Here is a 41,809-nt window from a genome sequence, read left to right on the forward strand (position 1 = left end):
ATGCTTGATTTGCGATTAGAAAATCATAAAAATAGCTTACATCGCAAAAAGCTCGTTTAAAACAAACCTTGACACGTCTGGCGCCGTGTATTAAAATACTTTTATGAGTCTTTCTGCGGGTATACGTGGCTTCACAGCCCCGGGGCCATGATATATGCGGCAAAAAGGAACCGTCACATGTTGGGAGGGGACATGAAATTGCGTACCTTCATGGCGAAGGCACAGGAAATCAAAAGGAAATGGTACATCATCGACGCCGCGGACAAGACGTTGGGCCGCCTGGCGTCTGAAGCCGCCAGCATCCTGCGCGGCAAGCACAAACCGACATTTACGCCGCACGTGGACAGCGGCGACCATGTTATAATCATTAATGCTGAAAAAGTGCGTCTGACCGGTAAAAAACTGTACAAGAAAGAGTACGTCAGGCATACCGGCCATCCCGGCGGCCTGAAAAGGACAAGTTACAGCGTCCTTTTAAAAACAAGGCCGGAACTGGTCCTGGAAAAGGCCATCAGGGGGATGCTGCCCCATAACCGCTTGGGCGACGCACTTTATAAAAAGCTGAAGGTATACAGGGGGCCGCAGCACCCGCACCAGGCCCAAAAACCGGAAACATGGGAATTAAAGGGTTAAGGAGAAGGGAGGTTTAACAGTGGCGCAAGTGCAGTATGCAGGAACCGGACGTCGTAAAACTTCCGTAGCCAGGGTGCGTCTTGTACCCGGCGAAGGCAAGGTTATCATAAACGGCAGGCCCCTGTCCGAGTACTTTGGCAAAAAGACGCTGGAGATGATTGTCAAGCAGCCCCTGGTTCTCACCAGTACGGAGTCCAGGTTTGACATCCTGGCCAAGGTCGAGGGTGGGGGAATCACCGGCCAGGCGGGAGCAATCCGCTTGGGGATCGCCCGTGCCCTTCTCAAGGCTGATGCGGGAATGAGGCCCGCTTTGAAGAGGGCGGGCTTCCTGACGCGCGACCCGCGCATGAAAGAACGCAAGAAATACGGTTTGAAAGGAGCCCGCCGCGCTCCCCAGTTCTCCAAACGTTAAAAAAATCCCTCAGGCGAGGGATTTTTTTAATGCCCAATAATCCGTAAGTAATAAATAAGGGGAATAATACTTAAACTAACCGGGAAAGAACACGAATAAACGCACTTGCGTTTGGAGGGGGAAATGTTCGGTCTCCGTTGGCTGGGTAGAAAAAGAACGCGTGGGAAAATGGGGAAAAAGACCCGGGAATTTATAAATGGCGGCGAGTTGCCGAAGCCAGGTGGGGGTAATGACGCTCTAAGCACCGACCTTGAAGAAAACCTCCGGCAGATAAAAAAACTCCTTGATAAGTGCAGCGACGTGGTTTACCGGGAATTTGTCTTTGCCCAGCTTGAGAAGATCAGGCTGGTCCTGATCTACGTGGACGGCCTGGCTGATAAGGGCCAGATCAGCGAGCAGATAATGCGGGCGCTGGCCCTGGAAGTGCCTATGGCCGTTCCCGGCCGGAAGATAAGCAGGGCGGAAGCCCTTGAATTCATTAAGCGGCGCGGTTTGTGCATGCACCAGGTCAAGGAGACCGGCAGGCTGCAGGACGTCATCCAGGCAATACTCAGCGGCGATACCGCCCTGCTTGTTGACGGGCATGCCACCGCTTTGATCAACGGGTCCAAAAAATGGGAAAAGCGGGCTATCACCGACCCGGAAGCGGAGCCGACGGTGCGAGGTTCCAGAGAGTCCTTCATTGAGAGCCTGCGGACCAACACGGCGCTGGTTCGCCGGAGGATAAAAAGCCCCGCCCTGAAAATCGAGACACTGCAGCTGGGCGAGCTCAGCAACACCGATGTGGCTTTGCTGTATATCGAAGGTCTGGCGAACGAGAAGCTGGTGGAAGAAGTGAAAAACAGGCTGGCCAGCATCAGGATTGACGCCGTGCTGGAAAGCGGATACATCGAGGAACTGATCGAGGAAAACCCCTGGAGCCCTTTTCCCACCGTGAACCACACCGAAAAGCCCGATCACGTTGCAGCAATGCTGCTGGAAGGGAGGGTGGCCATCCTGACGGACGGGACTCCGTTCGCCCTGACCGTACCCAACCTGTTTATCGAGTACCTCCAGGCTTCCGAGGACTATTACGAGCGCTTCCTGTTCAGTTCGGCCGTGCGGGTGGTAAGGTTCATATCCATGCTCGTTTCTCTTATGCTGCCTTCGATTTACATCGCCGTGGTCAGCTACCACCACGAACTGTTTCCCAGCACGCTCCTCCTGAGCATTGCCGCGCAGCGGGAGGCTGTGCCCTTTCCTGTCTTTATCGAAGTGGTCGCTATGGAACTCACCTTTGAAGTCTTGAGAGAGGCGGGGATCCGCCTGCCCCGTCCCATCGGCCAGGCGGTGAGCATCGTCGGGGCCCTGGTCATCGGAGAGGCCGCCGTTCGTGCCGGCTTCGTGGGCGCAGCCACCGTAATTGTGGTGGCTTTCACGGGTATTGCCTCTTTTGTTTTTGCCTACAGCGCCAGCATCGCCTTCCGCCTGCTCAGGTTTACCATGATGGTCTGCACGGCCGGCCTAGGACTGTTCGGGCTGGTCAGCGGTGTCGCGGTCATCGGGATACACTTGTGCTCGCTTCGCTCATTCGGGGTGCCTTACCTCTCGCCGCTGGCTCCGACCACCGGCGCCGACATGAAGGATACGGCCGTACGCGCTCCCTGGTGGGCCATGCTCACCCGCCCCCGGCTGATTGCAAGACGTGAACAGATCAGGCAGGAGCGGAGGTTGAAACCGGCTCCCCCGCAGGTCCGGCCGAGAGGGGGAAAGAAGTAAGGTGTGGGAACAGGCTAAAATCGACGGCAAACAAGCGGTTATGCTCATGTTAAGCATGGTCCTGCCCACCGCCATCCTCACCGTTCCTTCGCTGACGGTCCGCCTGGCCAAGCAGGACGCGTGGCTTTCGATTGCGGTCGCGGTCCTGGCCGGGTTGTTGATTGCCCGGCTGGCGGTGAGCCTGAGCCTGCTTTTCCCCGGCAAGACGCTCCTTGAATATTCGGAGGAAATTCTTGGCAAGGCGGCGGGGAAAGTGGTCGGCCTCCTTTACATCTGGTGGTTTCTGCACATGGGTGCCGTGGTGATCAGGGAGTTCGGGGTCTTCCTGGTTACGGCGATCATGCCCGAGACCCCGATTATCGTTTTTCACATCGTGGTGGCGGCCGTGGCGGCCTACGCGGTTCGCAGCGGGCTGGAGGTTTTGAGCCGCTTCAACCAGCTGTTTATCCCCTTGACAGGCTTTCTGGCCGTTGCCTTCGTTTTGTCCGTCAAAGACATGCAGATGGTCAGGCTGCTGCCGGTCTTCGACACGGGGCTGCTTCCCGTTCTCAAGGGGGCTGCCGTGCCTGCAAGCTGGATGGGTGAAATCGTCGTCTTCACCATGTTTATCCCCAGCCTGAAAAACCCCGGGGAGGCCCACCGGCTTGCCGCCCTTTCCGTGCTGCTGATCGGTTTTTTCCTAACCTTGAGCATCCTTGAGGCGCTGCTCATCTTTGGGCCCGAAATAACGGCCGCCTGGCTCTTTCCCACTTTCAACGCGGTCAGGGTGGTTTCCATCGCCGGTTTCCTGGAAAGGCTGGAGTCGGTCATTACAGTGGTCTGGGTAGCGGGTGGTTTTATCAAAGTCGGGGTGTTTTACTACGCCGCCGTCCTGGGGAGTGCCCAGTGGGCCGGACTGAAGGATTACCGGCCGCTGGTGATCCCGGTCGGGGTTGTGCTGGTATCGCTGTCTATCCTTCTCCATGAAAACGTCGCGGACATGTTTGCCTTTTTAGCCCTGACCTGGCCGCCTTACGCCTTGCTCGTCTTTGAAGGGGGTATCCCGCTGCTGCTTTTGGCTGCGGCCCTGGCCGGAGGGAAGGGGAGGAAGGGCGGTCGATGAAAAGAACTGCAGTCTTCCTTTTGCTGGCGCTTTTGGCTGTTCCTCAAGCCGGCTGCTGGAGCCGCCGGGAGATCAACGAGCTGGCCATCGTGCTCGGAGCGGGGATCGACCTGGCGGCGGAAGGACAGATGCGCCTTACCGTACAGTTTGCCAAGCCCGCCTCTTTTGCGGGCAGCGGCGAAGGCAGAGGCGAAGGCGTAAAAGGCGCAAGTTGGGTTGTTTCGGCGGAAGGCAAGACCGTTGACGAGGCTGCAAAGCATTTAGCCTGGAAGGTGCCGCGCGATATTTACTGGAGCCACTGCATTGTCCTGGTGCTGGGAGAAGGGATGGCCAAAAAAGGCATACGCGAAGTGGTGGATTTTTTCCAGCGCGACAGGGAACCGCGCGAGACGATGTGGGTGATGGCGGCCAAAGGCGAAGCCAAGGACTTTTTGGAAACCTTTTCGACCCTTGAGAACACTTCGGCCCAGGCCGCCGGTTTAATAAACAAGATGAAAACCGGCTGTCCCGTCCAGCTGAGGGAGCTTGCCGAGATGCTGTCCAGCGAGGGCATCCAGCCGGTAATCCCCTGCGCTGAAGCGAAGTATGAAGGCATAAGCCCGGGGCAAGGGCAGGAAAACGCTCCCGCGTTCAAGCAGGTGGAAATTGCGGGCGCCGGAGTGTTTAAAGAAGATAAATTGATCGGGTGGCTGGACGACGAGGAAACTGCCGGCTTATGCTGGCTGAAGGCAAAGCCGGTCAGGGAAGAGGTCTCCGTGAAAAGCCCGGACGAGCCGGATAAAAAGGCGTCAGTCGAAATAAGGCGGAGCAAAACAAGGATAAAAGCGCAGTACGACGGAAACAAGCTCCGGTATAACATAAAAATAACGGTGGAAGGAGACATGGTGGAACTGCAAAGCCGCGAGGACGTTGCCGAGCCCGCCAGGCTCAAGGTCCTGGAAATGGAACTGGGGAAGACGGTCGAGACAATAATCGCCGCCCTGGTGGCAAAAGCCCAGCATGAGTTCGAGGCGGACATTTTTGGTTTTGGCGAGGCCTTTCACCGGCAGTACAAAAAAGAATGGCGGGTCTTGAAAAAGCGGTGGGACAAAGAATTCGCGCAGGCTGAAGTGAATATCGATGTGGAAGCGCATATACGAGAAATAGGTCTTATGACCAGATTAACCTGTCTTTCGGGAAAATAGAATGAAAAAATGCGCATTGACATTGAGAGGTGATAAACACGGTTTTCCTGCTAAGCGGTTTTTTTCTCTTTGTTATCCTCATTGAAGTGCCGGTCCTTGCCAGGAAAAAGATGTGGCGGGAACTGGCGGCTTTTTCGGTTTATCTGCTCCTTGGGATGACCCTGAGCTTCCCGCAGGTGCTGGGAGCGAAAATACCCAACCCCACAAGAATAATCGAGGCCGTTTTCAAGCCCGTTGCAGAGCTGTTGAAATGAGCGGGGTGAAAAAACGCCGTTTAAACAGGCCGGATCAGCTGATCCGGCCTGTTTTCTGTCATACCCTTCTTTCTTGACTAATATCTTGTTAAAGGAAAACAGATGCGAAGGGGAGTATACAAGCGATGGCGAACATAAAAAACAGGGCGGCGGTTTGGCTGGCCCTGGCGGGGACGGTTGCTTTCGCTGCCGGCGCTTTTTTTTACTGGGCGGAAAAACATGATTTACAAGCAATTAAGTCCATGTCCTGGGTAGTGGCGGGACGCGTTTTGGTCATCGATCCGGGTCACGGCGGCGAGGACCCTGGGAAGGTCAGTCCTTCCGGGGTATACGAAAAGGACATAAACCTGGCCGTTGCCAAAAAGCTATACACTCTTCTTGCCGGCGGCGGGGGCAGGGTAGTCCTCACCCGCGACAGCGATGAAGCATTGAGCGGTGGTGAAAGCACGGTCCGGGAAAGAAAACGGGCCGACCTGGAAAACAGGCTGAAACTGGCCGAAAGCTCGGGGGCGGACCTTTATTTGGCCCTGCACTGCAATTCTTTCCCGCAGGGGAAGTGGTACGGCGCCCAGACCTTTTACGCACCGTCGATACCCGGGAGCAAGGAACTGGCCTCGTGCGTGCAGGAAGAACTCGTGGCGTACCTGGGAAACACCACGCGCCAGCCTAAAGAGGATACGACCTCGATTATTTTTAAAAACGCCAGTATTCCCACAGTCAACGTCGAAATGGGTTTTCTGTCCAACCCGCGCGAGGAGAAGCTTTTACAGGACCCCGCCTACCAGGACAAGGTGGCCTGGGCGATATACAGCGGGATAGTCAAGTACCTTGTCAACTATGGCGACAAATACGTACCCACCCTGCAGCTGGAAAGAAAGTAAAGAATAAACGCGTCTTAAACCCTTGAATTGGTGTCTTGAGTGTTTCCTGCTGTCAAAAATGAGGGCTTCAAGCCCCCATTTTTTTGCCTATGAGTAATTATGTTAAGACATCTTCTTTATTCCGTCCACCCTGGCTTTTTCGGAATCCTTTATAATGTAAGTTTTGCAGCAGGTGGACATACGGCTTCCGGCTTTCTGCGGGGAAAGTTCGGCAGCCATTTCGGAGTTCACTGTATCCGGCTGCTCTTCGTCAAAAGAATCCGTGGCCACCAGTATTTCGCTGGCGCTGCACCTGTTCCCCTGGCTCCAGTAGTGGCAGTCGTTGACGATGCAGTGAATGTGCTGCTCGTTCATAAACAATCATCCCTTTCCTTTGTTTTAATGGTTTTCACCAGTAGTCTGCCCTGTTTTTGCCAGTATTATTAATCTGTTTTCACTTTTATCCAATTCTTGCGGTCCTCAATCCCCTTCGAACCAGGCCTTGTTAAGAAGCCTGACGGCCGGGACGATGTCTTCTTTGGGGATGCCCCCGTATGACAGGAGCACCTGGGGGAATTTGCTTGCCGTTTTTTCGATGGAGTAACTGGAGATGGGAATAACCCTCACACCCGCCTTTTCGGCCAGCTCGACGATCTTTTCAACGGTGAGGGCCGACTTGATTTCCAGGAGGAGATGGAGCCCCGTCCCCTGTCCCCTGATGACTACCTTGTCTTTCATGATCTTGCCGAACGATTCGGTGAGAAGCTGGTTTTTTTTGGCGTAGATTTTTCTCAACCTGCGCAGGTGTTTCTCCATCAGGCCGTCTTTCATGAACAAAGAAAGGGCGATCTGTTCGATTGTCGAGGAGGTCTGGTTATAGCGGGCTGCTTTTTCCAGGTAGTTTGAAAGCAGTCTTTCAGGGAGCACCATATAGCTTATTCTCAGTGAAGGTAAAAATATCTTGGAAAAAGTGCCCATGTAAATAACGTTGGCCCCGTTATTCAAGCCCTGGAGCGAAGGAATAGGCCTTCCGAAATACCTCAATTCGCTGTCGTAATCGTCCTCGATGATCATCCCTTCGCTGGCCTGGGCCCATTTCAGGAGCTGGACGCGCTTGTTGACGGGCATAATTGAACCTGTCGGGAACTGGTGGGAAGGGCTCACATGCACGAGCTTCGCTCCGCATGCGGCCAGTGCGTTCACATCGATACCGTCGTTTTCCAGCCTGATGGGGATAATCCGGAAATTGTGGTCCTTAAAAATGTACTGGGCCTTTTTAAACCCGGGGTCCTCGAAAGCAATCGTTTCATAACGCGGTTTCAAAACCTCGCAAAGCACATGGAGCAGGCTTTGGACCCCCGCTCCGATGGCGACCTGTTCGGCTGAGCAGATGACGCCGCGGGAATGCCGCAGGTATTTGGCGATTTCCCTGCGGAGTTCCGGTTCTCCCAGGTGGCTGCCGTAAGAAAGGTACCGCTGCGGGTCTTTCATGGCCTTGCCGATGAAGCGTTTCCATAAGGAAAAGTTGAAGCTTTCCTCATCCAGGTAATCACTGCTGAAGTCGTAACGGGCAAGGTTATTGCCTGCACACGCGACGGCGGCCTGTTCGTTGGATGCGGTCGATGCGTGGAGGTCGGCAATGTTTTCTATTCTATTGACAAAATAACCGGCCTTCGGCTCGCTGACGAGGTACCCCTCGGCACAAAGCTGCTGGTACGCGGTTTCCACCGTATTTTTGCTTATGTTCAGGTAGGCCGAGAGTTCCCTGATGGAGGCCATTTTCAGGCCTGTCTCCATCCGGCCGGCGGTTATCTCTTTTTTTATATGATTGTACAGCTGCAGGTAAACCGGGGTTTTCGCTTTTTTGTCAAGCCTGACGGCCATTTCCAGCATCGGTACCCTCACTCCTGTCACCAAGGAATATTATAAAACTGTCCCTTTTATTGAGGACAGGCATTTGATTAAATTATAATCAAAACAAAAAAACAATACAATACAACGGGGTGATGAATATGAAAAGATTTGACTCCAAACAGCTGGCAGGGGCCGGGCTGATGGCGGCCCTGGTAATGGTCGGGACAATGCTTGTCCAGGTCCCGACCCCGACGAAAGGGTATATCCACGTTGGCGACAGCATGGTCTACCTTTCCGGGATCCTGCTGGGACCGGCCGCCGGGGCACTGGCGTCGGCCGTCGGCTCTCTGCTGGCCGATGTTTTTTCCGGCTACGGGATTTACGCGCCGGCAACGTTTTTTATCAAGGGGCTCGATGCCCTGGCCGCAGGCTTGTGTTATCGCCTGCTCGTTTCAAGCGAAAGCCTCTGCTCCCGCAAGCTCCTGGCCTTCGGGGCTGCCGTGCTGGCGGGCGGCGCCGTCATGGTTTCCGGGTACCTGGCCTACGAGACCTTTCTCTACGGCTTCGGCACAGCTGTTTTGGGCGTGCCGGCAAATATCACGCAGGCCGCGGGAGGCGGCATCCTGGCGGCACCCCTTTTGCTGGCCCTGGACAGGATGAAATTTCTGAAAGATAGCTGACAAATATATCTCAACTAAATAAAATTGTGTTTATTTTGACATATTTCCCTAAATATCGACAAAATCTCTCAAGGACAAAAGGAAAATCTTGTAGTATAATGCAGTTTAGATAGGGATTTGCAGGAAAAGCAAACAATTTGACAGCATGGAAAAAAAGGAGTGGAAATCCGGAAGAGAGGCTGAATGGATGCCCCTGAAAATTCCTTTGGCGGTATGGATTTTTAATACTATTCCCGAAGGCATGAGTTTGGCGGCGGTTATTTTAAGCCTTGCCTCAAAAAGGGTGAAGCGGGAACATGTGCTGATACTCGGGCTGGTGCACGCTGTTTTCGTATACGTGTTCCGGCTGTTGCCGTTGCCGTTTTTTTCTCATTTCTTCATGCTGATGGTGACCATGGCTGTTTCGACGTCATGGGTGGCTGGCATCGACATCAGGGTTTCCCACCTGTGCACCGTGGCGACCTTTGCCGGCTTGTACTTTTGCGAGTTGGGCTATTTTAGAATATTAAACGGCTTGGGGCTCATCACCCTCGAAGATATTGCCCGAAGCCCTGTTTGCTGGATCATAATGGGGACGCCGCAGGTGCTCACCCTCTTCCTGGCGGCCTGGGTTATAGGCCGGGTCAAGCGGGGGGCGGTTTTGGAAAAACTGGCGGCGGCAATTCGCCAGGCCCTGCAGGGCAGGTTTCCAAGGCTAGTGTTCAAGGAAGGCGAGGAGTGAACGCGTTGGAGATCCCTCTCCCGGCCTTTTTCCTGCAATCCATACCGGAATGCCTGGGCACAGCGGTTTTGGTTATTTCCCTCGGCTACGGGCGGCTGTACTGGAAACCTGCTTTATCCATCGGGCTTATCCAGGCCGCGCTGGTTTACATGATCAGGCTTCTGCCGCTCACCTTCGGCATCCACACCATTGTCCTGATTCTGACGCTGGCGGTTTTATCCACCGTCATCGGCAGGATCGAACCCCGCAGATCCATGATTTTCGCCAATGCGGCCATATTGCTGCTGGCAATAAGCGAATTGATATTTTTCTTCCTTTTTACTCATTTTGGAATTTTTAACTTTTATGAAATGCAAAATAATGTTTTGATAAGGATTATTGCAGGGACCCCGCAAGTCCTGTTCCTCTTTTTGGCGGCATATGTTTACAGGAAGAGAGAAGATATTTGCCGTCTAATCTCGAATGCAAAAAAAAATATGGGAAAAGAAGGGTAACGTCGGGTGTTTAGCGAAATAAGCTTCATGATAAATTAAAAATAAGGAGCGTGAGGCTTTTGGCACAGATACCGTTTCTACCGTGGGTTTTTCAAGTGATACCAGAAGGCATTGCCTTAGCAACCTTGACCATGGCCTTGGGGACCGGGCAGCTTCCTTGGAAGAAAAACGTTTTAATCGGCTTCATTTTTGCTATCTTTGTATATATTGTCAGGATAATGCCTTTTACCCCCGGGGTGCATGTGATCGTGCTGGCCGCAGTGCTTGGCGTCCTCTGCATTTACCTGGGTGGTCTTGAAATGAGAAGGAGCCTTTCTTTCAGCGCAATGGCAATGGCCTGTCTGGTGCTGCTGGAATTCGCTTTTGTATCTTTCTATTTAAAATCGGGCTTGTTTTCCTTTGACGAACTGATGGGGAACCCCCTAAACAGAATTATTACCGGCAGCGCGCATACCATAATGCTGTTTTTATTAGCGTATATTGTGAAAAAGAAACAAATAAACCTGAACTTCCTATTCAGGCCCAAGGAATGGATGTAGCATCATGCCGTATTCAAAACTCAGCACAAGCATCAGCGAGTACATGGCCCGCGAGCTCAAGTTTGACGAAGAAAAGAAAGCGATTATTGCTTACTCTCTCGACAGTCTGTTTCTTTATTTAATCGGTTATGCAGTCGTTATTGCTATAGGGTGGTTAATAGGGATAACCACAGCAACCTTTTTTGCCCTCATAACCGGCGATGTTTTGCGAAAACTGAGCGGTGGCGCTCATTTTTCCACACCGTATCGCTGTTTGCTGTTCAGTGCGGCTGCTTACCCGGCGGTTAGCTGGGCCAGCGTGCGGGCCTTCTCTTTATGGGGCCGCGAACCGCTTTCCTGGGCATACATGCTTTTCATATGTTTCGCTTGCCTGGTTATAGTATTCGTTTTCGCGCCGGTCGATTCTGCAGCCAAGCCTATCGTCTCGGATAAATTCAGAAAAAAACTCAAGCGTTTATCGATAATTGCCCTCATGGGCTTCAGCGTGGGAGTTTTTCTGCTCAAAAACACCTACATAGCATACTCCATAACGGCAGGGATGACCCTGCAGTCCCTTACTTTGCTTCCATTTTTTCAGCATAAAGCGTAAACATAAAGATAGAGGATAAATCAATATTTTGTTAAGTATCAAATTTTAGTAATTACAGCGGCGATTATGTCGCTGATTAATTACAACTATATTTTACTAGGAGGTGTGCTTAAATGAGTAAGGTGAAATATGCGGCATTGACACTTGCTTCCACCGTTCTGCTGTTGTTTGCCTCCGCGACTTCCGTCTTTGCGTGCCTTTATGGTGCTTACCAGCCCGAAACACCCAAAAGCCTGATCAGGTAAACGTCGAGGTGGCTCACCCCCACCTCACACCACTTTTAAAGAGGGTAGGTACATTTGAGAAGCATCGAGACCATCAGGGATAAAAAGATAGACGAATATGTGCATACCACGCGCCTTCTTTTTTTCCTCCTGGGGGGCATCCTGCTTGTCCGTGCCTTCCAACCCGGCGAGGGTTTCTTTACCAATGTCTATAAGAACGTGTTGCTGCTTTTTTTGCCGGCGGCGATCGTCTTGTTGGTTACGCTGGTCTTGCGGGGCAAAAAGGCGAATGAACTGCGGCGGTTGGAAAACATTATCAATGCTTGTTATTTGATCATTATCGTTCATTTGTTAACCCAGGAAAAGGAGAGCTTTTTTAAGTTTCTCCTTTTAATGCCGGTGATGGTTTCCGCTCTCCGGTACGGGACCAGGGCGGGATACTCCTGGGCTCTTCTGGCGACGGTGGGAATAGCCGTTATTGCTGTTGCCCATGGGATGGGCCGTATGGATGTGGACATCCTGGTGGCGGGGGTCATCTGGCTGATGGCTTGGCTTATGGGCAAAATGTCGGAGACGGAACAGGAGACGAGGGAAGAACTACGGCGCCAGGCCTCGCTTGACGAGCTGACGGGCGTGTACAACCACCGCAGTTTTCATACTTTTTTGGAGGAGTGTTTTGCCCGGGCCAGGCTTGAGGGCAGCTGCCTTGCCCTGGTTATGACCGACATCGACTTCTTCAAGTATTACAACGATGCGTACGGGCACCAAATGGGCGACGAGGTTTTGAAAAAACTGGCGGAAATTATTAAAGGAATAGTTGGAGAAAGAGGTATTTGCGCTCGCTACGGCGGGGATGAATTCGCGATCATTTTACCCGGCTGCGACGGCAAAGACGGGGTGGAGCTTGGGGAGACCATCAAGCGCGAGGTTGAAGGAACGGAATTTGAAGGGATGAGTATCCTGCCGAAAGGGCACCTGACGCTTTCCATAGGTGTTGCCTGCTATCCCGAGCACGCGCAGGAAAGGGAACTGCTGATCCAGAGGAGTGACGAGGCTCTCTTCAAGGCCAAGTGCACCAACATGAACAGGGTGGAACTGTATTACAACGTTTTCGACGAAATTGCCCACCTATTGCAGGATCAGGAAAAGGAACTGCTCAACTCCATGCGCACGCTGCTGATGGTCGTAAACGCCAAGGACAGGTATACTTACGGCCATTCGGAACGGGTCATGCACTATACCGTGCAGATCGGCAGGAAGTTGGCCCTGTGGGAATGGGAGATCCAGAACCTGATGATCGGGGCCCTGCTGCACGACATCGGGAAAATAGAGATCAGCCGGGACATACTGAATAAGCCGGGAAAACTTACCAAGAGCGAATGGGAACCTATTCGCCAGCATGCGGTGTGGGGGGCCGATATGATGCGTCCCATTTCTTCACTGAGCGGGGCTGTCAACATCGTGCTTTACCACCACGAGAATTACGACGGGACAGGTTACCCCCACGGGCTCAAAGGCGAGGAGATACCTCTGGGCGCAAGGATCTTGCGCCTGGCCGACAGCTTTGACGCCATGGTTACCAACCGGCCGTACAAGAAACCGAAAACGATCAGCGAGGCCGTGGGAGAACTGAAAAAATTGAAGAACGTTCACTATGACCCTGATGTCGTGGATGCTTTCATCGAGTATTTGGAAGAAACGGGCATTTTGGTCCTTGAAGTGTCCTGAAAATAAAATAAATGTTTACATGATCCGCCCCTGCCAGGATATAATTTAGGTGGGGGTTTTTTCACGCCTGCCGCAATTTTTAACGGGTGGTGATTTCAAGTGTTAAAACTGGTCGCGCTTTTCCCCCACCCGCCTGTTGCCGTTCCTGAGGTGGGGGGCGCCGATTCGCGGAAGGTGGCCGCAACGGGAAAGGCAATGGCCAGCCTGGCCCGCGAGATTAAGGAATTGAACCCTTCCCTGCTGGTGGCCGTAACGCCCCACGGTCATGTGTTCAGCGATGCGGTCACCATAACCGCGCTGGATAGGCTGGAAGGCGACCTGGCGCAGTTTGGGGCGCACATGGTCAGGGTGGAATACGAATTTGACAAGGAGGCCGCGGAGGCAGTCAATGAACACGCGCGAAAGAATAAAGTTCCTTGCGCCCTGCTGGACGAGCCGTTGATTAAACAACGCCGGCTCGGTGGGAAGCTGGACCACGGCCTGGTTGTTCCCCTGTCCTTTGTGGCCAAAGCTGGCTGGCGGGGTAAGCTTGTTCCCGTAAACATGGGGTTCCTTCCTTATGAGGAGCTTTACCACTTCGGTGCGGTATTGAGAGAGGCCCTGGATTCCATTGACCGGGACTGGGTTCTGTTGGTAAGCGGCGATATGTCCCACTGCCTGCTGCCGGGAGCCCCGGCGGGTTACTCTCCACAGGGGGCCGTTTTTGACGGGATAGTCAGGCGGGCCATTAGGGAGGGTGATGCCAGGAGTCTCTTTAACCTGGAGCACGATTTTGTGGAAGAAGCGGCCGAGTGCGGCTTACGCCCCCTGATCATTGGATTTGGCGCGCTGGACGGCTTCCGGGCGGAGGGAGAAGAACTCTCGTATGAAGGGCCCTTCGGCGTGGGCTACCTGACGGCGAAAATAAAGGTGGGCGAGCGCGCGCACGGCCGGGAACTGGTACGGGGCTTGTACAGGGAACGAAGAGAAAAGCTGGAAAGCCGCCGGGAAAACGAATCGCTGCCTGTCAGGCTGGCCAGGCTCAGCATTAGGGAATACCTGGAAAAAGGCCGCTTTTTGTCTGTGCCGGAAGAGGCCGCCTGCTTGAGAGGAGAAAAGGCGGGCGTTTTCGTGAGTCTTAAAAAGCACGGCAACCTGCGGGGATGCATCGGCACGGTGGAGCCGGTCCAGCATGATTTGGCCCTGGAGATTATCCACAATGCCGTATCCGCCGCGTTCCATGACCCGCGGTTTGAACCCCTGGAGGCCGATGAACTTGACGAGCTGGAAATATCGGTGGACGTTCTTGACAGGCCCGAACCGGTTGCGGGGATAAAGGAGCTTGACCCGCAGGAGTACGGGGTGATCGTTTCCCAGGGGAGCAGGCGCGGTTTGCTTCTTCCCAACCTTCCCGGCATCTCCAGCGCGGAAGAACAGGTGAAAATAGCCGGGCAGAAGGCGGGGATAAGTCCGGGCGAGCGGGTAAAGCTGGAGAAGTTCCGGGTGACCCGCTACACCTGAAAACCTGCTGTGAAAAGGGGTGAAGACTGTGGAACCGGCCAGGTTCTGGATTGTGAAAGACAAGGAAAAAAATGAGGTGCAGTGCTTGCTGTGTCCCCACGTTTGCCGGATAGCGGAGGGAGGGACGGGGCTCTGCCGGGTTCGGTACAATCAAAAAGGAGAACTGAAGGTCGGCAATTACGGGAAAGTAACGGCGGCTGCCCTTGATCCGATTGAAAAAAAGCCGCTCAAAAAGTACCTGCCTGGTAAAATGATTTTCTCGCTGGGCACTTTCGGCTGCAGCCTGTCCTGCGGCTTCTGCCAGAACTGGCGGATCGCCCACGGCGAAGACCCGCCATACGTGTACATGCCGCCGCAGGAGGCCGTGAAACGCGCGCTTCAACTGCTGGATTGCGATAACGCCGGTATTGCCTATACATATTCCGAGCCACTCATGTGGTACGAGTATGTTTTTGATACGGCCAGGCTTGCCAGGGAAGCGGGATTGAAAAACGTCCTGGTGACAAACGGGTACATCAACCCGAAACCGTTGAAAGAGCTGCTCGTTTATATAGACGCTGTCAACCTGGATGTTAAGTCTTTTGGCGACGAGTTTTACCGGGATGTTTGCCAGGGGCGGTTAAAACCCGTCCTGGAAAGCGCGAAGCTCTTTGCCGGCCGTTGTCACCTGGAGATAACGACGCTCCTGGTCCCCGGACTCAACGACAGCCCCGGAGAAATAAGGGAACTGGCCCGCTGGATTGCGGGGATTGACCGGGACATACCCCTTCACCTGACCCGGTATTTTCCCAATTATAAATTTAATCTGCCGGCCACGCCCCTTGAAACGATGAGGTTGGCAAAAAAAGAGGCGGAAAAATTTTTAACGAATGTGTTCTTGGGAAATGTATAATAGTCTTTTTTTATTTTTCCGTTTCGCCAAGCAGGAAATAGAGGGCTGTAAAGAGAAAATATTCATATCACCGGGGAAAGAGGGGCGGCCTTATGGAAGAAAAGCAGTACGTGATTTTTGGACTTGGCGATCAGGAATTCGGTATCGATATAATGTCCGTTCAGGAAATAATACGGCCTTTAAAAACAACCAAACTCCCCAATTCACCTCCTCACGTTCTTGGGGTGTTCAACCTGAGAGAGAAGGTTATCCCTGTTGTCAGCTTGAGGAGAGTCCTGGGGTTTGAGGATTCAGCCAGTGATGAAAAGACGAGGGTGATTGTCGTCAAAGTGGAGGACCGGCCTTACGGTCTCTTGGTTGACATTGTCCATGAGGTCCTGAGGATAAGTTCCGGCGATATCGAAAAGGGCCATGACGTGTACCAGGACATTGACAGCCGGTTTGTCAGTGGAATCGCCAGGGTCGAGGAGAGGTTGATAATCCTGCTTAATCTCTCTTTCGTCCTGTAGAAAACTGCTAAAAAGGGAGATGCTATGCGTCCGATTGAAACAAGAAACCTCCAGGCGGGAATGAGAATAGCAAGGACAATACACGATGACGGAGGGCGCGTTCTTTTGAGCGCCGGCTCCCGGCTTACAGACCGCTACATCAAGAAACTGGCTGAATTTGGCATACCCTTTATTTATATTGAGGACGAGCTGGTCGGGCCTCTTGAGGTTGAAGACGTCATTCATGACAGGGTCCGAATTCAAACGGTTGCCGCCCTGAAACAGATTGCCGAAAACATCCGCTTGAGCAAGGAAGTTGACTTCCGGCAGATCAGCGATTTAGTAAATAAAATCTTGGATGACCTGAGGGAGATTCCCAATCTTCTCGTGCAGCTTATGGACATTAGAAGCTCCAACATGTACAATTACAACCACGCCATCAGCGTTTGCGTGCTGAGCGCGCTGACGGGAAAGGTACTTATGCTTGATGACCTGAAAATCAAGGCCCTGGGAATGGGAGCGATCCTGCATGATGTTGGCAAGACCATCAGCGAAGGGCCGGAACATACCCTGCACGGTTTTGAGATCTTGAGAAATAACCGGATGCTTAACGTGATGATCGCCCATGTGGCTTACCAGCACCATGAAAAGTATGATGGGAGCGGATTTCCCAGGCAGTTGAAGGCGGAAGACATTCACCTTTTCGCCTCGATTGTGGGTGTTGCCAATTGTTATGACAATCTTGTGTCCGCTGCTGATCCCGGCAAACGTCTCTATCCTTACCAGGCGCTGGAAAAGGTGACGGCTGAAAGCGGCAGGTCATTCCATCCCGAAATTGTGAAGGCCTTTTGCCAGAACATAGCTCCTTACCCCGTGGGTACGGCTGTCCGGCTTAACAACGGGGCGGTCGGCGTGGTTATAAAGGTCCAAAAGAACTTCCCGACACGGCCTGTGGTTAAGCTGATAACGAACCATGTCGGGGTTCTCCTTAACAACTTCCCGGAGATTGACCTGATGAAAGAAAGGACGCTTTTCATCAACCAGATCATCAGCGAACAGGAACGACAGGACATCGTTGCCGGGTAGGCGCTTTTGCGGCCCCTGGCGCGGCAGTTCAGAAAACCCGTTGCCCTGTTAAAGTGAACCCTGGTTTTTCCAAAGGGTTCATTTATCGTTTTACTTAAATTTATATTGCATAAATATACAACAAAATGTATAATTATTAAAACAGCTGGAAGAAAGGACGTATAAGCATGGTGATCAATGCGAGCATAATCGGCGCAACCGGTTATACGGGGCAGGAACTGGTCAGGCTGTTGTGCCGCCATCCGGGCGTGAAAATAGCGGGCCTGGGAACGCAAACATATGCCGGCCGGCCTTTGTCCGATGTGTACCCGCATTTCCGCGGCATTGTGGACAGCGCGTGCCGGGCCGCGGAGGACCCGGGACTACTGGAAGAGGCCGACGTAATATTCTTAGCGCTGCCTCACGGCCTCAGCGTTCCTTACGTGGAAAGCGCGCTGCGGCTGAACAAGAGAGTGGTTGACCTGGGGGCCGATTTTCGCCTGAAGCGGCCCGGAGTTTATGAAGAATGGTACAACAAGGAAGGACCCGCTCCCGCCATCCTGAACGCTGCGGTTTACGGCCTGCCGGAAATATACAGGGAAGAGATTAAGAACGCCCGGGTAGTGGCCAATCCCGGCTGCTATCCCACCGCGGCCGTACTGGCACTGGCGCCGCTTATAAAGCACAATCTGGTGGACAGGAACATGATCATCATTGACAGCAAATCGGGCGTGAGCGGTGCCGGCCGCTCCCTGTCCACGAATTCCCTTTTCGCCGAGGTGGATGGCGACTTCAAGGCTTACGGCCTGCCGCGGCACCGCCATACGCCGGAGATCGAGCAGGAGCTGGCAGCGCTGGCCGGGGAAGAGATCAGGGTGTCTTTCACCCCGCATCTTTTGCCCATGACCAGGGGGATGCTGAGCACGATTTATACGGTACCCCATACGCATGTGGACCTTAAAAAAATAGAGCAGGTATACAGGGAGTTTTACAGCGGCGAGCCCTTTGTCAGGGTGCTGCCGGCAGGCCGCGTTCCCCAAACCAAATGGGTTTTGGGAACCAATTTCTGCGACATCGGGCTGGTCTGGGACGAACGGACAAAAAGGCTGGTCGTCATCTCGGCAATCGACAACCTGGTGAAAGGGGCTTCCGGCCAGGCCGTCCAAAACATGAACATCATGTGCGGGTTTGAAGAAAAGATGGGACTTGACATGATCGCGGTTTATCCGTGAAAGGGGGTTGAAAGACAGTGCTGCAGCGAATAAAAGGGGGAGGGATAACATCTCCTCAGGGTTTCATGGCGGGCGTGGCCCAGGCCGGCATCAAGCACCCCGGCCGCTATGACCTGGCTCTGGTATTATCGAAGGCGCCTGCTGCGGCAGCCGGGGTATTCACCACCAATAAATTCCAGGCGGCGCCGGTGCTGGTATCGAAGGAACACCTGGCCAGGGAAAAAGCGCGCGGTTTTGTGGTCAACAGCGGCTGCGCCAATGCGTGCACGGGAGAGCAAGGACTTGACGACGCGCGGGCGATGGCCGGCGAAGCGGCAAAAAGCACGGGCTGTGAAAGCGGTGAGATGCTTGTGGCCTCGACTGGCGTGATCGGGGTACCCCTGCCCATGGATAAAATCCTGCTCGGGGTCCGGGAAGCCGCTTTTGGCCTTTCGGTGGAAAACGGAAGCCTAGCGGCCAGGGCCATTATGACCACCGACACTTTTCCCAAGGAAACGGCGGTCAGGTTTATGCTTAACGGGAAAGCCGTCACCATCGGGGGGATGGCCAAAGGTTCGGGGATGATCCATCCGGATATGGCCACCTTGCTGGGTTTTGTTGCCACAGACGCGGCGGTAACTCCGCGGTGCCTGAAGCTCGCCTTGAGGTCGGCAGTCGATTGTTCGTTCAATATGGTTACCGTAGACCGGGACACCAGCACTAACGATTCCCTGTTTGTTTTGGCCAACGGCCTGGCCGGGAATGCGCCGGTTGATGACGAAAACAGCGAAGAATACGGCGTGTTCCAGGAGGCCTTGACTCAGGTCTGCGTTGAACTTGCCAGGATGGTCGCCCGCGACGGGGAAGGAGCCACCAAGCTGGTGGAGGTACGGGTAATCAATGCCCCTACGGAGGCCGATGCAAGAGCGGGCGCCCGGAGCATCGCCGCTTCGAACCTGGTCAAAGCGGCTGTTTTCGGTGAGGACGCCAACTGGGGGCGGATCGTTTGCGCCCTGGGCTATTCAGGAGCCAGCTTTGAACCCGCTCTTGTCGATGTTTACCTGGGTGACCTGCAGGTGGCCAGGAACGGGTGCGGTCTGGCCTTTGATGAAGAACGTGCTGCCGGCATACTGGCCGGGAATACCGTTGTAATCAAGGTGGACTTAAAACAGGGGAGCGCCGGGGCTGTGGCATGGGGGTGCGATTTGACATATGATTATGTGAAAATAAACGGGGCGTACCGCACATAAATGCTTTTCATTGCCTGTTTTCCGCATTGCAAGGCGGCAAACAGAAGGCGGAAAGCAGAGAACGGATAATCGAGCACGAGGAGGCTTAAGAAATGCTGTCTGCGGTGGAAAAGGCCGGTATCCTGATGGAGGCCCTGCCGTACATCCAGTCCTTTGCCGGCAAGACCATTGTAATAAAATACGGCGGGCACGCCATGACTGATACCCAGCTGGAAGAGATGGTCTTAAAAGACATTATCATGATGAAGCTTGTGGGAATGAACCCCGTAGTAGTACACGGCGGTGGACCGGTTATTGATGACTGGCTCAAGAAGATCAATGTCGAGGCCAGGTTCGTCAACGGCTTGCGGGTCACCGACGAAATCACCATGGAAGTGGTGGAGATGGTGCTGGCGGGCAAAGTGAACAAGGGTATCGTCAGCCGCATCAACAGTTTCGGGGGAAAAGCCGTTGGACTGTGCGGCAAGGACGGCAGGCTCATCATCGCGGAAAAAATAGGAGGGGCTGATAATCTCGGTCTGGTCGGGGAAGTTGCCGGGGTAAACCCCGGAATAATACATACCCTTACCGGCGAGGGATATATCCCGGTGGTGGCTCCTGTCGGTGTGAGCCTTCAAGGGGAGACGCTGAACATCAATGCCGATTATGTCGCGGGCGCGCTGGGGGGCGCCCTCAAGGCTCACAAGCTTGTCTTGCTGACCGATGTGGAGGGCATTTATCTGGGCGATGGGCCTGAATCACTGGCCTCGCGCCTGACAAAGGGAGAAATCGCCGGACTTATCGAGGGCGGTGTGATCAGGGGGGGAATGATTCCCAAGGCTGAAAGCTGCCTTTTTGCCCTGGAAAAAGGCGTGGAAAACGTGCACATCGTGGACGGGAGAAAACCCCATTCCCTGCTCTTGGAGATATTTACCAGGGAAGGCATTGGGACAATGGTTGTAAATGAGTGAAAAGGAGGAATACTGGCGTGAATAACGATACTATTATTAACATGGGCCGGGAGTACGTCATGAACACCTATCCCCGCCATTCTTTCGCCCTCGTAAGGGGCCTGGGAAGTTATGTTTGGGATGCTAACGGCAAGAAGTACCTGGATTTTGTGGCAGGGATAGCGGTCAACAACATCGGCCACTGCCACCCCAGGGTGGTGGAAGCGCTGCGCGAACAGGCGGGGATGCTGCTGCACTGTTCCAATCTTTACTGGATCGAGCCCCAGGTCAAGCTGGCCAAACTGCTGGTCGACAATTCCTTTGCCACTAAGGTTTTCTTTTGCAACAGCGGCGCCGAGGCCAACGAAACAGCCATTAAGCTGGCGCGTAAGTGGTCTTACAATAAATACGGGGCGGGCAGGTCCGTCATCATCAGCGCCGTCAACTCCTTCCACGGCAGGACGCTGACCGCCCTGACCGCGACCGGCCAGGAAAAGTACCAGAAAGGATTCGAACCGCTTACCCCCGGGTTTACCCATGTTCCATACAACGACCTGGACGCGCTCAAAGCGGCCATCACGCCGGAAACCTGCGCGGTGCTGCTTGAACCGGTGCAGGGCGAAGGCGGCGTTAACGTGCCTGGAAGCGGCTACCTGGAGGGGGTACGGGAGCTGTGCGACAAGCATGACCTGCTGTTAATGCTGGATGAGGTCCAGACCGGCCTGGGGAGGACGGGCAAGCTCTTCGGTTATGAGCATTACGGGATAACGCCCGATGTCATCACCCTGGCCAAGGGCCTGGGTGGCGGCGTGCCTATCGGGGCCTGCCTGGCCCGCGGCGAGGCGGCTGAGACCTTCCAGCCGGGAGAACATGCCGCCACCTTCGGGGGTAACCCCCTGGCCACAGCCGCCGCTCTTGCCGCCTTTTCGGTGATCATCGACGAAAAGCTGCCTGAGCAGGCTCAAAAAAAGGGCGAATACATCATTTCCAGGGTCGAAGCGATGAAAAAGGACCACCGGGCCATACTCGGAGCGAGAGGCCAGGGGCTGCTGATCGGCATACCTCTTGCCGTCGAGGGTAAACCCATCCAGGATAAATGCCAGGGAAAAGGGCTGCTTATCAACTGCGTCCAAAGCAGCGTGCTTCGCCTCATTCCCCCGCTCAACGTCACGTACGAGGAGATCGACAAAGGTATGGACATCCTTGAAGAGGCCGTGGCGGAGGCGGAGGCCGGGAAGTAAAAAAAGCGGGACGAAAAGATAAGGGAGAGATATTGTTTGCCAAAGAAGGCCCACCTTAAAAAAGTGCTGGTTATCGGTTCGGGACCTGTGGTCATCGGGCAGGCGGCTGAGTTCGACTATGCGGGGACCCAGGCTTGCAGGGCCTTAAAGGAAGAAGGTCTGCAGGTCGTCCTGGCCAATTCGAACCCTGCCACGATCATGACCGACGCAGGCGTCGCCGACCGCATTTATATAGAACCGCTTACTGCGCCTGCTGTTGCCCATATCATCGAAAAAGAACGGCCCCAGGGACTGCTCGCGGGTCTGGGAGGACAGACCGCCCTGAATTTGGCTGTTGAACTGGCGGAAGCCGGGGTTTTGAACCAGTTCAGGGTAGAAGTGCTGGGGACTCCCCTGCCGGCGATCCGGAAAGCCGAAGACCGGGAAGAGTTCAAAAAAACCATGCTCGCCATCGGCGAGCCGGTTCCGGAGAGCGTAATCATTACCCGGCTTGAAGAAAGCTATGGCTTTGTGGAGAAGGTGGGATTCCCCGTGATCATCAGGCCAGCCTATACTTTGGGCGGTACAGGCGGGGGAATAGCCGGCAGCCGTGAGGAACTGGAACAACTGGTAACAGTCGGTTTAAGGGCGAGCAGGATCAACCAGGTTTTACTGGAACAGAGCGTGGCAGGCTGGAAAGAAATCGAGTTTGAGGTTATGCGCGACGGCAGCGATAACTGTATAACCGTATGCAGCATGGAGAACATGGACCCTGTCGGCATCCATACCGGCGACAGCATTGTCTTTGCTCCCACCCAAACCCTCTCCGACAGGGAATTCCAGATGCTCCGGTCGGCTTCGCTGAAGATCATCCGCGCTTTGGAAGTCGAGGGAGGCTGCAACATCCAGTTTGCCCTTGAGCCAGGCAGCGGCAGGTACGTGGTTATTGAAGTCAATCCACGGGTAAGCCGCTCCAGCGCGCTGGCTTCCAAGGCAACCGGCTATCCTATTGCCAAGGTAGCGGCCAGGATAGCCCTTGGTTACACGCTGGATGAGATTGTAAACGCCGTCACAGGCAAAACCACGGCCTGTTTTGAACCGGCTATCGATTACGTTGTGGCCAAAATACCGCGCTGGCCTTTTGACAAGTTCAGGACGGCCGACCGCCGTTTGGGCACCCAGATGAAATCCACAGGCGAAGTGATGGCTATTGACCGCACCCTGGAAGGGGCCTTGCTGAAAGCGGTCCGTTCCCTGGAATGCGGCTTGCAGGGCTTTGCCGTGAAGGCGGCGGGCACATGGACGGAGGTTGAACTGGAAAACAAGCTCTCGTACCCCGACGACGAGCGGTTGTTCGCGGTGGCCGAAGCCTTCCGCCGCCACTGGACTGTAGCGGAGATCTATGGCCGGACGAAAATCGACCCGTTTTTCCTGGAAAAGATCAGGAATATAGTGCTCCTGGAACGAGAGATCGAGGCGGGGGGAATGCGGGCGGACCTGGTCAGAAAAGCGAAAGCCCGCGGATTTTCCGACCTTCAGCTGGCCCGCCTTCTCCACAGCAGCGAAGACGAGGTCAGGAGATTTCGCCAGGAAAACGGGATAATCCCCGTCTATAAAATGGTCGACACCTGCGCCGCCGAGTTCGAAGCGGCCACCCCGTATTATTACTCCACTTACGAGGAAGAAAACGAAGCAAGGGTTAAGCCTGGGAAAAAGGTCATCGTGCTGGGGTCAGGGCCGATCAGGATAGGGCAGGGCATCGAGTTCGACTACTGTTCGGTTCACTCCCTGTGGGCCTTGAAAGAGGCTGGTTTTGAGGCAATCATCATTAACAACAACCCGGAGACGGTCAGCACCGATTTCGACATGGGCGACAGGCTGTATTTCGAACCGCTTGCCCTGGAAGACGTCCTTAATGTTGTAGAACTGGAAAAGCCGCTGGGCGTTGTCGTGCAGTTCGGCGGGCAGACCGCCGTCAACCTGGCCGCGCCGCTGGCCAGGCACGGTGTGAATATCCTGGGCACGTCCATTGAGGGGATTGACCTGGCTGAAGACCGGAAGCGGTGCGAAGCCTTGCTCGGCGAACTGGGCATTCCCCAGACTGAAGGAAGGACTGCCGCCAGGCCCCAGGAAGCGGTGGAAATTGCCGAATCGCTCGGGTTTCCGCTGGTCATGCGGCCGTCCTATGTCCTGGGCGGCAGGGCGATGGAAATCGTTCACACGATGGAAGAACTGCTCAGCTATAAAGAATGGCCGGAAAGCCTCGCCTCAGGGCATCCTGTCCTCATTGACAGGTACCTGCCCGGCATCGAAGTTGAAGTTGACGCCTTAAGCGACAAGGAGGACGTGCTGGTGGCCGGAATTATGGAACACATCGAAAGCGCGGGAGTGCATTCCGGCGACAGCATGGCCGTCTATCCGGCGCATACGCTGGCAACCGGCCTGAAAGAGACGATTGTCCGGTACACCCGGCAGATTGGCAGGGCTTTCCGTATTGCGGGGATATTCAATATCCAGTTCGTGGTATACCATGACCGGGTCTACGTGCTGGAAATCAACCCGCGAGCCTCGCGTACCGTTCCTTTCCTCAGCAAGGCTGCGGGGCTGCCCCTGGTCAGGGCGGGAACCGCCCTTATCCTGGGCAAAAGACTGGCTGATTTAAATTTGCGGGGAGGTTTATGGCCGGAACCTGACTTTTATACCGTCAAAGCTCCCGTGTTCTCTTTTGAAAAGCTGTCGAAGGTCGATACCTCCCTGGGACCGGAAATGAAGTCCACCGGCGAGGTGATGGGGTATGACTACACCCTGGGACGCGCGCTGTACAAGGCGCTCCTGGCCGTTTACGGGCGCGTGCCGCTGGGTGGAAACCTTCTTGTTTCCGCATCTGAAAAGGACAGCGAGAGAATAATACCACTGCTGCGAGACTTCAGCAGACTGGGCTACAGGATATTTGTCACCGGCGAGACCAGCCGTTTCTTGAAGGGGGCAGGATTTGAGATTAAACGCGTTGATCTGGGGAGCTTAAGCGGGGCGGCGGGCATCGAAGCCGCCAGGAACCTGATCAAAAGCGGGGAAGTGCAGCTGGTGATAGCTATTCCCAGGAAGGAACACGACCTGCTGGGCTTTGCCATCAGGCGCGCGGCGGTCGAGTACCGTATACCGTGCCTGACCACCATTGATACGGTGAAGGCTTTTCGAAATGTGCTGGAGTTCTTGGCGAGCCAGCCTTATCTGGAGGCAAGGGCCCTTCAGGACCTGCGAAAGTACGCCCCGCCCGTGCCGGAAGTGCCTGCCGTGTAACCCTCTTTTAAATTATTGAACGCGGAATAGAAACGATAAAAATGTATTACGGGGAGTGAGTTGTATTATGGATTTAAAAGGTCGTGATTTTATCAGCCTGGCTGACTTCAGCCGGCAAGAGATTTGGTATTTGCTGGAGCTGGCCCGCGATTTGAAGGACAAGCAAAAAAAGGGCATCCCGCACAGGCTCCTTGAGGGGAAAACCCTGGCCATGATCTTTCAAAAGGCCTCCACCCGCACCAGGGTTTCCTTTGAGGTGGCCATGTACCATCTGGGTGGACTGGCCATGTTTTTGAGCAAGAACGACCTGCAGATCGGCAGGGGAGAGCCCATCCAGGATACAGCCAGGGTACTGGCGCGCTACTGCGACGGGATACTGATCAGGACTTTCAGCCACCAGGAGGTCCTGGATTTGGCCAGGTATTCCGATGTCCCGGTCATCAACGGGCTGACCGACGATTTTCATCCCACCCAGGTCCTGGCGGACCTGCTCACCATCTGGGAACACAAGGGCGACCTGAACGGTTTGAAGCTTGCTTTTATCGGGGACGGGAACAACGTGGCCAACAGCCTGTTGACCGGCGGGGCCATCATGGGGATGGAAGTGGCGGTCGCCTCCCCGCCGGGTTTTGCTCCGGACCCGCGGGTGGTGGAGAAGGCCAGAACGCTGGCCGGCAGCACAGGTAAAATAAGCGTGGTTTGTGACCCCCAGGAAGCGGTAAAAGGGTCCCAGGTGTTGTATACTGATGTCTGGGCCAGTATGGGACAGGAGGAAGAAGCCGCTACGCGCCGGAAAGCCCTCGCCGGGTACCAGGTAAACCGGGAATTGTTAAAACTGGCCGGCGAAGACGCTGTGGTCATGCACTGCCTGCCGGCACACCGCGGGGAAGAGATCACCGACGAAGTGATGGAAGGCCCGCAGTCCGTTATTTTCGACGAGGCGGAAAACAGGCTTCACGCCCACAAGGCCATTTTGGCGGCCTTGCTGGGTTAGCGAACATATCAATATTTCTGGGATTGGAGAGGAAAGAAATGAAGAAGATTGAAAAGGTTGTCCTGGCCTATTCGGGCGGATTGGACACCTCCATAATCATTCCCTGGCTGAAAGAGAATTACGGCTGCGAGGTCATTGCCATGTCCGCTGACCTGGGACAGGGCGAAGACCTGGAACCGTTGAGACAAAAGGCGATCAGGACGGGAGCCAGCAAGATTTATATCGAAGACGTGAAGGAAGAGTTTGTGACCGGTTACATTTTTCCAACCCTGAAGGCGGGGGCGGTGTACGAGGGCAAGTATTTGCTCGGCACTTCTTTCGCCCGCCCGCTCATCGCCAAGAAGCTGGTGGAAGTCGCCTTGAAAGAGGGCGCCCAGGCGGTGGCCCACGGAGCAACGGGAAAAGGAAACGACCAGGTGCGCTTTGAGCTGGCGGTTAAGGCCCTTGCTCCCGACCTGAAGATAATCGCGCCCTGGCGCGAGTGGAATATCAGGTCAAGGGAGCAGGCAGTGGATTATGCCGCGGCGCGCGGCATACCTGTGCCCGTGACCAAAGACCGGCCTTACAGCATGGACGGCAACTTATGGCACTTGAGCCACGAAGGCGCCGACCTGGAAGACCCCGGCAAGGAGCCGCCTGGAGATGTCCTGCTTGTCATTACCCCTCCTGAAAAGGCTCCTGACAAGCCGGAATACGTGGAAATCGAGTTTGAAAAAGGCGTGCCGGTGGCCATCAACGGTGAGAAATGCGGCCCGGTCCAGCTGATCGAAAAAGCCAACACCGCAGCGGCCAGGAACGGTGTGGGGATCGCCGACATCCTGGAAAACCGCTTGGTCGGCATGAAATCGAGGGGAGTCTATGAGACGCCGGGAGGCACAGTCCTTTATCTTGCCCACCAGGAACTGGAACTCCTCACCCTGGACAGGATCACGCTCCATTACAAGCAGTTGATTGCTCTCCGTTATGCTGAACTGGTTTACGACGGCGTCTGGTTCCACCCGCTGCGCGAGGCTCTCGATGCCTTTGTCGACGTGACCCAGCAGACGGTTACAGGGAAAGTGCGGATGAAGCTGTACAAGGGCAACTGCACGCCTGCCGGCGCCGAATCGCCCTATTCATTATATAACGAGGCCTTTGCCACCTTCGGCGAAGACAAGGTATACAACCAGAAAGACGCGGAAGGGTTCATCAATCTTTTCGGCCTGCCGCTCAAAGTGCGGGCCCTGATGAAGAAGAAGGCGGGATTGGTTTAATAGGATAATAGGCGGCCGGCTGGCGACAGCCGGCCTGGCAGGGGGTGACGATTGTGAAAAAACTGTGGGGCGGCCGCTTCCAGAAAAACACCGACGCGCTGGCGGAGGATTTTCATTCTTCCATCAGCTTTGACCGGCGCTTGTACCGTCATGACATACGCGGCAGCATCGCGCACGCCAGGATGCTGGGGGAGGAAGGCATTATCACCCGCCGGGAAGCGGCGCAGATCATAGCGGGACTTGAGGAGATCCTGCAGGAGATCGAGGACGGCAAAATACAGTTCTCACAGGAAGCCGAAGACATCCACATGCACATTGAAGCGGTTTTGACGGAAAAAATCGGGCCGGCGGGCAAAAAACTGCACACCGGCAGGAGCCGGAACGACCAGGTGGCCCTTGATACCAGGCTTTTTGTCAGGGAAGAGATTGAAAAAACCAGGCTCTTGCTCCTTGACCTGGTGGACGTCCTGGTCGGGCTGGCCGGCGAACATGCGGAGACCATCATGCCAGGTTTTACCCACCTGCAGATTGCCCAGCCGGTGACCCTGGGCCACCACCTGCTCGCCTACACGGAAATGTTCAAACGCGATTACGGGCGGCTGGAGGACTGCCGCCGGCGGGCGGACGTCATGCCCCTGGGTTCGGGCGCCCTGGCCGGGACCACGTTTCCCCTGAATAGGGAAAAAGTCGCGCGGGAACTGGGGTTTTCCAGGGTTTCAGAAAACAGCATGGACAGCGTTTCCGACCGGGACTATATTATTGAGTTCCTGGCGGCGCTTTCGCTGGTGATGATGCACTTATCGCGCCTGGCCGAGGAGATTATCCTTTGGGCTAGCCAGGGCTTCGCCTTTGTGGAACTGGACGACGCGTACAGCACGGGTTCGTCTATCATGCCGCAGAAGAAAAACCCCGACGTAGCCGAACTCGTCAGGGGAAAAACGGGCCGTGTTTACGGCGATTTGCTGGCCTTGCTGGCGGTTATGAAGGGGCTGCCCCTGGCCTACAACAAAGACATGCAGGAAGACAAGGAAGCCCTTTTTGACGGCGTCGACACCGTGCAAAAATGCCTGCTGGTTTTTGCGCCGATGCTGGCCACAGCCGTTTTCAGGAAAGAAGAGATGTACAAGGCCGCCGGGAAAGGTTTTTCCAACGCGACTGACCTGGCCGATTACCTGGTAAGAAAAGGGATGAGCTTCCGCGACGCCCATCGCCTCGCCGGGAGCCTGGTCAGCTACTGCGTTTCCTGCGGCAAGGTCCTGGAAGAGCTGACGCTGGAGGAAATGAAAAAGGCCGGCCGGGATACAGGAATGGAACTTGCGGACCGCATCGACAGCGATGTTTACGAAGCCCTCAGGCTTGAGAACGTGGTGGGGCGTCGGCTCACCCATGGGGGCACCGCGCCGGTCCGGGTCAGGGAAGCGGTTGAGCGGGCCAGAAGGTGGTTGGAAGAAAAAAGAGCTGAGTGACAAAACCTCAGCTTTTTTCTTTCAATAGAGGGGTCATCAGTTTACTTTTATGCGGGAATATAATATAATAAAAACCAAGAAACCAAGCGAGTAAAGAGATAAGTATATTTTGGTATGGAGATGCATATAATATGTCTACGGCACTGCCTAAAAAGGGTTTGATAGATATGGAATCTCGGGTAATCAGGATATCATCCAAAAAGCAAATAACTATACCCCAGGCGTTTTATGAAAAGCTTGGCCTAGGCCGGGAGGCAGAATGCATCCTAAAGGGCGATGAGTTAATTATTAGGCGGCTTGATAAAGCTAGTGATGACTATTCTGACCTGATATTGCAAGACTTGGTTAACCAGGGTTACACAGGTGAAGAACTTGTGGAGCAATTCCGGAAGATGAAAGCCGGAATAAGATTAGCAGCTCAAAGGATGATAGATGATGCCGTCGCTATCGCTAAAAAAGATACTCGTGATAGGGAGTCGGTCCATAAAGAAATTTTTTCTGACGTGGAGTAGTTGATATGCTACCCGTGCAATATTTGCCACAGGCCGAAAAATACTTCAAGAAGATCCGTGATCCCAAGCTTAAACGACGGTTTAAAGAGGCCATTGATGAGATAAGGGCAAACCCGGAAGCAGGAAAGATTAAAAAATATGACTTAGCCGGTATCATGGGTTATGACGTATACTACAATAACACCAATTATGAAATAGCCTACAAGGTCGTTGAAATTGATGGAGAAACAATATTAATCATCCTGGCTGGAACCAGGGAAAACTTTTACGATGAGTTAAAAAAATACTTGAAAAGCCAAAGATGAGACTATTATTACAGAAAGACCGCCACATTATATTATGTTATATTATGCTATAGATTTATTAAGCACAGTAGCTGGAAGAAAAAAGAGCTGAGTGACAAAACCTCAGCTTTTTTCTTTCCTTTTGCTGAAAAACTCGTAAAATCCCATGATAACCAAAAACAAGCCGAATGTCTTTCTCAAAAGTCCCGCCTCGAACCTGTTGGCCAGGGTGGCGCCGAGCACGGCGCCTGCCAGCGTGCCCACGGTGAGAAAGGCGGCCAGCTTCACGTTTATGTTGTTCTGCCTGTAATGGGTGACGACGGCCACCAGCGCCGTGGGGATGAACGAGGCCAGGCAGACTCCCTGGGCCGTGTGCTGGTCGATATTCATCAAAATGACCAGGGCCGGAACCAGCAGGGTACCGCCGCCGATGGCCATCCCGCTCAAGATGCCTGTAAAAAGGCCTATTATATACACCATCATCAAAAAATCATCCTGATTCCCGCCAAAAACATAAAAATCCCGAAAATCTGCTTCAGGCGAGGGGCGGGAATTGTCTCCATCAGCCTGGCGCCAAGATAGCCCCCGGCCATCCCGCTTAAGGCTATTTTCAGAGCCAGTCCCCAGTCGAGGTGCTGGCTGGTCTGGTAAATAAAAGCGCTGACGGCTGCCGTCGGCAGGATAATGGCCAGAGAAGTCCCGTGCGCGATATGCTGTTTTTCCCCCAGGAGCAATATCATTGACGGTATGAGAATGGTACCGCCGCCTATTCCGATAAACCCGTTGACAAACCCGGCAATGAACCCGATTAATCCCAGCCGGCAGCCTGCCTGCAGCGAAAGCCGTATCAAACAAAAAACCTCCTTGCCGCATTTAGTTTTTGCCGGAAGAAGGGATTTAATACCGGCCTGAGAGGCGGCTGGCCGGCGGTCGCTGGCAGCTGGCGGCGCTGGTGGGTGTTAAAAGAGACTGGATGTTAATGTTGAAAGACTGTGAGTAAAAGAATGAGCAATATGCCAAGCAAAAACCCGGTGCGGGCAAAGCTGGGGTGCCACCGGTACGCTTCAGGGATCAACTCGTTTTTTACAATGAAGGCCATTGCTCCGCCGGCCAGGGCCAGCAGCAGGCAGATGAACCTCCCGGAAATGGATACAAGCAAAAGTCCGAGGCAGGAGCCCAGGGGGGTGAAAAGGCTTATGGCAAGGCAGGTCAGGATTATACCCCGCTTCGACATCCCGCCCATATTGAGGGGCGCTGCAGTGGCCATGCCCTCAGGGATGTTGTGCAGACCTATGGACAGGGCAATAAGAATTCCCAGGCTTTCTTTGGCCGAATAACCGACAGCGATGGCGATCCCCTCGGGCAGGTCGTGAAGCGCGATCCCCACGGCGATGAGATAGCCCATTTTTAAAAACCGGCCCTGCAGGCCAAGAGGTCCGGCGTTTTGTAAACCGGGAAGCAGAGATATGACCAGGTCGAGTCCCAGCATAAACAGCAGCCCGAGAAGAAAGCCGCTCCAGGCGGTGAGCATGCTGCCGTAGTCAAGCGCTGAAGGGATGAGGTCAAAAACCACAACCGCTGTCATCACCCCGCCGGCAAACCCCAGAAGAACCGCCAGGACTCGTTCGCCCGGCCGCCCGAGGGCGACCACCGCCAGCGCTCCCAGCACGGTAGCCAGGCCTGCCAGCGTGCTTTGCCAGATCACTTCATAAGCCATTGCTTCTTCTCCCTGGAACCATCTCGTTTAATAACAAGATAGTAGGAGACGGCCTTAATTATTACAGCAAGTTGATTCTATTTTATTCGCCATTCCTTTTTCATCTACCCTCAAGGACAGGTTTGGATTTACAATATAATTAAGAAATGCTTCATAAGGCAAACAAAGCTCTTGCAAATATGACATAAAGCAGATGCAACCTTAAGCCTGGGTTTGGTGTATAGAACGGTGTGAGAAGATAAAGGGGTTTTCAAATGTGGCCGATATAAATCTGAGCCTGATCCGCCGCTGTAAGCGGCGTGACAGGGAAGCCTTCTCCCTGCTGCTGTCCAGGTACGAAGGCGACCTGTTCCGGTTGTGTTGCAAGTACCTGGGAAACAAAGAAGATGCCCTGGACGCCGTGCAGGACATTTTTATTAAGGTTTTCAAAAACATCGGCTCCTTTGATGAAAGCCGCGAATTTTTGCCCTGGTTGAAAAGGATAGCGGTTAATACCTGTTTGAATTACCGCCGGGACAAAGGAAAGAAACAGCACCTGTCGTTGGATTATGAGAATGAAAAGGGCTGGTCGATTGTCCAGAGTATTTCTGCGGCGGAAAATGTGGAAGAACAGGTTGCTGGTTTAACCGCGCAGGCGGCAATCCGGGAAGGACTGGCGCTTTTGCCCCCAGGTCCAAGAATGGTCCTAACGCTGCATTACCTGGAAGGGTTTTCTTACCAGGAGATGGCCGAAATCCTCAACCAGCCGCTGGGGACGGTAAAAAACAGCCTTTTCCGGGCTCGCGGCCTGCTGAAATCGGTTCTTCTCAGGAAAGGTTTGCTGGAGGTATAGGCATGTGCAAGGTTAGTACGGAAATTTTAAACGAATATATCGACGGGACGATTGATCCCCTGGAAAGGGTAGTCTTGGAAGAACACCTCAAGTCGTGCCCGCAGTGCCGCGGGGAATTAAACCGCCTGAAAATAGTCGATTGGGAGATGAGGCGGTTTTTCAACGAAGACCATGAAATTCCGCCTGAGCTTCCTTTGCTCACAGCCGTGGTTTTGCAAGCGTGTTTTAAGAGCGAAGCGGAAGAAGCGGAAAACAAAGGGTTTTCATTCAAAGACGCGGTGGAACTTCAGGTGCGCAATTTTCGAAATTCCTTCAAGTTTCTCAGCCTCCTGCCCGGCATAAACCGGCCCGAAAAGGCTTCCTTACCGCCAAGAAAAAAGAAATCCGTGCTGCGCAGGATTATCGGCTTATGAGATTCAGGTGATAATATGACTGGCTTATCGATTGTTGTTTTGTTTTTCGGCTCCCTTATTGTTATTCTGTTGCTGGCGCTCATTGCGCCAGTTCATTGCGTGTTTTACGGCACCTGGCGGGAAAAGGCGGCCGGGAGGCTGGCTGTCCGGATCGGCCCTGCTGAGATGGAAGCGACCTGGACGGGAGATTCCGGCAGCCGCATTACTGCCAGGGTAATCGGGCTTCGAGTGGTTGACAGAGAAGTCACCGGCAGTAAAAAGGAAAAGGAGACGACCCGGGAAAAGAAAAGAGATGGTTTTTCGCCGGCTGATTCGCTGGTCTTCATGGACCGGCAGTTTATTCGCTCACTGGCGGAGACGATGGTCAGGATTATTAAGTCAGCCGCGCCGCGCGTATTGGAAACGAAAGGGTTCCTGGGGTTTGGAGACCCTTATTATACAGGGCTTTTTGCTGCTGTAAGAAGCGTTGTTCCCGGGATTGGCATAGAACCGGACTTTACGCGGGAGGTGCATGACATTTCCGCCAAGCTGGAGGGAAGAATAATTCTGATTGTCCTGCTGTTTCACGCGGGGAGATTTATCATTTCCAAGGAAGCCAGGCCGGTTTTGAAAAAAATGCTCCGGCGAAAAAAGGCTCAAAAGTTTGCAACCGGCACCGGCTCTCCGGTGTATAGATAGGTGCATGAATAAACGAAAAATAATATAGAAAGAAGGAGGCGTGAAGTATGGATTATAAAGAGAACCTGGAGACGCTTTTTGAAAAACTGGAGAGGTTTTTCCGGACAGAAACGGTGGTTGGAAAACCGTTGACTGTAGGCGATGTCACTCTCGTTCCCATCATTGAGGTGACCTTCGGCCTGGGGACAGGCGGCGGTTCCGGCAAAGACTCCAAGGGCAACGACGGGACAGGCGGCGGCGCCGGCGTGGGTGGAAAAATAGCTCCCAACAGCGTGCTGGTGATCAAAGGGGATGAGGTCACTTTAATGGCCCTGAAAGACAAGGGTTCGCTGGAAAGAATAATCGACATGGTCCCCGAAATCATCAGCAAAGTCAAGGCGGACAAGGAAGAATAGCCCCATATGCCAGCCCAAATGGCTAGCGTAATATTAATCTTGGCTCTATTTGAAAATGGCTTATAATAAACACTGTAGCAATTAAGCCTTCAGGAAACGTGAATCCTGGAGGGCGAGGCCATGCGAACCGTTTTCTATTCTCCCAGCCAAAGCGCAGAAGACAGGCAGTCGGGTGTTGATAAACACCGCGTGCCTGTTTTTGTTTTTGCCACATACTTGCAAGGAGGCAGGCCATCGGTCACGGATTGTTTTTAACCCGTGTTTCAAATATAATTTTTTGTATGATGGATAAAATCAGGTATATGATGAAGACTGAGGGACGGCCATGGCAAAGGGGAAGCTGGTTGCGCCGGTGCTGAAATGGGCCGGCGGAAAGAGGCAGGTATTAAAACACATCAAAAAGTACGTTCCAAAATCCTTTTCTGTTTATTATGAACCTTTCCTGGGCGGCGGCGCCCTGTTATTTGAACTGCAGCCCCAGGAAGCGGTGGTCAATGACATCAACGGCGAATTGATAAATATTTACAGGGTTATAAAGGACAGTGTCGGGGAATTGATCGAAGACCTTAAGCGGCACCGGAACGGAGAGGAATACTTTTACCGGCTCAGGGAACAGGACCGTGACCGGGAACAGTATGAAAGATTGACCGCCGTCCAGAAAGCATCGAGGATAATTTACCTCAACAAGACATGCTACAACGGGCTGTTCAGGGTCAACAAAGCCGGAGAATTCAACACGCCCTTTGGGGGCTACACGCATCCCAATATCGTCAATGAAGCCGTCTTAAGGGCGGTGAGCGATTATTTCAACAAGGCCAGGATCACCTTTACCAGCTTGGATTTTGAAGACGCGTTAAAGGATGTGAAAAGCGGCGCCTTTGTGTACCTTGATCCTCCGTACGACCCGGTTTCGGATACCGCAAGCTTCACAGGATACGATAAGGGCGGGTTCGACCGGTACGAGCAAAAGAGGCTGAAAAAAACGTGCGACCGGCTCAATGAAAAAGGCGTAAAGTTCATCCTTTCCAATTCGGCCACCGGCTTTATCAAGGACCTTTACAAAAACTACAAAATCATCGTGATAAACGCGAAAAGGCCGGTCAATTCCCGCGCTGATAAACGCGGTGAAATTGACGAGGTGCTGGTGATGAATTATTGAAAAAGAAAGAAAACAAGCCTCTCTTTGATACCTATTTATGGAAATAGAAATTGACTATTCTTTCAAATCTTGACGGCCATGAGACAAAAGAAATGGAATATATGTCCCTGGCTTCATCGACTGGTTGAGTGGCCTGAAACTTTTAGCTTTTCACGGCCGGTTTTTCCGTGTCGTTTATTCTTTCTCTTCATTCCGGTTTTTATATACTATGGCGGGGCTAGATAATCCCCGGTAGCAGTGAATATGAGCTTTGACGAAAGTTGTATATCCCATTAGTTCATGGATATGGCCACCGGCAATAGCAATTGCAGGTCCTGTTATTCCAACGAAATTGTGAACGTGTCCTAAATCTTGAGATGTTGTGCCTGTATAATAGTGGACATGTTGATCTAATCCGCCCGGATCAGCAGATGTTGCTCCACGCATGCAGTGAGTATGGGCTAATTCCAAGGAAGTTCGAGTATCATAATCATGAAAATGGGCTGGTTCCATTTCAGCCATAAAAAAGCACCCCCCTTTCTTGACGTTATATAATATGCGAGTAATTAGGAAGAGTACAAAGTTTCGAGGATAAAATTATAACAGGGGAGTAATTAGCTGTTGCAGATAATATTTAGCCCTCAATAGATTTTAGGGCATACATCCCTGGAGATGGTAAGGAGATATTTTGATTTGGCTTCAGCTTATACCTTGGATAAGCATAAGATGTATTCGCTTTTGGATAATTTGCAAAAAAGGGAATGATTTAAATATTATGTAGTGAAATATGGTCTAAAATGGTAAAATAAAGTATGAAAGAGCATAAAAAGCTATAACTTATATGTTGTTTTTTTATTTATATGTATTGTCATTATAACTTATGGGTAATATAATATTAGTGAGGTCTACTAATGGAAAACATCAAAAACATTGTATATCCAGAAGAATTCCGCAGCGGATATATTAAGGAACATTGGGACTATAAAAAAGACCTCGAAGACATTTTAGAAAAAAGTGGTTTAATAAATAGTTTTAGTGGAGTATATAAACAGAGGTTGAAATGGCTGGAAGAAAACAAAGAAGACAGTATAAAAAGGAATAAATGGTTTGAGAAGCTTAAACGAGCTCCTGACCTATATTCAATGAAATTCGAAAGAACTGCTAAAAATATTAGGATTCTTTATGCTTTTGTTTCTTATGGTAAAGAAATAAAAGCCGTATTATTATACCCTTTTGAAGAAAAAGAAGATACAAAAAGGGGACAGAAAAGTTATTCTTGTGCTATAGAAATTGCTCAAAGAAGACTAAAGGAGGTTAAAGGATGATTGATTTTAATAACTTGCCCGATGCATGGGCTACGGTAGAAACAATATTTAGCGGGAAAGAGAATAGTGATAGTTTATATGATATTTATTATCAGATATCATCTGCAATTTTTAGATATCGGGAAAAATATAATATGTCACAAAAACAATTAGCAGAAAAGCTTGGGGTTACTCAAGCGATGGTGTCAAAACTTGAAAGCGGAGATTATAATTATACGATTGAGCAGCTTTGGAAAGTAGCAACAAAGCTCAATTTTGATCTTGCTATTAAATTTGCAGAGAAAGAGGAAGACTCATTAATGACAGTATTTAACAATGATCAGGGTCCTACTATTGATAATGAACCTGTTTTTTCGGTGGCAGCATGAATACAAAAGAGATAAGCGCTGATTTTCAATTTCTTGGAAATAGGGTCTGTAAGTTCAAACTGGAAACATTCCCTATTAATGTTAGGGAAAAAGCTGAAGTTAATTTTGAGATTGATTACAAAATTGGGGATATAAGTGAGGAAAATAATACACTAATCGGACGTATTGTATTAAAGGAACAAATAAAAGCAACAGTAAAGAAAAAGACGCTATATAAGTGCCAGGTTGAAGTAGAAGGAGTATTTGCCGGAAACCCTGAGGTTCTAAATCGTGAAAAATTTAAAAAAATGGTAGAGCTTAATGGGTTGGTGACCCTTTTTCATATTTTAAGAGCATATTTAATAGGTGTGTCTGCACAATCTGGTATTAATCCCCCCATTAAGACGCCCATGATAAATGTAATGAAGATTATTGAAGCAAAAAGTAGTATGGTTTCGCCACAAAAAGGAGAAAGTTAGTTAATAATCAATAGAAGATAATAGAAAAATGAGCCAAGATGATTCATTTTTTGAGCAGATTCTGGCACTTCATGAGTTCGTACCAACCGACGATAATCAGTTCTTTTATACCCGGGAAGGCCGGGTGGCACAACGACGTTTCATCTTCTCATTTGACGTTTCCCGTTTTTTTGAGGATATTGCTTCACGGGAGCAACGGATTGCGAAAGTTATGGCTTGGATTGCTGAGCAAAATGCCAAACTAGCTTTAGCCAAGAAATCACGCCAAAAGGAATTGCTGGAACGCGATGTACATAAAATGCTATCCAAACACAAACTCAAGTCATTGGTGAACGTAACTATTACACCCATTGAGGTAGAAGTGAGCAAAATAGACGGCTCAATTCGAATAGTCCATTCGTTTCAGTTATCGGCGGAAATTGATAAAACTAGGGAAAGAAAAATCCGACGATTAGATGGTATGACTTGTTTTATTACCAACGATTTAACGATTCCTCAAGCCCAGATCATTCAGAAATACAGAGAGAAAAACAAAATAGAAGAGGCATTTCGGGAAATGAAGTCCCAGTTGTCCTTAAGGCCGATTCATTTAACTCGTCCCGAACGGGTCAAGGCCCATGTCACCATTTGCATTTTAGCTTATCTACTACTAAATACGATGGAGATAATTCTCAAGAGGACTGGACATTCAATATCCCCTATCGACGTTTTGAAAAAAGTGCAAACCTGCCAGTTAAATCGAGTAGGCATTAAAGGCTCAACCAGTTATTCTCTAACCGTAACACAAATGACGGAGCAACAAGTAGAGTGGACAAAACTGTTTCAATGTGAATACCTGTTGAATCCAAAGGTTATAAAACAGATAACAAAATTCCTGGAAAATGCGCTGTAGTGACAAAATCAATATTGTTCTATGGCTCAATACCTTGCTACATCTAATGTTGGAAATTTTTTACGCCAAACTTGGGTTCTAAGGAAAATGAACAGCTAAACGTGAAGAGCCGGTACCCCAGGGTAACCGACTCTTTTCTTTGCCGCAAGCCATTTGATGAAAGGACGGACTGATAGACTGACGGACGTAGTCCAAATTAATCTGCTTATTCCAGTCCAGAATAAAGAGATTGCTAACAGTATCTTTCTGAGGATGCAACAAGAATTCCACGGAAAAAGGAAGTACGCAAAAAAGTAAAAGGGATGAGCAAAAAAGCAGTACAGGTATTGTTATCAGTTCCGGATTTATCCACAAAAGCAGGGCGAAGGGATCTAGCACTTATGATTATCATATACAGCACTGCCGCCAGAATGGATGAAATCCTGTCTTTAAAAACAGAACAACTGCATTTGGATGCGGAAAAGCCGAATGTCACCATCATTGGAAAGGGAAGCAAAATAAGAACCCTGCATCTTCTACCTAAGGCAGTTGCACATTTAAAGAAATACCTGAAAGAATTTCATGGTGATACTCCAAATCCGGAAGCTTATGTTTTTTATTCAAGGAATACCGGGTCACATGGAAAGATGAGTCAGACTGCAGTAAACAAGCAACTGAAAAAACATGCCAGAGCCGCACATGAAATGTGTGATGAAGTGCGACGGGATCTTCATGCTCATCAGCTGAGGCATGCCAAGGCCTCCCACTGGTTGGAAGACGGCATGAATATCGTACAGATTTCATTTCTGTGTAAGCGTCAAACCGTACCCACCTGGTTGGATTCCCGAGAATATAAGATAATCTTCCTCAGAACACGAAATGAGGAGGATTTTTTATGCCGAAAACAGAACTGCAAAAAGAATGGGAGATTAGGATTGCCGAATATCGAGCCAGCGGACAGACAGCAAAAGAATGGTGCGCAGCCCATAATGTAACGCCCAGGCAATTATGGTACTGGCTGCGGAAATTTAAGAACAAGGAAGATGCTTCCCCCGTTAAGCCGACCCGGTGGCTGCCGGTAGAAGTATGTGAGCAGGTATCCATGGAGCAAAGCAATGCCTTATTGGTTAAAGTGGGACAGGCTGGCATCGAGGTACGGCCCGGCTTTGATCCGGCCCTGCTCTCACAGGTCGTGCGCATACTGACAACGTTATGCTAAACGCAGGTGTTGAGCGGGTTTATCTCGCCTGCGGCGCCACCGATTTGCGCAAGTCCATTGACGGGCTGGCGGTACTCGTGAAGGAAGTATTCAAACTGGACCCGTTTTCCCCGTGTCTGTTTGTTTTTTGCAATCGCCAGCGCGACAAGCTCAAAATTCTCCAGTGGGACCACAATGGTTTTTGGCTCCATTATCGCCGGCTGGAGCGAGGAAAATTTCCTTGGCCGATGGAAACCGGTTCGAATACTGTGACGATTAGCCCCCGGCAGTTGCGCTGGTTGCTCGACGGTCTCTCCTTAAAGCAGCCCCAAGCGCATCCTGAGGTGAAAGCACGCATCATCTTGTAAAGGACAATATTTTTTTAGTCCCGTGGTTCATTTTGGAGGAAATGGCTGTAATTTGTCGAATAGCTAAAATATGAACAGCACATCGAATGTTGCCGCAATGACCATAGAAGAACTGCAAAAGCGCTGTGTTCAACTGGAACGGGAAAATGCTGAACTGACCGCGAAGCTGAACTGGTTTATGGAGCAGTTTCGCTTAATTAAACACCGGCAGTTTGGTGTTTCCAGCGAACGGATCGAACAGCAGCAGCTTTTTCTTTTTAATGAGGCGGAAGCGGAAGCCCGCCCGGTTCCGGTTGAGCCGACAGTGGAAACGATCACTTACCGGCGCCGCAAACAACGCGGCCACCGTGAGACAGTGCTTGAAAAGGTGCCGGTTGAAACGATCGAGTACCGCCTGCCGGTCGAAGAGCAGGTTTGCTCGTGCTGCGGCGGTCCTTTGCATGAAATGAGCACCGAGGTAAGGCAAGAACTTAAGGTTATTCCGGCCCAGGTGAAAGTGGTCAGGCATGTACGTTACGTTTATGCCTGCCGCCGTTGCGAGCGTGAGGATATAACAACGCCTATTGTCACGGCGCCGATGCCGGCTCCTGTGCTTCCCGGAAGTCTGGTGTCTCCTTCTCTTATGGCTTACATCATGAACCAAAAATATACAGAAGGATTGCCGCTGTACCGCCAGGAACAGCAATTTGCCAGTTTTGGCATCGAGTTGTCACGTCAGACGCTCGCCAACTGGGTGCTTTACGGGGCAAACAACTGGTTGGCTCCGGTTTACGACCGCTTGCATGAACATCTGCTCAAGAGGGATATCCTGCATGCCGACGAAACGACCCTGCAGGTCTTGCGCGAACCGGGCCGAGCCGCTGAAACGCAGTCATACTGCTGGCTTTATCGTACCGGGCGGGATGGGCCACCAATCATTCTTTACGAATACCAGACCACCCGGGCCAGTAAACACCCCCGCCGGTTTCTGTCAGGCTTCAAAGGCTATTTGCATGTTGACGGTTATGCCGGTTACAATGATCTGCCTGATATAACCCTGGTTGGCTGTTGGGCCCATGCCCGGCGCAAATTTGATGAGGCGCTGAAGGCCCTGCCGGATTCAAAACGCTCGGCAGGCGTGGCCGCCAAAGAGGGGCTGGAATTCTGCAATCGCCTCTTTGCCATTGAGCGCGACATAAAAGACGCTGCTCCGGATGAACGTTATAAAATCCGCCTGGTGCGCAGCCGACCCGTGCTGGATGCTTTTTTGGCATGGCTTAAAAGCCAAAAACCGCAAGTGCTTCCTAAAAGCTCCTTTGGTCAGGCAATCAAGTATTGCCTGAGCCAGTGGAACAAGCTCGAAGCCTTTTTGCAAGATGGGCGCTTGGAACTCGATAATAACCGCAGTGAACGCTCCATCAAGCCCTTTGTCATTGGTCGCAAGAATTGGCTCTTTGCCAACACTCCCCGCGGAGCACAGGCCAGCGCCATTACATACAGCATTATAGAAACGGCTAAAGAGAATAGTCTGAGTCCCTTCCACTATCTTTGCTATCTTTTTGAGAAGCTTCCCAATATGGATATCAAAGACAAGAATGCCTTGGATAAGCTGCTCCCCTGGTCCGATTCTTTACCCCCTGTATGCCGGCTCATTAAATAAGCCTGTCTGAGTCCCCCGCCATATTGTCTAGGTGGGGGTTATTTTACGCTTACCGCAATACCACGGTGAAAGTCCGCCGAGAGACTGAGGTTGCCATACGTGCTGAATTTAACAATTCTGATCACAAAGTGCAGGCATAATGGCTCGGATGCCAAAACAGGGGACATATCAACGCCTGATGAGTTGGCTTGGTATGTGATACGCCTTCCAAAGAGGAAACGCTAAGAGTCTTTTTCGACGGTACCTTTATTGAAAGACAAAAAAGCAAAATGCTGTGTATGTGTTTATATGTGTCATTTTTGTTAGCAGAAAAAATCACAAAAAAGAGGACAGATATCTTCACTATTCTTGCTATTATTCGATGTTTCGTATATAATACATTTGGAAATACATTCCTCCGAGGTGGCATAATGGAATATATCACAGCAAAAGAAGCTGCGGGAAAATGGGGTATATCACAACGTAGGGTGCAAGTGTTATGTGAGCAAGGACGGATACAGGGTGCGTTTCGTTTAGGGTGGGCTTGGGCCATACCTAAAGATGAAAATAAGCCTTCAGATGCTCGAAAAATGAAAACGAAAATAATACGTGTAAACGTCAATATCAAATGTACCAAAAACGCTAATATTTTTTGTACCACTTTGAGCCAATTTCTACCAATAAAATTCCCAGTAATTAATTTCCAAAAATGGTTTTTCGATTTTCTAGTCTGTAGCTTGGACCATCCAGGGTAAATATCTCACACTGGTGGGCCAGACGGTCGAGGATTGCGGCGGTTATCATACTGTCACCTATGAACTCACTCCATTCCTCGAAGCTTTTGTTACTGGTCAAGATGATAGATGTTTTTAGATACAGTAAATTCACTAATTCATATAGCTTGTTTGCGTCCTGTTTAGAGATGGGCAAGAAGCCCACCTCGTCCAGGATGACCAGATCACTGTTCTTTATGGCCTTGACCCTTCTTGCGGATCCTAAAGACTTCGGAAATCAGCCCCAGGGCCGCAAGAAGG

General features: G+C 51.9%; 50 protein-coding genes. 43 read left to right on the plus strand and 7 right to left on the minus strand.

Translation table 11 applies throughout. The features are described from left to right. Positions 1-192 precede the first annotated feature (192 nt). From rplM to NUV48_11070, 7 genes are all read left to right on the plus strand, one after another. Entirely contained in the window at positions 193-633 is a 441-nt protein-coding gene (gene rplM, locus NUV48_11040; protein ID MCR4442672.1) for a 50S ribosomal protein L13, read from the plus strand. 19 nt (positions 634-652) lie between these two features. Continuing rightward, complete coding sequence (gene rpsI, locus NUV48_11045; protein ID MCR4442673.1) at positions 653-1,045, plus strand: 30S ribosomal protein S9; 393 nt, start codon at positions 653-655, stop codon at positions 1,043-1,045. Between the two features lie 123 nt (positions 1,046-1,168). After that, complete coding sequence (locus NUV48_11050; GenBank protein MCR4442674.1) at positions 1,169-2,803, plus strand: spore germination protein; 1,635 nt, start codon at positions 1,169-1,171, stop codon at positions 2,801-2,803. 1 nt (position 2,804) lies between these two features. Continuing rightward, positions 2,805-3,905, plus strand: a complete 1,101-nt coding sequence (locus NUV48_11055; protein ID MCR4442675.1) for a spore germination protein — start codon at positions 2,805-2,807, stop codon at positions 3,903-3,905. After that, complete coding sequence (locus NUV48_11060) at positions 3,902-5,089, plus strand: Ger(x)C family spore germination protein (protein ID MCR4442676.1); 1,188 nt, start codon at positions 3,902-3,904, stop codon at positions 5,087-5,089. The genes NUV48_11055 and NUV48_11060 overlap by 4 nt, the downstream gene beginning before the upstream one ends. Positions 5,090-5,118: 29 nt before the next feature. Beyond that, positions 5,119-5,343, plus strand: coding sequence for a hypothetical protein (locus tag NUV48_11065; protein MCR4442677.1), 225 nt, complete (start codon positions 5,119-5,121; stop codon positions 5,341-5,343). 125 nt (positions 5,344-5,468) lie between these two features. Then, positions 5,469-6,224 carry an N-acetylmuramoyl-L-alanine amidase gene (locus tag NUV48_11070; protein ID MCR4442678.1) on the plus strand — a complete coding sequence of 252 codons (756 nt, stop codon included), beginning with the start codon at positions 5,469-5,471 and terminating at the stop codon, positions 6,222-6,224. 102 nt (positions 6,225-6,326) lie between these two features. Here the strand turns inward: NUV48_11070 and NUV48_11075 are convergent, their stop codons facing one another. Continuing rightward, positions 6,327-6,578, minus strand: a complete 252-nt coding sequence (locus NUV48_11075) for a DUF1540 domain-containing protein (GenBank protein MCR4442679.1) — start codon at positions 6,576-6,578, stop codon at positions 6,327-6,329. Positions 6,579-6,683: 105 nt separating this feature from the next. Continuing rightward, on the minus strand, positions 6,684-8,096 hold the full coding sequence (locus NUV48_11080; GenBank protein MCR4442680.1) for a PLP-dependent aminotransferase family protein: 1,413 nt from the start codon (positions 8,094-8,096) through the stop codon (positions 6,684-6,686). Positions 8,097-8,215: 119 nt separating this feature from the next. On the opposite strand from NUV48_11080, the gene NUV48_11085 reads away from it, so the two are divergent. The 21 genes from NUV48_11085 (at position 8,216) to NUV48_11185 (ending at position 29,417) form a co-directional block, all read left to right on the plus strand. Then, positions 8,216-8,737, plus strand: coding sequence for an ECF transporter S component (locus NUV48_11085; GenBank protein MCR4442681.1), 522 nt, complete (start codon positions 8,216-8,218; stop codon positions 8,735-8,737). A 187-nt stretch (positions 8,738-8,924) separates the two neighbouring features. Further along, a complete protein-coding gene (locus NUV48_11090) occupies positions 8,925-9,458 on the plus strand; it encodes a hypothetical protein (protein ID MCR4442682.1) in 534 nt (177 codons plus the stop codon). Further along, positions 9,455-9,952 (plus strand): hypothetical protein, encoded by a 498-nt coding sequence (locus NUV48_11095; GenBank protein ID MCR4442683.1) that lies wholly within the window; start codon positions 9,455-9,457, stop codon positions 9,950-9,952. Before NUV48_11090 ends, NUV48_11095 begins: the two co-directional genes overlap by 4 nt. Before the next feature lie 59 nt (positions 9,953-10,011). Next, positions 10,012-10,491 (plus strand): hypothetical protein, encoded by a 480-nt coding sequence (locus tag NUV48_11100; GenBank protein MCR4442684.1) that lies wholly within the window; start codon positions 10,012-10,014, stop codon positions 10,489-10,491. A gap of 4 nt (positions 10,492-10,495) precedes the next feature. Next, positions 10,496-11,080 carry an accessory gene regulator B family protein gene (locus tag NUV48_11105; protein MCR4442685.1) on the plus strand — a complete coding sequence of 195 codons (585 nt, stop codon included), beginning with the start codon at positions 10,496-10,498 and terminating at the stop codon, positions 11,078-11,080. 113 nt (positions 11,081-11,193) lie between these two features. Continuing rightward, positions 11,194-11,325, plus strand: coding sequence for a cyclic lactone autoinducer peptide (locus tag NUV48_11110; GenBank protein MCR4442686.1), 132 nt, complete (start codon positions 11,194-11,196; stop codon positions 11,323-11,325). 54 nt (positions 11,326-11,379) lie between these two features. Then, on the plus strand, positions 11,380-13,032 hold the full coding sequence (locus tag NUV48_11115) for a diguanylate cyclase (GenBank protein MCR4442687.1): 1,653 nt from the start codon (positions 11,380-11,382) through the stop codon (positions 13,030-13,032). Positions 13,033-13,131: 99 nt separating this feature from the next. Next, a complete protein-coding gene (amrA, locus tag NUV48_11120) occupies positions 13,132-14,532 on the plus strand; it encodes an AmmeMemoRadiSam system protein A (GenBank protein MCR4442688.1) in 1,401 nt (466 codons plus the stop codon). 28 nt (positions 14,533-14,560) lie between these two features. Then, a complete protein-coding gene (gene amrS / locus NUV48_11125) occupies positions 14,561-15,424 on the plus strand; it encodes an AmmeMemoRadiSam system radical SAM enzyme (protein ID MCR4442689.1) in 864 nt (287 codons plus the stop codon). 92 nt (positions 15,425-15,516) lie between these two features. Further along, on the plus strand, positions 15,517-15,933 hold the full coding sequence (locus NUV48_11130) for a chemotaxis protein CheW (protein MCR4442690.1): 417 nt from the start codon (positions 15,517-15,519) through the stop codon (positions 15,931-15,933). Between the two features lie 24 nt (positions 15,934-15,957). Then, the gene (locus NUV48_11135) at positions 15,958-16,998 is read left to right on the plus strand and encodes an HD domain-containing protein (protein MCR4442691.1); all 1,041 of its coding nucleotides are present in this window, start codon (positions 15,958-15,960) and stop codon (positions 16,996-16,998) included. Between the two features lie 167 nt (positions 16,999-17,165). Further along, the gene (gene argC, locus NUV48_11140; protein MCR4442692.1) at positions 17,166-18,209 is read left to right on the plus strand and encodes an N-acetyl-gamma-glutamyl-phosphate reductase; all 1,044 of its coding nucleotides are present in this window, start codon (positions 17,166-17,168) and stop codon (positions 18,207-18,209) included. A gap of 17 nt (positions 18,210-18,226) precedes the next feature. Beyond that, positions 18,227-19,438 carry a bifunctional glutamate N-acetyltransferase/amino-acid acetyltransferase ArgJ gene (gene argJ, locus NUV48_11145; GenBank protein MCR4442693.1) on the plus strand — a complete coding sequence of 404 codons (1,212 nt, stop codon included), beginning with the start codon at positions 18,227-18,229 and terminating at the stop codon, positions 19,436-19,438. A gap of 92 nt (positions 19,439-19,530) precedes the next feature. Next, on the plus strand, positions 19,531-20,388 hold the full coding sequence (gene argB / locus NUV48_11150) for an acetylglutamate kinase (GenBank protein ID MCR4442694.1): 858 nt from the start codon (positions 19,531-19,533) through the stop codon (positions 20,386-20,388). A gap of 17 nt (positions 20,389-20,405) precedes the next feature. Next, positions 20,406-21,608, plus strand: coding sequence for an acetylornithine transaminase (locus NUV48_11155; GenBank protein MCR4442695.1), 1,203 nt, complete (start codon positions 20,406-20,408; stop codon positions 21,606-21,608). 36 nt (positions 21,609-21,644) lie between these two features. Then, positions 21,645-24,887 (plus strand): carbamoyl-phosphate synthase large subunit, encoded by a 3,243-nt coding sequence (gene carB, locus NUV48_11160; protein MCR4442696.1) that lies wholly within the window; start codon positions 21,645-21,647, stop codon positions 24,885-24,887. A gap of 67 nt (positions 24,888-24,954) precedes the next feature. Next, entirely contained in the window at positions 24,955-25,881 is a 927-nt protein-coding gene (argF, locus tag NUV48_11165) for an ornithine carbamoyltransferase (GenBank protein MCR4442697.1), read from the plus strand. 23 nt (positions 25,882-25,904) lie between these two features. Beyond that, on the plus strand, positions 25,905-27,134 hold the full coding sequence (locus tag NUV48_11170) for an argininosuccinate synthase (protein MCR4442698.1): 1,230 nt from the start codon (positions 25,905-25,907) through the stop codon (positions 27,132-27,134). 53 nt (positions 27,135-27,187) lie between these two features. Continuing rightward, positions 27,188-28,600, plus strand: coding sequence for an argininosuccinate lyase (gene argH, locus NUV48_11175; GenBank protein MCR4442699.1), 1,413 nt, complete (start codon positions 27,188-27,190; stop codon positions 28,598-28,600). Positions 28,601-28,731: 131 nt separating this feature from the next. Further along, entirely contained in the window at positions 28,732-29,112 is a 381-nt protein-coding gene (locus tag NUV48_11180) for an AbrB/MazE/SpoVT family DNA-binding domain-containing protein (protein MCR4442700.1), read from the plus strand. Between the two features lie 5 nt (positions 29,113-29,117). Further along, on the plus strand, positions 29,118-29,417 hold the full coding sequence (locus tag NUV48_11185; protein MCR4442701.1) for a type II toxin-antitoxin system RelE/ParE family toxin: 300 nt from the start codon (positions 29,118-29,120) through the stop codon (positions 29,415-29,417). Positions 29,418-29,519: 102 nt separating this feature from the next. Here the strand turns inward: NUV48_11185 and NUV48_11190 are convergent, their stop codons facing one another. The 3 genes from NUV48_11190 to NUV48_11200 form a co-directional block, all read right to left on the minus strand. After that, on the minus strand, positions 29,520-29,879 hold the full coding sequence (locus tag NUV48_11190) for a sulfite exporter TauE/SafE family protein (GenBank protein MCR4442702.1): 360 nt from the start codon (positions 29,877-29,879) through the stop codon (positions 29,520-29,522). Next, positions 29,879-30,247, minus strand: coding sequence for a sulfite exporter TauE/SafE family protein (locus tag NUV48_11195; GenBank protein MCR4442703.1), 369 nt, complete (start codon positions 30,245-30,247; stop codon positions 29,879-29,881). The genes NUV48_11190 and NUV48_11195 overlap by 1 nt, the downstream gene beginning before the upstream one ends. A 125-nt stretch (positions 30,248-30,372) precedes the next feature. After that, positions 30,373-31,113, minus strand: a complete 741-nt coding sequence (locus NUV48_11200; GenBank protein ID MCR4442704.1) for a ZIP family metal transporter — start codon at positions 31,111-31,113, stop codon at positions 30,373-30,375. Positions 31,114-31,369: 256 nt separating this feature from the next. Here NUV48_11200 and NUV48_11205 point away from each other — a divergent pair, with 256 nt between their 5' ends. The 6 genes from NUV48_11205 to NUV48_11230 all read left to right on the plus strand — a co-directional run bounded on the left by NUV48_11205 (position 31,370) and on the right by NUV48_11230 (position 34,590). Beyond that, positions 31,370-31,945 carry a sigma-70 family RNA polymerase sigma factor gene (locus tag NUV48_11205; GenBank protein ID MCR4442705.1) on the plus strand — a complete coding sequence of 192 codons (576 nt, stop codon included), beginning with the start codon at positions 31,370-31,372 and terminating at the stop codon, positions 31,943-31,945. A 2-nt stretch (positions 31,946-31,947) separates the two neighbouring features. After that, positions 31,948-32,358, plus strand: coding sequence for a zf-HC2 domain-containing protein (locus NUV48_11210; protein ID MCR4442706.1), 411 nt, complete (start codon positions 31,948-31,950; stop codon positions 32,356-32,358). Between the two features lie 15 nt (positions 32,359-32,373). Continuing rightward, positions 32,374-33,036 carry a hypothetical protein gene (locus NUV48_11215; protein ID MCR4442707.1) on the plus strand — a complete coding sequence of 221 codons (663 nt, stop codon included), beginning with the start codon at positions 32,374-32,376 and terminating at the stop codon, positions 33,034-33,036. A gap of 47 nt (positions 33,037-33,083) precedes the next feature. Beyond that, complete coding sequence (locus NUV48_11220) at positions 33,084-33,431, plus strand: spore germination protein GerW family protein (protein ID MCR4442708.1); 348 nt, start codon at positions 33,084-33,086, stop codon at positions 33,429-33,431. Between the two features lie 120 nt (positions 33,432-33,551). Beyond that, positions 33,552-33,686, plus strand: a complete 135-nt coding sequence (locus NUV48_11225) for a hypothetical protein (GenBank protein MCR4442709.1) — start codon at positions 33,552-33,554, stop codon at positions 33,684-33,686. 70 nt (positions 33,687-33,756) lie between these two features. After that, the gene (locus NUV48_11230) at positions 33,757-34,590 is read left to right on the plus strand and encodes a DNA adenine methylase (protein ID MCR4442710.1); all 834 of its coding nucleotides are present in this window, start codon (positions 33,757-33,759) and stop codon (positions 34,588-34,590) included. Positions 34,591-34,764: 174 nt separating this feature from the next. On the opposite strand, the gene NUV48_11235 is transcribed toward NUV48_11230, so the two are convergent. Further along, positions 34,765-35,091 carry a YmaF family protein gene (locus NUV48_11235; protein MCR4442711.1) on the minus strand — a complete coding sequence of 109 codons (327 nt, stop codon included), beginning with the start codon at positions 35,089-35,091 and terminating at the stop codon, positions 34,765-34,767. Between the two features lie 389 nt (positions 35,092-35,480). Here NUV48_11235 and NUV48_11240 point away from each other — a divergent pair, with 389 nt between their 5' ends. The 9 genes from NUV48_11240 to NUV48_11280 all read left to right on the plus strand — a co-directional run bounded on the left by NUV48_11240 (position 35,481) and on the right by NUV48_11280 (position 41,530). Then, a complete protein-coding gene (locus tag NUV48_11240; GenBank protein MCR4442712.1) occupies positions 35,481-35,894 on the plus strand; it encodes a hypothetical protein in 414 nt (137 codons plus the stop codon). Further along, positions 35,891-36,262 carry a helix-turn-helix transcriptional regulator gene (locus NUV48_11245; GenBank protein MCR4442713.1) on the plus strand — a complete coding sequence of 124 codons (372 nt, stop codon included), beginning with the start codon at positions 35,891-35,893 and terminating at the stop codon, positions 36,260-36,262. Before NUV48_11240 ends, NUV48_11245 begins: the two co-directional genes overlap by 4 nt. After that, entirely contained in the window at positions 36,259-36,720 is a 462-nt protein-coding gene (locus NUV48_11250; protein MCR4442714.1) for a protein-export chaperone SecB, read from the plus strand. Before NUV48_11245 ends, NUV48_11250 begins: the two co-directional genes overlap by 4 nt. Before the next feature lie 28 nt (positions 36,721-36,748). After that, positions 36,749-37,612, plus strand: coding sequence for a transposase (locus NUV48_11255; protein MCR4442715.1), 864 nt, complete (start codon positions 36,749-36,751; stop codon positions 37,610-37,612). A gap of 302 nt (positions 37,613-37,914) precedes the next feature. Continuing rightward, on the plus strand, positions 37,915-38,586 hold the full coding sequence (locus tag NUV48_11260) for a tyrosine-type recombinase/integrase (GenBank protein ID MCR4442716.1): 672 nt from the start codon (positions 37,915-37,917) through the stop codon (positions 38,584-38,586). After that, on the plus strand, positions 38,487-38,810 hold the full coding sequence (locus NUV48_11265; protein MCR4442717.1) for a transposase: 324 nt from the start codon (positions 38,487-38,489) through the stop codon (positions 38,808-38,810). The genes NUV48_11260 and NUV48_11265 overlap by 100 nt, the downstream gene beginning before the upstream one ends. Next, positions 38,804-39,157, plus strand: a complete 354-nt coding sequence (tnpB, locus tag NUV48_11270) for an IS66 family insertion sequence element accessory protein TnpB (GenBank protein MCR4442718.1) — start codon at positions 38,804-38,806, stop codon at positions 39,155-39,157. The genes NUV48_11265 and tnpB overlap by 7 nt, the downstream gene beginning before the upstream one ends. 70 nt (positions 39,158-39,227) lie before the next feature. Next, positions 39,228-40,796 (plus strand): IS66 family transposase, encoded by a 1,569-nt coding sequence (locus NUV48_11275; protein MCR4442719.1) that lies wholly within the window; start codon positions 39,228-39,230, stop codon positions 40,794-40,796. Positions 40,797-41,206: 410 nt separating this feature from the next. Then, positions 41,207-41,530, plus strand: a complete 324-nt coding sequence (locus NUV48_11280) for a helix-turn-helix domain-containing protein (GenBank protein MCR4442720.1) — start codon at positions 41,207-41,209, stop codon at positions 41,528-41,530. Here the strand turns inward: NUV48_11280 and NUV48_11285 are convergent. Beyond that, on the minus strand, positions 41,472-41,714 hold the full coding sequence (locus NUV48_11285; protein MCR4442721.1) for an ATP-binding protein: 243 nt from the start codon (positions 41,712-41,714) through the stop codon (positions 41,472-41,474). The two genes, NUV48_11280 and NUV48_11285, sit on opposite strands and share 59 nt — an antisense overlap. Between the last annotated feature and the right edge of the window lie 95 nt (positions 41,715-41,809).

This window comes from Peptococcaceae bacterium, assembly GCA_024655825.1.
Classification (GTDB): Bacteria; Bacillota; Peptococcia; order DRI-13; family PHAD01; genus JANLFJ01.

Bases quoted from the DNA above. Each gene is read 5' to 3' on its own strand.
- rplM (MCR4442672.1), top strand. From the start codon at position 193: ATGAAATTGCGTACCTTCATGGCGAAGGCACAGGAAATCAAAAGGAAA.
- NUV48_11050 (MCR4442674.1), top strand. From the start codon at position 1,169: ATGTTCGGTCTCCGTTGGCTGGGTAGAAAAAGAACGCGTGGGAAAATG.
- NUV48_11060 (MCR4442676.1), top strand. From the start codon at position 3,902: ATGAAAAGAACTGCAGTCTTCCTTTTGCTGGCGCTTTTGGCTGTTCCT.
- NUV48_11070 (MCR4442678.1), top strand. From the start codon at position 5,469: ATGGCGAACATAAAAAACAGGGCGGCGGTTTGGCTGGCCCTGGCGGGG.
- NUV48_11075 (MCR4442679.1), bottom strand. From the start codon at position 6,578: ATGAACGAGCAGCACATTCACTGCATCGTCAACGACTGCCACTACTGG.
- NUV48_11080 (MCR4442680.1), bottom strand. From the start codon at position 8,096: ATGCTGGAAATGGCCGTCAGGCTTGACAAAAAAGCGAAAACCCCGGTT.
- NUV48_11085 (MCR4442681.1), top strand. From the start codon at position 8,216: ATGAAAAGATTTGACTCCAAACAGCTGGCAGGGGCCGGGCTGATGGCG.
- NUV48_11090 (MCR4442682.1), top strand. From the start codon at position 8,925: ATGCCCCTGAAAATTCCTTTGGCGGTATGGATTTTTAATACTATTCCC.
- NUV48_11105 (MCR4442685.1), top strand. From the start codon at position 10,496: ATGCCGTATTCAAAACTCAGCACAAGCATCAGCGAGTACATGGCCCGC.
- NUV48_11110 (MCR4442686.1), top strand. From the start codon at position 11,194: ATGAGTAAGGTGAAATATGCGGCATTGACACTTGCTTCCACCGTTCTG.
- NUV48_11130 (MCR4442690.1), top strand. From the start codon at position 15,517: ATGGAAGAAAAGCAGTACGTGATTTTTGGACTTGGCGATCAGGAATTC.
- NUV48_11135 (MCR4442691.1), top strand. From the start codon at position 15,958: ATGCGTCCGATTGAAACAAGAAACCTCCAGGCGGGAATGAGAATAGCA.
- argC (MCR4442692.1), top strand. From the start codon at position 17,166: ATGGTGATCAATGCGAGCATAATCGGCGCAACCGGTTATACGGGGCAG.
- argB (MCR4442694.1), top strand. From the start codon at position 19,531: ATGCTGTCTGCGGTGGAAAAGGCCGGTATCCTGATGGAGGCCCTGCCG.
- argF (MCR4442697.1), top strand. From the start codon at position 24,955: ATGGATTTAAAAGGTCGTGATTTTATCAGCCTGGCTGACTTCAGCCGG.
- NUV48_11180 (MCR4442700.1), top strand. From the start codon at position 28,732: ATGTCTACGGCACTGCCTAAAAAGGGTTTGATAGATATGGAATCTCGG.
- NUV48_11185 (MCR4442701.1), top strand. From the start codon at position 29,118: ATGCTACCCGTGCAATATTTGCCACAGGCCGAAAAATACTTCAAGAAG.
- NUV48_11190 (MCR4442702.1), bottom strand. From the start codon at position 29,879: ATGATGGTGTATATAATAGGCCTTTTTACAGGCATCTTGAGCGGGATG.
- NUV48_11200 (MCR4442704.1), bottom strand. From the start codon at position 31,113: ATGGCTTATGAAGTGATCTGGCAAAGCACGCTGGCAGGCCTGGCTACC.
- NUV48_11210 (MCR4442706.1), top strand. From the start codon at position 31,948: ATGTGCAAGGTTAGTACGGAAATTTTAAACGAATATATCGACGGGACG.
- NUV48_11215 (MCR4442707.1), top strand. From the start codon at position 32,374: ATGACTGGCTTATCGATTGTTGTTTTGTTTTTCGGCTCCCTTATTGTT.
- NUV48_11220 (MCR4442708.1), top strand. From the start codon at position 33,084: ATGGATTATAAAGAGAACCTGGAGACGCTTTTTGAAAAACTGGAGAGG.
- NUV48_11225 (MCR4442709.1), top strand. From the start codon at position 33,552: ATGCGAACCGTTTTCTATTCTCCCAGCCAAAGCGCAGAAGACAGGCAG.
- NUV48_11230 (MCR4442710.1), top strand. From the start codon at position 33,757: ATGGCAAAGGGGAAGCTGGTTGCGCCGGTGCTGAAATGGGCCGGCGGA.
- NUV48_11235 (MCR4442711.1), bottom strand. From the start codon at position 35,091: ATGGCTGAAATGGAACCAGCCCATTTTCATGATTATGATACTCGAACT.
- NUV48_11240 (MCR4442712.1), top strand. From the start codon at position 35,481: ATGGAAAACATCAAAAACATTGTATATCCAGAAGAATTCCGCAGCGGA.
- NUV48_11245 (MCR4442713.1), top strand. From the start codon at position 35,891: ATGATTGATTTTAATAACTTGCCCGATGCATGGGCTACGGTAGAAACA.
- NUV48_11250 (MCR4442714.1), top strand. From the start codon at position 36,259: ATGAATACAAAAGAGATAAGCGCTGATTTTCAATTTCTTGGAAATAGG.
- NUV48_11255 (MCR4442715.1), top strand. From the start codon at position 36,749: ATGAGCCAAGATGATTCATTTTTTGAGCAGATTCTGGCACTTCATGAG.
- NUV48_11260 (MCR4442716.1), top strand. From the start codon at position 37,915: ATGAGCAAAAAAGCAGTACAGGTATTGTTATCAGTTCCGGATTTATCC.
- NUV48_11265 (MCR4442717.1), top strand. From the start codon at position 38,487: ATGCCGAAAACAGAACTGCAAAAAGAATGGGAGATTAGGATTGCCGAA.
- tnpB (MCR4442718.1), top strand. From the start codon at position 38,804: ATGCTAAACGCAGGTGTTGAGCGGGTTTATCTCGCCTGCGGCGCCACC.
- NUV48_11275 (MCR4442719.1), top strand. From the start codon at position 39,228: ATGAACAGCACATCGAATGTTGCCGCAATGACCATAGAAGAACTGCAA.
- NUV48_11280 (MCR4442720.1), top strand. From the start codon at position 41,207: ATGGAATATATCACAGCAAAAGAAGCTGCGGGAAAATGGGGTATATCA.